Annotated in this window: 55 protein-coding genes and 2 tRNA genes (1 of these 57 only partly in view); 12 read left to right on the forward strand and 45 right to left on the reverse strand. The window is 68.3% G+C overall.

Translation table 11 applies throughout. The features are described 5' to 3' along the window. Window positions 1–73: 73 nt before the first annotated feature. From AB0269_RS06165 to AB0269_RS06215, 11 genes are all read right to left on the reverse strand, one after another. Window positions 74–601 carry an NUDIX hydrolase gene (locus tag AB0269_RS06165; protein WP_366210341.1) on the reverse strand — a complete coding sequence of 176 codons (528 nt, stop codon included), beginning with the start codon at window positions 599–601 and terminating at the stop codon, window positions 74–76. Then, window positions 601–1,869: an ATP-dependent Clp protease ATP-binding subunit ClpX gene (gene clpX, locus AB0269_RS06170; protein ID WP_366210342.1), complete on the reverse strand. Its 1,269-nt coding sequence runs from the start codon at window positions 1,867–1,869 to the stop codon at window positions 601–603. The genes AB0269_RS06165 and clpX overlap by 1 nt, the downstream gene beginning before the upstream one ends. A gap of 84 nt (window positions 1,870–1,953) precedes the next feature. Then, entirely contained in the window at window positions 1,954–2,805 is an 852-nt protein-coding gene (locus AB0269_RS06175; RefSeq protein ID WP_366210343.1) for an aldehyde dehydrogenase family protein, read from the reverse strand. Further along, complete coding sequence (locus tag AB0269_RS06180; protein WP_366210344.1) at window positions 2,802–4,244, reverse strand: aldehyde dehydrogenase family protein; 1,443 nt, start codon at window positions 4,242–4,244, stop codon at window positions 2,802–2,804. Before AB0269_RS06180 ends, AB0269_RS06175 begins: the two co-directional genes overlap by 4 nt. Before the next feature lie 11 nt (window positions 4,245–4,255). Further along, window positions 4,256–5,257, reverse strand: coding sequence for a deoxyribose-phosphate aldolase (deoC, locus tag AB0269_RS06185; RefSeq protein WP_366210345.1), 1,002 nt, complete (start codon window positions 5,255–5,257; stop codon window positions 4,256–4,258). Next, window positions 5,254–6,183, reverse strand: a complete 930-nt coding sequence (locus AB0269_RS06190) for a sugar-binding domain-containing protein (RefSeq protein WP_366210346.1) — start codon at window positions 6,181–6,183, stop codon at window positions 5,254–5,256. The genes deoC and AB0269_RS06190 overlap by 4 nt, the downstream gene beginning before the upstream one ends. 161 nt (window positions 6,184–6,344) lie before the next feature. Then, the gene (locus AB0269_RS06195) at window positions 6,345–6,986 is read right to left on the reverse strand and encodes an ATP-dependent Clp protease proteolytic subunit (RefSeq protein ID WP_227530803.1); all 642 of its coding nucleotides are present in this window, start codon (window positions 6,984–6,986) and stop codon (window positions 6,345–6,347) included. Window positions 6,987–7,005: 19 nt separating this feature from the next. After that, window positions 7,006–7,602 carry an ATP-dependent Clp protease proteolytic subunit gene (locus AB0269_RS06200; protein ID WP_366210347.1) on the reverse strand — a complete coding sequence of 199 codons (597 nt, stop codon included), beginning with the start codon at window positions 7,600–7,602 and terminating at the stop codon, window positions 7,006–7,008. Between the two features lie 82 nt (window positions 7,603–7,684). After that, on the reverse strand, window positions 7,685–8,179 hold the full coding sequence (locus AB0269_RS06205; RefSeq protein WP_366210348.1) for a tetratricopeptide repeat protein: 495 nt from the start codon (window positions 8,177–8,179) through the stop codon (window positions 7,685–7,687). A gap of 66 nt (window positions 8,180–8,245) precedes the next feature. Beyond that, window positions 8,246–9,748 (reverse strand): trigger factor, encoded by a 1,503-nt coding sequence (gene tig, locus AB0269_RS06210; protein ID WP_366210349.1) that lies wholly within the window; start codon window positions 9,746–9,748, stop codon window positions 8,246–8,248. A 61-nt stretch (window positions 9,749–9,809) separates the two neighbouring features. Next, window positions 9,810–9,886 (reverse strand) — tRNA-Pro (locus tag AB0269_RS06215). Between the two features lie 104 nt (window positions 9,887–9,990). Here AB0269_RS06215 and AB0269_RS06220 point away from each other — a divergent pair. Further along, window positions 9,991–10,064 (forward strand) — tRNA-Gly (locus tag AB0269_RS06220). Between the two features lie 23 nt (window positions 10,065–10,087). Then, window positions 10,088–11,296, forward strand: a complete 1,209-nt coding sequence (locus tag AB0269_RS06225) for a hypothetical protein (protein WP_366210350.1) — start codon at window positions 10,088–10,090, stop codon at window positions 11,294–11,296. Between the two features lie 63 nt (window positions 11,297–11,359). Here AB0269_RS06225 and AB0269_RS06230 read toward each other — a convergent pair whose 3' ends face one another. From AB0269_RS06230 to AB0269_RS06305, 16 genes are all read right to left on the reverse strand, one after another. Further along, entirely contained in the window at window positions 11,360–11,716 is a 357-nt protein-coding gene (locus AB0269_RS06230) for an RNA polymerase-binding protein RbpA (protein WP_227530800.1), read from the reverse strand. 1 nt (window position 11,717) lies between these two features. Beyond that, window positions 11,718–11,966 (reverse strand): preprotein translocase subunit SecG, encoded by a 249-nt coding sequence (secG, locus tag AB0269_RS06235; RefSeq protein ID WP_366210351.1) that lies wholly within the window; start codon window positions 11,964–11,966, stop codon window positions 11,718–11,720. Window positions 11,967–12,048: 82 nt separating this feature from the next. Then, window positions 12,049–12,840: a triose-phosphate isomerase gene (gene tpiA, locus AB0269_RS06240; protein WP_366210352.1), complete on the reverse strand. Its 792-nt coding sequence runs from the start codon at window positions 12,838–12,840 to the stop codon at window positions 12,049–12,051. Continuing rightward, complete coding sequence (locus tag AB0269_RS06245) at window positions 12,831–14,045, reverse strand: phosphoglycerate kinase (protein WP_366210353.1); 1,215 nt, start codon at window positions 14,043–14,045, stop codon at window positions 12,831–12,833. Before AB0269_RS06245 ends, tpiA begins: the two co-directional genes overlap by 10 nt. 7 nt (window positions 14,046–14,052) lie before the next feature. Further along, window positions 14,053–15,063: a type I glyceraldehyde-3-phosphate dehydrogenase gene (gene gap, locus AB0269_RS06250; RefSeq protein WP_366210354.1), complete on the reverse strand. Its 1,011-nt coding sequence runs from the start codon at window positions 15,061–15,063 to the stop codon at window positions 14,053–14,055. A 93-nt stretch (window positions 15,064–15,156) separates the two neighbouring features. Beyond that, complete coding sequence (locus AB0269_RS06255) at window positions 15,157–15,783, reverse strand: superoxide dismutase (RefSeq protein WP_366210355.1); 627 nt, start codon at window positions 15,781–15,783, stop codon at window positions 15,157–15,159. Window positions 15,784–15,947: 164 nt separating this feature from the next. Then, window positions 15,948–16,925: a DNA-binding protein WhiA gene (whiA, locus tag AB0269_RS06260; protein WP_366210356.1), complete on the reverse strand. Its 978-nt coding sequence runs from the start codon at window positions 16,923–16,925 to the stop codon at window positions 15,948–15,950. Between the two features lie 73 nt (window positions 16,926–16,998). Next, window positions 16,999–17,871, reverse strand: coding sequence for an RNase adapter RapZ (gene rapZ / locus AB0269_RS06265; protein ID WP_366210357.1), 873 nt, complete (start codon window positions 17,869–17,871; stop codon window positions 16,999–17,001). A gap of 31 nt (window positions 17,872–17,902) precedes the next feature. Then, on the reverse strand, window positions 17,903–19,810 hold the full coding sequence (gene uvrC, locus AB0269_RS06270; RefSeq protein WP_366210358.1) for an excinuclease ABC subunit UvrC: 1,908 nt from the start codon (window positions 19,808–19,810) through the stop codon (window positions 17,903–17,905). Further along, window positions 19,810–22,698 (reverse strand): excinuclease ABC subunit UvrA, encoded by a 2,889-nt coding sequence (uvrA, locus tag AB0269_RS06275; protein ID WP_366210359.1) that lies wholly within the window; start codon window positions 22,696–22,698, stop codon window positions 19,810–19,812. Before uvrA ends, uvrC begins: the two co-directional genes overlap by 1 nt. A gap of 9 nt (window positions 22,699–22,707) precedes the next feature. After that, window positions 22,708–23,229, reverse strand: a complete 522-nt coding sequence (locus AB0269_RS06280; protein ID WP_366210360.1) for a hypothetical protein — start codon at window positions 23,227–23,229, stop codon at window positions 22,708–22,710. After that, entirely contained in the window at window positions 23,226–24,500 is a 1,275-nt protein-coding gene (locus AB0269_RS06285; RefSeq protein WP_366210361.1) for a DUF58 domain-containing protein, read from the reverse strand. The genes AB0269_RS06280 and AB0269_RS06285 overlap by 4 nt, the downstream gene beginning before the upstream one ends. Then, a complete protein-coding gene (locus AB0269_RS06290; RefSeq protein ID WP_366210362.1) occupies window positions 24,497–25,462 on the reverse strand; it encodes a MoxR family ATPase in 966 nt (321 codons plus the stop codon). The genes AB0269_RS06285 and AB0269_RS06290 overlap by 4 nt, the downstream gene beginning before the upstream one ends. Then, the gene (locus AB0269_RS06295; protein ID WP_366210363.1) at window positions 25,459–25,929 is read right to left on the reverse strand and encodes a hypothetical protein; all 471 of its coding nucleotides are present in this window, start codon (window positions 25,927–25,929) and stop codon (window positions 25,459–25,461) included. Before AB0269_RS06295 ends, AB0269_RS06290 begins: the two co-directional genes overlap by 4 nt. Continuing rightward, window positions 25,926–26,612, reverse strand: coding sequence for a DUF4129 domain-containing protein (locus AB0269_RS06300; RefSeq protein WP_366210364.1), 687 nt, complete (start codon window positions 26,610–26,612; stop codon window positions 25,926–25,928). The genes AB0269_RS06295 and AB0269_RS06300 overlap by 4 nt, the downstream gene beginning before the upstream one ends. Before the next feature lie 65 nt (window positions 26,613–26,677). Beyond that, window positions 26,678–27,115, reverse strand: a complete 438-nt coding sequence (locus AB0269_RS06305) for a MarR family transcriptional regulator (RefSeq protein ID WP_366210365.1) — start codon at window positions 27,113–27,115, stop codon at window positions 26,678–26,680. 45 nt (window positions 27,116–27,160) lie between these two features. Here AB0269_RS06305 and AB0269_RS06310 point away from each other — a divergent pair, with 45 nt between their 5' ends. After that, a complete protein-coding gene (locus AB0269_RS06310) occupies window positions 27,161–27,406 on the forward strand; it encodes a hypothetical protein (protein WP_366210366.1) in 246 nt (81 codons plus the stop codon). A 10-nt stretch (window positions 27,407–27,416) separates the two neighbouring features. Here the strand turns inward: AB0269_RS06310 and AB0269_RS06315 are convergent, their stop codons facing one another. Together AB0269_RS06315 and uvrB are read right to left on the reverse strand one after the other, a co-directional pair. Continuing rightward, on the reverse strand, window positions 27,417–27,743 hold the full coding sequence (locus tag AB0269_RS06315; RefSeq protein WP_366210367.1) for a TfoX/Sxy family protein: 327 nt from the start codon (window positions 27,741–27,743) through the stop codon (window positions 27,417–27,419). A gap of 18 nt (window positions 27,744–27,761) precedes the next feature. Continuing rightward, window positions 27,762–29,837: an excinuclease ABC subunit UvrB gene (gene uvrB / locus AB0269_RS06320; protein ID WP_366210368.1), complete on the reverse strand. Its 2,076-nt coding sequence runs from the start codon at window positions 29,835–29,837 to the stop codon at window positions 27,762–27,764. A gap of 47 nt (window positions 29,838–29,884) precedes the next feature. Here uvrB and AB0269_RS06325 point away from each other — a divergent pair, with 47 nt between their 5' ends. Then, window positions 29,885–30,523, forward strand: a complete 639-nt coding sequence (locus tag AB0269_RS06325; protein WP_366210369.1) for a DUF4126 domain-containing protein — start codon at window positions 29,885–29,887, stop codon at window positions 30,521–30,523. On the opposite strand, the gene AB0269_RS06330 is transcribed toward AB0269_RS06325, so the two are convergent. From AB0269_RS06330 to rpsA, 9 genes are all read right to left on the reverse strand, one after another. Continuing rightward, window positions 30,471–31,697, reverse strand: a complete 1,227-nt coding sequence (locus AB0269_RS06330) for an MFS transporter (protein WP_366210370.1) — start codon at window positions 31,695–31,697, stop codon at window positions 30,471–30,473. The two genes, AB0269_RS06325 and AB0269_RS06330, sit on opposite strands and share 53 nt — an antisense overlap. Continuing rightward, window positions 31,694–32,293 carry a dephospho-CoA kinase gene (gene coaE / locus AB0269_RS06335; protein WP_366210371.1) on the reverse strand — a complete coding sequence of 200 codons (600 nt, stop codon included), beginning with the start codon at window positions 32,291–32,293 and terminating at the stop codon, window positions 31,694–31,696. Before coaE ends, AB0269_RS06330 begins: the two co-directional genes overlap by 4 nt. Window positions 32,294–32,323: 30 nt before the next feature. Then, window positions 32,324–32,887 carry a CoA-binding protein gene (locus AB0269_RS06340; RefSeq protein WP_366210372.1) on the reverse strand — a complete coding sequence of 188 codons (564 nt, stop codon included), beginning with the start codon at window positions 32,885–32,887 and terminating at the stop codon, window positions 32,324–32,326. Further along, window positions 32,884–34,188 (reverse strand): O-acetylhomoserine aminocarboxypropyltransferase/cysteine synthase family protein, encoded by a 1,305-nt coding sequence (locus tag AB0269_RS06345; protein WP_366210373.1) that lies wholly within the window; start codon window positions 34,186–34,188, stop codon window positions 32,884–32,886. Before AB0269_RS06345 ends, AB0269_RS06340 begins: the two co-directional genes overlap by 4 nt. A 7-nt stretch (window positions 34,189–34,195) precedes the next feature. Next, window positions 34,196–36,223 carry an acetate--CoA ligase gene (gene acs / locus AB0269_RS06350; protein ID WP_366210374.1) on the reverse strand — a complete coding sequence of 676 codons (2,028 nt, stop codon included), beginning with the start codon at window positions 36,221–36,223 and terminating at the stop codon, window positions 34,196–34,198. Beyond that, on the reverse strand, window positions 36,214–37,062 hold the full coding sequence (locus AB0269_RS06355) for an ABC transporter permease (RefSeq protein ID WP_366210375.1): 849 nt from the start codon (window positions 37,060–37,062) through the stop codon (window positions 36,214–36,216). Before AB0269_RS06355 ends, acs begins: the two co-directional genes overlap by 10 nt. After that, window positions 37,062–38,087, reverse strand: coding sequence for an aliphatic sulfonate ABC transporter substrate-binding protein (locus AB0269_RS06360; RefSeq protein ID WP_366210376.1), 1,026 nt, complete (start codon window positions 38,085–38,087; stop codon window positions 37,062–37,064). The genes AB0269_RS06355 and AB0269_RS06360 overlap by 1 nt, the downstream gene beginning before the upstream one ends. Continuing rightward, the gene (locus AB0269_RS06365) at window positions 38,084–38,938 is read right to left on the reverse strand and encodes an ABC transporter ATP-binding protein (RefSeq protein ID WP_366210377.1); all 855 of its coding nucleotides are present in this window, start codon (window positions 38,936–38,938) and stop codon (window positions 38,084–38,086) included. Before AB0269_RS06365 ends, AB0269_RS06360 begins: the two co-directional genes overlap by 4 nt. A 140-nt stretch (window positions 38,939–39,078) precedes the next feature. Beyond that, the gene (rpsA, locus tag AB0269_RS06370; protein ID WP_366210378.1) at window positions 39,079–40,542 is read right to left on the reverse strand and encodes a 30S ribosomal protein S1; all 1,464 of its coding nucleotides are present in this window, start codon (window positions 40,540–40,542) and stop codon (window positions 39,079–39,081) included. A 210-nt stretch (window positions 40,543–40,752) separates the two neighbouring features. Between rpsA and AB0269_RS06375 the strand changes: the two genes are divergently transcribed. From AB0269_RS06375 to AB0269_RS06385, 3 genes are all read left to right on the forward strand, one after another. After that, window positions 40,753–41,298: a hypothetical protein gene (locus AB0269_RS06375; RefSeq protein ID WP_366210379.1), complete on the forward strand. Its 546-nt coding sequence runs from the start codon at window positions 40,753–40,755 to the stop codon at window positions 41,296–41,298. An 80-nt stretch (window positions 41,299–41,378) separates the two neighbouring features. Beyond that, window positions 41,379–42,116, forward strand: a complete 738-nt coding sequence (locus AB0269_RS06380; protein ID WP_366210380.1) for a hypothetical protein — start codon at window positions 41,379–41,381, stop codon at window positions 42,114–42,116. 26 nt (window positions 42,117–42,142) lie between these two features. Continuing rightward, complete coding sequence (locus AB0269_RS06385; protein WP_366210381.1) at window positions 42,143–43,072, forward strand: 5'-3' exonuclease; 930 nt, start codon at window positions 42,143–42,145, stop codon at window positions 43,070–43,072. A gap of 4 nt (window positions 43,073–43,076) precedes the next feature. Here AB0269_RS06385 and AB0269_RS06390 read toward each other — a convergent pair whose 3' ends face one another. From AB0269_RS06390 to trpD, 3 genes are read right to left on the reverse strand one after another with little or no spacing between them, the layout of a single operon-like run. Next, a complete protein-coding gene (locus tag AB0269_RS06390; protein WP_366210382.1) occupies window positions 43,077–44,321 on the reverse strand; it encodes an MFS transporter in 1,245 nt (414 codons plus the stop codon). Beyond that, window positions 44,318–45,304, reverse strand: coding sequence for a PHP domain-containing protein (locus AB0269_RS06395; protein ID WP_366210383.1), 987 nt, complete (start codon window positions 45,302–45,304; stop codon window positions 44,318–44,320). Before AB0269_RS06395 ends, AB0269_RS06390 begins: the two co-directional genes overlap by 4 nt. Window position 45,305: 1 nt before the next feature. Then, the gene (gene trpD / locus AB0269_RS06400; protein ID WP_366210384.1) at window positions 45,306–46,370 is read right to left on the reverse strand and encodes an anthranilate phosphoribosyltransferase; all 1,065 of its coding nucleotides are present in this window, start codon (window positions 46,368–46,370) and stop codon (window positions 45,306–45,308) included. A gap of 142 nt (window positions 46,371–46,512) precedes the next feature. Between trpD and AB0269_RS06405 the strand changes: the two genes are divergently transcribed. The 5 genes from AB0269_RS06405 to AB0269_RS06425 all read left to right on the forward strand — a co-directional run bounded on the left by AB0269_RS06405 (window position 46,513) and on the right by AB0269_RS06425 (window position 51,486). After that, window positions 46,513–47,205 carry a heme-copper oxidase subunit III gene (locus tag AB0269_RS06405; RefSeq protein WP_366210385.1) on the forward strand — a complete coding sequence of 231 codons (693 nt, stop codon included), beginning with the start codon at window positions 46,513–46,515 and terminating at the stop codon, window positions 47,203–47,205. A gap of 20 nt (window positions 47,206–47,225) precedes the next feature. Then, on the forward strand, window positions 47,226–48,032 hold the full coding sequence (locus tag AB0269_RS06410) for a cytochrome c (protein ID WP_366210386.1): 807 nt from the start codon (window positions 47,226–47,228) through the stop codon (window positions 48,030–48,032). A 36-nt stretch (window positions 48,033–48,068) separates the two neighbouring features. Then, complete coding sequence (locus AB0269_RS06415) at window positions 48,069–49,145, forward strand: Rieske 2Fe-2S domain-containing protein (protein WP_366210387.1); 1,077 nt, start codon at window positions 48,069–48,071, stop codon at window positions 49,143–49,145. Continuing rightward, on the forward strand, window positions 49,142–50,953 hold the full coding sequence (locus AB0269_RS06420) for a cytochrome bc complex cytochrome b subunit (protein ID WP_366210388.1): 1,812 nt from the start codon (window positions 49,142–49,144) through the stop codon (window positions 50,951–50,953). Before AB0269_RS06415 ends, AB0269_RS06420 begins: the two co-directional genes overlap by 4 nt. A gap of 113 nt (window positions 50,954–51,066) precedes the next feature. Then, on the forward strand, window positions 51,067–51,486 hold the full coding sequence (locus AB0269_RS06425; RefSeq protein ID WP_366210389.1) for a rhodanese-like domain-containing protein: 420 nt from the start codon (window positions 51,067–51,069) through the stop codon (window positions 51,484–51,486). 161 nt (window positions 51,487–51,647) lie between these two features. Here the strand turns inward: AB0269_RS06425 and AB0269_RS06430 are convergent, their stop codons facing one another. The 4 genes from AB0269_RS06430 to erpA all read right to left on the reverse strand — a co-directional run. Then, complete coding sequence (locus tag AB0269_RS06430) at window positions 51,648–52,082, reverse strand: cytochrome c oxidase subunit 4 (RefSeq protein WP_366210390.1); 435 nt, start codon at window positions 52,080–52,082, stop codon at window positions 51,648–51,650. Between the two features lie 3 nt (window positions 52,083–52,085). Beyond that, a complete protein-coding gene (gene ctaD, locus AB0269_RS06435) occupies window positions 52,086–53,834 on the reverse strand; it encodes a cytochrome c oxidase subunit I (protein ID WP_366210391.1) in 1,749 nt (582 codons plus the stop codon). Window positions 53,835–53,839: 5 nt separating this feature from the next. Then, window positions 53,840–54,748 (reverse strand): cytochrome c oxidase subunit II, encoded by a 909-nt coding sequence (gene coxB / locus AB0269_RS06440; RefSeq protein ID WP_366210392.1) that lies wholly within the window; start codon window positions 54,746–54,748, stop codon window positions 53,840–53,842. Between the two features lie 96 nt (window positions 54,749–54,844). Further along, window positions 54,845–55,195, reverse strand: partial view of an iron-sulfur cluster insertion protein ErpA gene (gene erpA, locus AB0269_RS06445; protein WP_175988077.1) — the 3' portion only. It continues 12 nt past the right edge of the window; only the last 351 of its 363 coding nucleotides appear in the window; the start codon falls outside the window, past its right edge; it ends in the stop codon at window positions 54,845–54,847.

The following is a 55,195-nucleotide window of genomic DNA, read 5'->3' on the forward strand; positions in this document are numbered from 1 at the left end:
GCCTGCGGGCGGCGTGTCGCCCCGCGCATCCGAAGTTGTGCACGGGGTGGCGCCCCGGGGCGCGACTGCTTGGTCAGAGGCGGGCGAGCGCCTTGTGCCAGGTGAGCTGGTGGTAGCTCTGCGAGAGGTGCTCGTCGAGCCCGTCCATCGGCAGCACGTGCACGGCGATCGTCTCCGAGTCGTCCAGCGACTGCGCGCAGACCAGCATGCAGTCGCGCGCGAGGAAGTGGTGCACGCGGTTGGTGTGGTTTCCGAAGTTCGCCCAGGTCGCACCGAGGTCGACGATCTCGCGCGCTTCGTACCCGGTTTCCTCACGAAGCTCCCTCGCCGCGGCATCCAGGGGGCTCTCTCCGGATTCGACGGCTCCGCCGATCGTCCCGAGCGCGACGATGCCCGCGCCGTGGCGGTACTCTTCGACGACGATCGCCTCGCCCTCGGGATTCAGTGCGAGGACGGAGATCCACTCCGCAGGTTCCAGCACATAGTAGGGCGCGATCGTCTGCCCTGAAGCATCCACGCAGGTGTCGGCACGAAGCCGGATCCAGCGGTCGGCGACGACCGTGTCGGAGTCCACGACCCGCCAGGGGCGGACTTCCGGCATCAGGCGCTCTTGCGCTTGCGCTCCATCACGACGGTGGGCGGCGCGCCCTCATCGACCGATGCGCGGGTGACGACGACCTTCTTGACGTCCTCCGCGGACGGGATCTCGAACATGATCGGTCCCAGCACGTCTTCGAGGATCGCACGGAGACCACGGGCACCGGTCTTGCGCTCGACGGCGAGGTCGGCGATCGAACGCAGCGCGTCCTCTTCGAAGTCGAGTTCGACGTCGTCGAGCTCGAACATGCGCTGATACTGCTTGACCAGGGCGTTGCGGGGTCCGGTGAGGATGTCGATCAGGGCATCCTGGTCGAGCGGCGTCACCGACGCGACGACCGGCAGACGACCGATGAACTCGGGGATCAGGCCGAACTTGTGCAGGTCCTCGGGCAGCACCTCGCTGAACAGGTCGAGGTCCTTCGACTTGTCGTGCAGCGGAGCCCCGAACCCGACGCCGTGCTTGCCGACGCGCGACGACACGATGTCCTCGAGGCCGGCGAAGGCGCCCGCGACGATGAACAGCACGTTCGACGTGTCGATCTGCAGGAACTCCTGGTGCGGATGCTTGCGACCGCCCTGCGGCGGAACCGAGGCGACCGTGCCCTCGATGATCTTCAGCAGCGCCTGCTGTACGCCCTCGCCCGAGACGTCGCGGGTGATGGACGGGTTCTCGGACTTGCGCGCGATCTTGTCGATCTCGTCGATGTAGATGATGCCCTGCTCGGCGCGCTTGACGTCGTAGTCGGCGGCCTGGATGAGCTTGAGGAGGATGTTCTCGACGTCTTCGCCGACGTAACCGGCCTCGGTGAGCGCCGTGGCATCGGCGACAGCGAACGGCACGTTCAGGCGCTTCGCGAGCGTCTGGGCGAGATAGGTCTTGCCGCAGCCGGTCGGACCGATCATCAGGATGTTGCTCTTGGCGATCTCGACCTCTTCGGCCTTCTGCTCGGCCAGCTGCAGCGTGCCGTGGGCGCGCACGCGCTTGTAGTGGTTGTAGACCGCGACCGACAGCGATCGCTTCGCCTGCTCCTGCCCGACGACGTACTCCTCGAGGAACGCGTAGATCTCACGGGGCTTGGGCAGCTCGAAGTCGGCGACGCCGTCGGCCGAGGACTCGGCCATGCGCTCTTCGATGATCTCGTTGCACAGCTCGACGCACTCATCGCAGATGTACACGCCGGGGCCGGCGATGAGCTGCTGCACCTGCTTCTGGCTCTTTCCGCAGAAAGAGCACTTGAACAGGTCAGCGCTTTCACCGATTCTGGCCATGCGCATCCTCCTTGGAGTGTCCGAGAGACATCTTCGAGCCTAACCGCTCCCTCGGACACTCAGCCGCATTGGCCGCGGTTGTGATCAGATCATGCTCTTGGGGTGCCACACCGTCTTGGTCTCGGTGAACGCGGCGATGCGCTGCGGCGAGGCGGTCACCTCTCCGGGCGACAGCACGCGCTTGAGCGTGTCGGCGGCGGCGATCTCGAGGTCCACCCACTCGAGTGCTCCCGCACCGGCGAGATCGAGGGCGTTCACATCGGCGTGCGAGGCCAGCCACGGGGCGATCTCCGCGGGCGAGCCGGTCAGGACGTTGACCACTCCCCCCGGCACGTCGCTGGTCGCGAGCACCTCGGCCAGGCTGATCGCGGAGAGCGGATGCTGCTCGCTCGCGACGACCACGACCGTGTTGCCCGCCACGAGCGCCGGTGCGACGACCGAGACGAGACCGAGCAGGGCCGAGTCCTGCGGCGCGATGATCGCGACCACACCGGTCGGCTCCGGAACGGAGATGTTGAAGTACGGCCCTGCCACCGGGTTGGCGTTGCCGGCGACCTGCGCGTACTTGTCGCACCAGCCCGCGTACCAGACCCACAGGTCGATCGCCTCGTCGACCTGAGCGCCCGCGACGGCGGCCGAGACGCCCTCCTGCGCGGTGATCTCGTCGACGAACTGGGCGCGGCGCCCTTCGAGAACCTCGGCGACGCGGTAGAGCACCTGACCGCGGTTGTACGCGGTGGCACCGGACCAGCCCTTCACGGCCGCGCGGGCGGCGACGACGGCATCCCTGGCGTCCTTGCGGGAGCCCTTCGCGGCGTTCGCGAGGAACGCGCCCTTGGCCGAGAGCACCTCGTAGGTGCGGCCGGACTCGCTCCGAGGGAACGCCCCGCCGATCGCGAGCTTGTAGGTCTTCGGAACAGTCAGTCGCCTGCTCATGCTGCAGCTCCCTTGAGGTATGCGGCGAGGCCGTGGCGGCCGCCCTCGCGGCCGTATCCGGACTCCTTGTACCCGCCGAACGGGCTCGCCGGGTCGAAGCGGTTGAAGGTGTTCGCCCAGACGACGCCGGCGCGCAGCCGGTCGGCGACGGCGAGGATGCGGGATCCCTTGTCGGTCCAGATCCCGGCGGACAGGCCGTACGGGGTGTTGTTCGCCTTCGCGATCGCCTCGGCCGGCGTGCGGAACGTGAGCACCGACAGGACGGGGCCGAACACCTCGTCGCGCGCGATGCGGTGGGATGCCTCGACACCGGTGAAGATCGTCGGAGCGAACCAGAAGCCCTTGTCGGGGATCGCGCAGTCCGCGGTCCAGCGCTCCGCACCCTCGGCCTCGCCGATGTCGCTGAGCTCGCGGATGCGCGCCAGCTGGGCGGCGGAGTTGATCGCACCGATGTCGGTGTTCTTGTCGAGCGGATCGCCCAGGCGCAGCGTCGAGAGCCGCGTCTTCAGCCGGTCGATGACCTCGTCGTGGATGGACTCCTGCACGAGAAGTCGGCTGCCCGCGCAGCACACGTGCCCCTGGTTGAAGAAGATGCCGTTGACGATGCCCTCGACGGCCTGGTCGATCGGCGCGTCGTCGAAGACGATGTTGGCGGCCTTGCCGCCGAGTTCGAGCGTGACCTTCTTGCCCGTGCCGGCGACAGCCTTGGCGATGTCGCGGCCGACTCCGGTCGACCCGGTGAAGGCGACCTTGTCGACCTCGGGGTGACGCACGAGCGTGGCACCGGTGGACCCGGCTCCGGTGACGATGTTCACGACACCGGCGGGGAGGTCGGCCTGCTGCAGGATCTCGGCGAAGATCAGCGCCGTCAGCGGCGTCGTCTCGGCGGGCTTGAGGACGACCGTGTTGCCGGCTGCGAGTGCCGGGGCGATCTTCCAGGCGAGCATCAGCAGCGGGAAGTTCCACGGGATGATCTGGCCTGCGACGCCGTGCGCCTTCGGATTCGCACCGAGGCCGGCGTAGTCGAGCTTGTCGGCCCACCCGGCGTAGTAGAAGAACCAGGATGCGACGAGCGGGACGTCGACGTCGCGGCTCTCCTTGATCGGCTTGCCGTTGTCGAGGCTCTCCGCGACGGCCAGCTCGCGAGCGCGCTCCTGGATGAGACGGGCGATGCGGAACAGGTACTTGCCGCGGTCGCGGCCGCTCATCTTCGACCACACCTTGTCGTAGGCTCGGCGGGCCGCCGTGACCGCGCGGTCGATGTCCTCGTCCGAGGCGCCGGCGATCTCGGCGATGCGGGACTCATCCGACGGCGAGATGGTCGTGAAGCTCTTGCCAGATCCGTCGACGAACTCGCCGTCGATGAACAGGCCGTAGCTGTCACGCAGGTTCAGGATCGCCTTCGATTCGGGCGCCGGGGCGTATTCCAGGAATGACATGTTTCTGTCCCTCAGTCGATCGTGACGTAGTCGGGGCCGGAGTAGTGGCCGGTGGTGAGCTTCTGCCGCTGCAGCAGCACGTCGTTGAGAAGGCTCGATGCACCGAAGCGGAACAGGTGCGGCTGCAGCCATTCCTCCCCCGCGGTCTCGGCGACCGTGACGACGTACTTGATGGCGTCCTTCGAGGTGCGGATGCCGCCGGCGGGCTTCACGCCGATCTTCTCGCCGGTGCCGCGGTACCAGTCGCGCACGGTCTCGAGCATGAGCAGCGTCGTCGGCAGCGTGGCCGCAGGCTGCACCTTTCCTGTGGAGGTCTTGATGAAGTCGCCGCCGGCGAGGATGCCGAGCCACGACGCGCGCTTGATGTTGTCGTAGGTGTTCAGCTCACCGGTCTCGAGGATGACCTTGAGCGATGCGTAGGTGCCGTCCTCACGACGGCACGCCTCCTTGACCGCCGCGATCTGATCGAAGACGAGTCCGTACCGGCCGGAGAGGAACGCCCCGCGGTCGATCACCATGTCGATCTCGTCCGCACCGGCCGCGACGGCCTCTGCGGTGTCTGCGAGCTTGATGGCGAGCGACGAGCGACCGCTGGGGAACGCCGTGGCGACTGCGGCGACCGAGATCTTCCCGTCGTCCGGGTCGCCGTGCAGGGCGCCCAGCGCCTCGACGGCGTGGCCGACCATGTCGCCGTAGACGCAGACCGCGGCGACGAGCGGGGTCGACGGGTCACCGGCATCCGGCGTCTTGGCCTTCGCGACGAGCGAGCGCACCTTGCCGGGGGTGTCCGCGCCCTCCAGCGTCGTCAGGTCGATCAGAGAGATGATCTTGTCGATCGCCCATGCCTTCGATGTGGTCTTGATCGAACGCGTGCCCAGGCCCGCTGCGCGCTGTTCGAGTCCGGTGGCGTCGACGCCCGGAAGGCCGTGCAGGAACCGGCGGAGCGTCGCGTCGTCGGGCTCACCGCCCAGCACATCCACCGCCGTGCGGCGGGTCAGTTCAGTGGTCGTCATCGTTCCTCCAACAATGCTCGGGCTGTGGTCTCATCGGTCACCAGCACGCTGCACAAGCCGCTGGTCACGACTGTACGCGCGATGTCGTGCTTCGCGCTCCCCGCGGTCACGAAGATCGCCTGCTTCGCCGTGCGCAGGCGGTCGAGGCTCACGCCGACGGTGCGGGCGTCGAGCTGCGGATCGACGATGTTGCCGTCCGCGTCGATGTAGCGGCCGAGGACGTCGCCGACCGCTCCGCGGCGGGCGAGCTCCTCGACGTCGGCGGGCTTCAGGTAACCGTTCTCGACGTGAGCGGACGATGCGTCTGCGGGGCCGGCGGAATACAGATAGGCCTGTGCGGCGGCCGCCTGCTCGAGGATGCCCGCGACGGTGCGATCTGCTTCGATCGCCTGCTTCGTCTCGACGCGTTCGAGAATGGCGGGGCTCGGGAGCAGCGTCGCCTGGCCGCCCGCGCGCTGCGCGATGGTCATCGCGAGACCTGCCGCGCCGCCGGAGCGGCGGTTGAGGCTCACGCCGCCGTTGAGCTGCACGACGCTGACGCCATGGGCCCATCCCTCGGGGAGGGCATCGGCGACAGCGGTGAGCGTCCTCCCCCAGCTCACGCCGAGGGTGCGCGGAACCGGCCGGAGCGCCGCGAGATGGTCGGCTGCCGCCTGTGCGACACGCTCGAGCGCCGCATCCTCCTCATCCGGGACGATCACGGCATCCGACAGGGCGAACCGTTCGACGATCTCGCGCTCGAGACCGAGGCGCCGTGCGCGCGGATGCACGATCTCGATCCGCACGATGCCCGTCTCGCGCGCCCGCGTCAGGAGCCGTCCGACCTTCCATCGGGAGATCTTCAGGAGGGCGCCGATCTCGTCCTGCGTCTTGGCTTCGTCGTAGTACAGCTCGGCGACTCGCACCGTGAGCAGATCATCATCCATGCGTCCTCCCTTCCGCACTCCAGCGTACGCATGAGCACGCACGCGCGCATGTGATTGCTCAGATGAGCAACCCATTAGGCGAGCGATGCACTTTCGCGTGTGCCCGGAGCACGCCGAAGGGCGGCAGTCGCGATGACCGCCGCCCTTCGTGAGACCAGGACTCAGGCGCGCTTGCGCGTGGTGAGCACCTGGTCGACGACTCCGTACTCGAGCGCTTCCTGCGCCGAGAGGATCTTGTCGCGGTCGATGTCCTTGTTGATCTGCTCGACCGGCTTGCCGGTGTGCTTGGCCATGGTCTCCTCGAGCCAGGTGCGCATGCGCAGGATCTCGGCGGCCTGGATCTCGATGTCGGAGGCCTGGCCGTGTCCTGCCTCACCCATCGCCGGCTGGTGCATGAGCACCCGGGCGTTGGGGAGCGCGAGACGCTTGCCGGGTGCGCCGGCAGCCAGCAGCACGGATGCCGCGGATGCCGCCTGCCCGAGCACGACGGTCTGGATCTGCGGCGCGACGTACTGCATCGTGTCGTAGATCGCCGTCATGGCCGTGAACGAGCCACCGGGCGAGTTAATGTACATCGTGATGTCGCGCTCGGCGTCCTGGCTCTCGAGGACGAGGAGCTGCGCCATGACGTCGTCGGCCGATGCGTCGTCGACCTGCACGCCGAGGAAGATCACACGGTCCTCGAACAGCTTGTTGTACGGGTCCTGACGCTTGAAGCCGTATGCGGTGCGCTCCTCGAACTGGGGAAGCACGTAGCGGCTGGAGGGCAGGTTGCCTGCGGACTGGAAGGTGGGGGTGTACATGGGTGTCCTCTCGAATCCGTTACTCAGCCGAGTCCGCCGTGCCGCCGCCGCCGATGACATCGGTGGCCGACTCGCGGATGTGGTCGACGAAGCCGTACTCGAGAGCCTCCTCGGCGGTGAACCAGCGGTCGCGGTCGCCGTCCTCGTTGATCTGCTCGACGGTCTTGCCGGTCTGCGCCGCCGTGATCTCGGCGAGGCGGTTCTTCATCGACACGATCAGCTGCGCCTGCGTCTGGATGTCGCTCGAGGTTCCGCCGAAGCCGCCGTGCGGCTGGTGCAGCAGCACCCGGGCGTTCGGGGTGATGTACCGCTTGCCCTTCGTGCCGGCGGTCAGCAGCAGCTGACCCATGGATGCCGCCATGCCGATGCCGACGGTGACGATGTCGTTCGGCACGAACTGCATGGTGTCGTAGATCGCCATGCCCGCGGTGATCGAGCCACCGGGCGAGTTGACGTAAAGGTAGATGTCCTTCTCTGAGTCCTCTGCGGCGAGAAGAAGGATCTTCGCGCAGATCTCATTGGCGTTCTCGTCCCGCACCTCTGAGCCCAGCCAGATGATGCGATCCTTCAGCAGCCTGTCGAAGACACTTGTCGCGACCAGGGGTTCTGCAGCCATTTCACGCTCCTGTTTTCCGTGTTCGGTGATTCGAATCTACCGGCGGCGACGCGGCGCCCAGGCCGTGTTCGCCGTCGGCATATCAGGTGTCGCGCTCGCCGATCTCGCGCGCGTACGCCGTCATCGAGCGGTGGTAGCGCGGCAGATGCGGCACGAGCGCGAGCAGGGCGACGGAGAGGGCACGGTAGGGCGCGCCGGAACTCGCCAGTGCGAGCGCATGGAATACGGCGACGGCGTCGCGGTACGGCGAGTCCGGTGCGTCGGCGTTCGCGCGCTCGAGGAGGACGAGCGCCTCATCGGTCTCGCCGACGTTGCGCAGTGAGCTCGCGAGCTGGATGATCGCCTGCGGCTCGTGCTCGGCGTCGAGACCGAGCTCCAGCGCCCGGCGGTACAGCGGTATCGCCTCGAGAGGTCGACCGGCAGAATCCCGCGCACCCGCGCGCTCGAACTCGGCGCGTGCATCGTCCTGGCCGCGTTCCGCGGCGAGGGCATCGATGCGGGCGATGACCTCGTCGCCCGCGAGCTCGTTCGCCGCAACCGCCCACACCTCGTCGATGCGCTCTTCCCAGGTCGTCATGGTCCTCCTCGTATGCGAAAGGGCGGATGCCGAAGCATCCGCCCTTTCGTGATGATCAGTGTGCGATCACTCGGCCTTGTCGGCAGCCTTCTTCGCGGGTGCCTTCTTGGCCGCCGGCTTCTTGGCCGGAGCCTTCTTCGCGGCCGGCTTCTCGTCAGCGGCGTCGTCGGCCTTCTTCGCCGGCGCCTTCTTCGCGGCGGGCTTCTCTTCGACAGGCTCAGTGCGGCGCTTGGCCGGAGCCTTCTTGGCGGGCTTCTCCTCGGCCGGAGCCTCGGCGGCCTCGTCCTCGTCCTCGACGGCGACCAGGCTCGACAGGTCGACCTTGTCGCCCTTCGAGTCGACGACATTGACCTTGCCCAGCGCGATGGCGAGAGCCTTGTTGCGGGCGACCTCGCCGACGAGCGCCGGCAGCTGGTTCGAGGACTGCAGCGCCTCGACGAACTCCTGCGGAGCCATGCCGTACTGCGCGGCGGACTGGATCAGGTACGAGCTGAGCTCCTCCTGCGACACCTGCACATCGGCCTGCTCGGCGATCGTGTCGAGCAGCACCTGCGTGCGGAACTGCTTCTCGCTGGCCTCGGTGACCTCGGCGCGGTGCTCGTCGTCCTCGAGACGGTTCTCGGACTCGAGGTGGTTGTGCACCTCGTCCTCGATGAGCTGCGGCGGGACGGGGATCTCGATCTTCTCGAGCAGCGTCTCGATGAGCTGGTCGCGAGCAGCCGAGCCCTGAGTGAAGACGCCCTGCTCGTTCACGCGCTCGGCGAGGCTGTCGCGCAGCTCGGCGATGGTGTCGAACTCGCTGGCGATCTGGGCGAAGTCGTCGTCGGCCTCGGGAAGCTCGCGCTCCTTGACGGACTTGATGCTGACGGAGACCTCGGCCTCTTCACCGGCGTGGTCGCCGCCGACGAGCTTGGAGCGGAACGTGGTGTCCTCACCGGCGGTGAGCGACTCGATGGCGTCGTCGATGCCCTCGAGGAGCTCGCCGGAGCCGACCTCGTACGAGACGCCCTCGGCACGGTCGATCTCGGCGCCGTCGATCGTGGCGACGAGGTCGAGCTCGACGAAGTCGCCCTTCGCCGCGGGGCGCTCGACGGGGATCAGCGTGCCGAAGCGAGCGCGCAGCTTGTCGAGCTCCTCGGTGAGCGCGGCCTCGTCGGCCTCGACGGCGTCGACGGTGAGGGTGATCTCGGAGAGCTCGGGCACCTCGATCTCGGGGCGCACGTCGACCTCGATCTCGACGATCAGGTCGCCGGAGAAGTCCTTCTCGTTCGGCCACTGCGTGATGTCGGCCGACGGGCGGCCGACGATGCGCAGGCTCTGCTCCGCCGCTGCCTCGCGGAAGAACTTGTCGAGGCCCTCGTTGACGGCGTGCTCGATGACGGCGCCGCGACCGATGCGCTGGTCGATGATGGGGGCGGGGACCTTGCCCTTGCGGAAGCCGGGGATCTGGACGTCCTGAGCGATGTGCTCGTACGCGTGCGCGATCGAGGGCTTGAGGTCGTCCGGGGTGACCGTGATGGTGAGCTTGGCCCGGGTCGGGTTCAGCTTCTCGACGGTGCTGTTCGCCATGCTGGTGTGTTCTCCTTTGGATTTCCGCGCGACAGGCGCGGCCTGAGGTTCGTGAGGGCCGTGGTCGGGGCGACAGGATTTGAACCTGCGACTTCCCGCTCCCAAAGCGGGCGCTCTACCAAGCTGAGCTACGCCCCGGTTGAACCCGCGCGGGGAAACGGCCTTGTCGAGTCTAACGGACAGGAGGGCTTCCAACGTCCGCTATGCTTTACGAGGCGCTCTGCTCGGCGACGCGCCGAAATGGGGATGTAGCTTAATGGTAAAGCCTTAGTCTTCCAAACTAATGACGCGGGTTCGATTCCCGTCATCCCCTCCACTTCCCCGTCAGGAGGAGAACTCGTGGCAGAGTCACTGGTTCCCTCCGCGCCGGGCGGACACCATTTCGGTCCGATCCTCGGCGGCACGGCACAGCATGCCGTGGCCGTTCCTCGCTCGCCGCGCCGCTCCCGCCGGTGGTGGTGGGTTGCGCTCGGCGTCGTGGTCGTGGGCGTCGCGTGCGCCGGCATCCAGTGGGGTGCGAACGTGGGCTACGACGAGGCGCTCGTCGCCTTCGACGATGCGGTCGACCGGGCCGAGGCCGGTCAGGACGGTCTCGCGGAAGCCGCGTCCTCGCTCACCGAGACGATGGATGCCGCGGCAGAGGTGACCTCGGCGAGGACCGACCGGTTGATGGATGCCGAGAGCGCTGCCGTGCTCGACGACGCATCCGCCGCTGCCGAACAGGCCTCCGCTGACGCCGCCGCGCTGACGGATGACGTCCTCCCCCGTGCGGAGGACAAGCCGGCGTGGGCGTGGGAGCTGTTCGGCGCGGCGTCGCAGCTCGACGAGGAGGGCGCGGATGCCCGCGCACAGGCCGGCGCCTTCGATGAGGCGCGCGACCGCGCGCAGGCGACCGCGGCGGCCCTGGACGAGGCGGGCGTGGCCGCTGTGCTGTCGGCGGCCGGATCCGCGAGCGACTTCGAGGCGCAGCACATCTCGGCGCGCAATCCCGACATCATCGCGCTGCGCCGCGCAGCCGGTGCCCTCGACGGCGCCGTGAGCATGGATGCGACGACGGTCGCCGCGTACACCGACCTGGAGTCGGCCGCTGCGGCGATGCTGTCCTCGGAGAAGGCGGAGATCGCCGAGAAACAGGGACCGCTGCTCGAGGCCCGCACCGAGATCGAGGCGTTCGCCAGAGAGCTCGCCCCCGGTGTGCTGCTGGACTTCGACTGGTCGCCGCTCGTGAACGGCTACGGGTACGGAGACAGCATGGGCGGCTACGCCACCTGGTGGTACGGCGACCCCGGGTACTCGACGATCGAGCTGTCGGACTCCGTCGCGGCGTACTGGCCCGGAGACCGTAGCCGCGCCCTCGTCGCGCACGAGGTCGGGCATGCGATCAGCGTCAAATGCGAGGGCATGTACGACGACTCGGACCGCGGCACGATCGAGGCCTGGGCGACCGCCTGGGCGATCAGCAAGGGATTCACCGACGACGCGAACGGCACGTCGGCGTACGGCGCTCCGTCGCAGTCGCTCATCGACGCCGCGGCGGGCTGTCGCTGAGGGCGCACGAGAACGACGAAGCCGCCACGATCCGGAGATCGTGACGGCTTCGCTGCGAGTGGCTCAGGCCTGGCCGCGGCGCTCGCGCAGCTGCGTCAGGGCCTCGTCGAGGAGCTGCGCCGCCTCGTCGTCCGTGCGGCGCTCCTTCACGTAGGCGAGGTGCGTCTTGTAGGGCTCGTTCTTGGCGAGCTCCGGCGGGTTGTTCTTGTCGCGCCCTGCCGGGAGGCCCGACTGCGGGTGATCGATCGTCTCGGGGATCTCCTCGTCGGGGAGCCCGGCCGCGAAGTAGCGGACGGTCTCGTTGCCGAGTCCGTCCCAGTACGACACGGCGATCCGGTCCGCGTGGTAGCCGTGGTCCTGCTCCCCCATCGGGCCGGAACCCACGCGGGTTCCGCGGATGGCGTTGCCTCCTGTGGCCATGTCAGATCACCTCGAGCTTCGTGATGAGGCCCAGCGCGACGATGGAGACGAACCACACGAGTGCCAGGACGATGGTGAATCGGTTGAGGTTGCGCTCGGCGAGGCCCGAGGAGCCGACCGCCGTCGTCATGCCACCGCCGAACATGTCGGACAGACCGCCGCCGCGGCCCTTGTGGAGAAGGATGAGGAGTGTCAGCAGGACGCTGGTGACACCCAGCAGGACCTGCAGGACGAACTCAAGAATTGCCACGAGGGAGAGCCTTTCGAAGGGACAGGTGGTTGCCCGTAAGTGCCAAGTATACGCGGGTGACGGGGCCGAGCCCCGTCACCGCTCAGACGCCGACGTGCTTCTCGAACCGGATGATCGCGGCGAAATCGTCGACCACGAGGCTCGCGCCGCCGACCAGTGCACCGTCCACATCGGGCTCGCGCATGAAACTGGCGATGTTCGCCGCCTTGACCGAACCGCCGTACAGGATGCGGGTGCGCGCAGCGGCATCCTCGTCCAGGGTCTTCGCGAGCACGCCGCGCAGAGCCGCGCAGACGTCCTGAGCCTGCTGCGGCGTCGCGGCCTGACCGGATCCGATCGCCCAGACCGGCTCGTACGCGACGACGATGTCCGCGGACGCGGGCACGCCCTTCAGCGCAGCCTCCAACTGGCCGGCGGGAACCGCACTCGCCCCGAACTTCTCGAGGTCCTCCGCGGTCTCGCCCACGCAGATCACCGGCACGAGGCCGTGCTTGAGCGCAGCCTGGACCTTGGCGGCGACGACCTCGTCGGACTCGGCGTGGTACTCACGACGCTCCGAGTGGCCGATGATGACGTACTTCGCATCGAGCTTGGCGAGGAACGCGCCCGAGACCTCGCCCGTGTAGGCGCCGGAATCGTGCGCCGACAGGTCCTGCGCACCGAGCGCGAACGGGATCTTGTCCGCGTCGATCAGCGTCTGCACGCTGCGGATGTCGGTGAACGGCGGGAACACCGCCACCTCGACCGAGCCGTCCTCGTGCTTGGCATCCTTGAGCGCCCAGTGCAGCTTCTGCACGAACGCGACCGCCTGCAGGTGGTCCAGGTTCATCTTCCAGTTGCCCGCGATCAGCGGGGTACGGGCGTTCATGCCCATCCGAGCACCTCCAGGCCGGGTAGTTTCTTGCCCTCGAGGAACTCGAGGCTCGCGCCTCCGCCCGTCGAGATGTGACCGAACCGGTCATCGTCGAAGCCGAGCTGACGCACGGCAGCGGCCGAATCGCCGCCGCCGACGACGCCGAGCCCGTCGACCTCGGTCAGCGCCTGCGCGACGGCCTTGGTCCCCGCGGCGAACGCCGGGAATTCGAACACGCCCATCGGCCCGTTCCAGAACACCGTCTTCGAGCTGCGGATCGCGTCGGCGAACGCCGCAGCCGTGTCGGGCCCGATGTCGAGGCCGATGCCGGATGCGCCGAACGAGCTCTCCTCGATGGCATCCGCAGCGACGGTCTCGTGGTCGGTATCCGCCGCGAACGACGCGGCGACGACCACGTCCGTCGGCAGGACGATCTCGACGCCGCGATCGGCGGCCTCTGCGAGGTAGCCGCGGACGGTGTCGAGCTGGTCCTTCTCGAGGAGGCTGGATGCCACCGCATGACCCTGCGCCGCGAGGAACGTGAACAGCATCCCCCCGCCGACGAGCAGACGGTCGACGCGCGGCAGCAGGTGCGAGATGACGCCGAGCTTGTCGCTGACCTTGGAACCGCCGAGGACGACCGTGTACGGGCGCTCGGGTTTCTCCGTGAGGCGGTCGAGGACGTCCAGCTCGGTCGCGATCAGCAGACCCGCCGCGGACGGCAGGATCTCGGCCAAGTCGTAGACGCTGGCCTGCTTGCGGTGCACGACGCCGAAGCCGTCCGAGACGAGCACGTCGCCGAGCTGTGCGAGCTCGCCGGCGAACTCCTGGCGGGTGGCATCGTCCTTCGCGGTCTCCCCTGGGTTGAACCGCAGGTTCTCGATGACAGCGACCTCGCCGTTCTCGAGCCCAGCCACAGTCTCGCGGGCCGACTCGCCGACGGTGTCCGAGGCGAAGGCGACCGGCTGCTCGAGCAGCTCGGACAGCCGCTTCGCGACCGGTGCGAGGCTGTACTGCGGGTCTGGGGCGCCGTCGGGGCGACCCAGGTGCGAGCACACGACGACACGTGCGCCGGCCTCGATGAGCGTCTTCAGAGTCGGCAACGAGGCGCGAACGCGGCCATCGTCCGTGATGACGCCGTCCTTCAGGGGGACGTTCAGGTCACAACGGACGATGACGCGCTTGCCCTCGAGCGAACCCAGTGATTCCAGGGTGCGCAGGGTCATGGGAGCCTCAGATGCGCTCGGCGACGTACTCGGTCAGGTCGACGAGACGGTTGGAGTAGCCCCACTCGTTGTCGTACCAGCTGGAGACCTTGACGAGGTTGCCGCTGACGTTGGTCAGGGTCGAGTCGAAGATCGACGAGTGCGGGTTGCCCTGGATGTCGCTCGAGACGATCGGGTCCTCGTTGTACTGGAGGAAGCCGGCCAGGCGGCCGTCGGCGGCGGCCTTCTTGTACGCGGCGTTGACCTCGTCGGCCGTCAGGTCGTCGCGGTCCGCGATGAGGGTGAGGTCGACGATCGAGCCGGTGGGAACCGGGACGCGGTACGACGAGCCGCTGAGCTTGCCGTTGAGCTCCGGCAGGACCTCGCCGATCGCCTTGGCTGCACCCGTGGAGGCCGGGACGATGTTGATCGCGGCACCGCGTGCGCGGCGCAGGTCGCCGTGCGGGCCGTCCTGCAGGTTCTGGTCGGCGGTGTAGGCGTGCGCGGTCATCATGAAACCGCGCTCGATGCCGAACTCGTCGTTGAACACCTTCGCGAGAGGGGCGAGGCAGTTCGTCGTGCACGACGCGTTCGAGATGATGTTGTGCGCGGCCGGGTCGTACGAGTCCTCGTTGACGCCCATGACGAAGGTGGCGTCGACGCCCGTGCCGGGTGCCGAGATGATGACCTTCTTGGCGCCTGCATCGATGTGCTTCTTGGCGGCCTCGGCCTTGGTGAAGAAGCCGGTCGACTCGATGACGATGTCGACGCCGAGCTCGCCCCACGGGAGGTTCGCGGGGTCGCGGTCGGCGAAGGCCTTGATCTGCTTGCCGTTCACCGTGATGCTGTCGTCGTCGTAGCTGATCTCCGCGTCGAGGACGCCGCCGACCGAGTCGTACTTGAGCAGGTGCGCGAGCGTCTTGTTGTCGGTGAGGTCGTTCACTGCGACGATCTCGAGGTCCGCACCCTGCGCGAGAGCCGCGCGGAAGAAGTTGCGTCCGATACGGCCGAAGCCGTTGATGCCGATCTTGACAGACAAAGGAATCTCCTGATTGTCATGCGCGGAGAGCGCGTTTTCGGGGGAATGGACAACGGCGTCCCGACGGGCGAACCGTCGGGACGCCCGTCTTGATTACGACAGTACCAGCAGCCCGTTCGTCTGCTTGCGGGCGACGTCGAGACGCTGCGCGACGTTCTCCCAGTTGGCGATGTTCCATGCGGCCTTGACGTAGTCGGCCTTCACGTTGAGGTAGTCGAGGTAGAAGGCGTGCTCCCACATGTCGAGCTGGAACAGCGGGATCGTGCCCTGGGCGGTGTTGGCCTGCTGGTCGAACAGCTGCTGGATGATCAGGCGCTGACCGATCGCGTCCCAGCTGAGGACGGCCCAGCCGGAGCCCTGGATGCCGGTGGCCGCAGCCGTGAAGTGGGCCTGGAACTTCTCGAACGAGCCGAAGAACTCGTCGATGGCCGCCTTCAACTCGCCCTCGGGCTGGCCGCCGCCGTTCGGCGACAGGTTGGTCCAGAAGATCGAGTGGTTGACGTGACCGCCGAGGTTGAACGCGAGGTCCTTCTCGAGCTTGTTGACGTTGGCGAGGTTGCCGCTGTCACGAGCCTCGGCGAGGGCGTCGAGCGCCGCGTTGGCACCGCTCACGTACGTCGCGTGGTGCTTGTCGTGGTGCAGCTCCATGATCTTGCCGCTGATGTGCGGTTCCAGCGCCGCGAAGTCGTAGGGGAGGTCGGGGAGCGTGTACGTAGCCATGTCGCTTTTCATCCAATCCGCGCCGCGCCGCGGCGCTTGTCGGTTCCTCCGCGCCACCCGAATGCGGCACGGAGCAGACTTCTTCATCCTAGTGACGACAACACGGACGCGGCCAGGATGCTTCCGCGGATGACGGCCGGTTTTTCCCGACCCGCCGGCGACGGCTATACGTCGAGACCGGCCGGCACGGCCGACTCGGTGCCGGGGATGCCGTCGTGCTGGGCGCGCTTGTCGGCCATGGCGAGCAGGCGCCGGATGCGGCCGGCGACCGCGTCCTTGGTCAGCGGCGGATCCGCGTGGTGACCGAGCTCGTCCAGGCTCGCGTCGCGGTGCGCGAGGCGCAGCTCGCCCGCCATGCGCAGGTGGTCGGGCACGGTGTCGCCGAGGATCTCGAGGGCGCGCTCGACGCGCGCGCACGCGGCGACGGCGGCCTGAGCCGAGCGGCGCAGATTCGCATCGTCGAAGTTGACGAGCCGGTTCACGCCCGCGCGGACCTCGCGGCGCTGGCGCATCTCCTCCCACGCCGCTGCGGTCTTGACGGCGCCCATCTGGGCGAGGACCGAGCGGATGGCCTCGCCGTCGCGGACGACGACGCGTGGCATCCCGCGCACTTCGCGGGCCTTGGCGGCGACGCCGAGCCTGTGAGCGGCGCCGACGAGCGCCATCGCCGCCTCGGAGCTCGGGCACGACACCTCGAGCATGGCCGAGCGACCGGGGTCGGAGAGGGTTCCTGCTGCGAGGAACGCTCCGCGCCACAGTCCGGCGATCTCTTCGCGGGATCCGGTCGTCAGGCGGTTGGGCAGCCCGCGGACGGGCCGGCGGCGCTGGTCGAGCAGTCCGGTCTGCCGGGCGAGGGTCTCCCCCGCACCGATCACGCGGACCGCGTACCGCGCACCGTCGTGTGCGCTTGCGGACTGCACCTGGGCGATCTCGGGGCGGACGCCGTAGATCTCGGCGAGGTCGCGGGCGACCCGGCGCGCCAGCAGATCGGCATCCACCTCGGCCTCGACCGCGACACGGCCGGCGATCGAATGCAGGCCTCCGGCGAACCGGAGGATCGCGGTGACCTCCGCGACGCGCACCGTGGGCGGTGCATTGCGGATGCTGACGAGCTCAGCCTTGACATCGGTGGTAAGTGCCACGGGACTCCTTGGAAAGCTTCGCGCGTCGGATCGCGACGCAAACCATCAGTTTACCGTCCGTCGCCTCTGCGCCTCACTCGCGTCCGAGATCCCGGTGCCGCACGCTGACCGCGATGCCGGGGATCTCGGACAGGCGCTTCGCGAGCTCCGCGGCCATCGCCACGGAACGGTGCTTGCCGCCCGTGCAGCCGATCGCGACCGTCGAGTGCCCCTTGTTCTCGCGCTGGTATCCCTCGAGGACGGGGACGAGTGCGGCGGCGTACGCGTCCAGGAACTCCGCGGCGCCCTCCTGCGCGAGCACGTAGTCGCGCACCGGCTCGTCCTGGCCGGTGAGACCACGCAGGTCGTCGTTCCAATAGGGGTTCGGCAGGAATCGCATGTCGGCGACGAGATCGACGTCCGTGGGCAGCCCGTATTTGAAGCCGAAGCTGAGGATGGTCAGCCGGTGCCTCGCGGCACCCTCCTCCGAGAAGGTCTCGGACACCTGCGTCGCGAGCTGATGGATGTTCAGCGAGGACGTGTCGATGACGATGTCGGCCGCTTCGCGGACGAGTGTGAGGCGGGAGCGCTCCAGACGGATGCCGTCGAGCAGCGTGCCGTCCTCCTGCAGCGGATGCGGCCGGCGCACGGACTCGAACCGGCGCACGAGCACGTCATCGGACGCATCCAGGAACACCACCCGGACGCTGCCGCGGGAACGGAGCGCACGCGCGACCTCGGGGAAGTCGTTGAACAGATTTCGTCCGCGCACGTCGACGACCGCGGCGACCTTCGGGAGGGCTCCGCCACCCAGGTCGGTCAGATCGAGCAGCGGGCGGAGCATCTGCGGCGGAAGGTTGTCGACCACGTACCAGCCGAGGTCCTCGAGCGCGTTCGCGACGGTCGATCGTCCGGCACCGGACATGCCGGTGACGATGAGGAATTCGTTCTTCTCCTCGGCGGACATCACGGGGCTCCTTCTCGCTGTGGAGACCAGCCTATCCACTCCGCAGGCGTGTGTGGATGCTCTGCGCCAGCGTCGGGCCGATACCCGGCACCTCCTGGATCGCATCGGGGGTCGCTCCCTTGAGCGCGGCGACCGAACCGAAGTGCTTCAGGAGCGTCTTGATGCGCGCGGCGCCGAGACCGGGGACCTCCTCGAGGACCGTGGAGATGTCGCGCCGCCGGCGCTTGCGCTGGTGGGTGATCGCGAATCGGTGGGCCTCATCGCGCAGGCGCTGCAGCAGGTACAGGGCCTCGCTCGTGCGGGGCAGGATCACCGGGAAGTCGTCGCCGGGCAGCCACACCTCCTCCAGCCTCTTGGCGATGCCGCACAGGCCGATCTCGGTGTGCCCGGAGTCGCGCAGCGCGCGGGCGGCGGCCTCGACCTGGGGCTTGCCTCCGTCGACGAGGAGCAGCTGCGGCGGGTACGAGAACCGGGGCCGCTTGCGCGTCGTCACGACCTCCGCGTCAGTGGCGAGCGGGTCCGTCACGACGGCTGCATCGCCCTGGTCCTCAGGCTCGGGCCTGTCGAGATACGCCAGCCGGCGCATCAGCACCTGATACATCGAGTCGGTGTCGTCCGTCGTCTCGGCGATGTTGAAGGACCGGTACTGGTCCTTGCGCGGCAGGCCGTCCTCGAACACCACCATCGAGGCGACCACGTTCGTCCCCCCGAGGTGCGAGATGTCGAAGCACTCGATGCGCAGCGGCGCGGTCTCGAGGTCGAGCGCCTCCTGCAGGTCGGTGAGCGCCTGCGTGCGCGCGACGTAGTCGCTGGTGCGCCTGGTCTTGTGCCTGATCAGCGCCTGCTGCGCGTTCAGCGTCGCCGTGCGCATGAGCTCGGCGCGCTGCCCGCGCTGGGCGACCGCGATCTCGACCCGGCGCCCCCGGCGCTCCTGCAGCCACAGCTCGAGTTCGGCCGCATCGTCGGGAAGGGAGGGCACGAGGACGCGACGAGGGATGTCGACGCCCTCGCCATAGGCCCGCTGCAGCACCTGATCGACGAGCTCGGCGCCGGAGATGTCGATCTCCTTCTCGATCGTCGTCGCGCGGACGCCGCGGACGCGTCCGCCGCGGATCGTGAAGTGCTGCACGGTCGCGGCGAGTTCGTCCTCGGCGATGCCGAACAGGTCGGCGTCCTCGTCCGCAGGCAGCACGAGCGCGCTCTTGCCGAGCACGGCGTCGATGGATGCGAGCTGATCGCGGTACTTCGCGGCGGCTTCGTAGTCCATCGCGGTCGATGCCGCCCGCATCCGCCGCGTGAGCTCCTTCGTGAAGCGCTCGTCGCCGCCCGCCATGAACGCCACGAAGTCGTCGACGATCGCCCGGTGCTCCTCGATGGTCACCGTCATCGAGCACGGTCCGCCGCACTTGCCGATCTGCCCGGGGAAGCACGGACGCCCCGTCGCCATCGCGCGCTTGTAGCTCGCATCCGAGCAGGTGCGGATCGGGAACGCCTTGATCATCAGATCGATCGTCTCGTGCACCGCCCACACCTTCGGATAGGGGCCGAAGTAGCGAGCACCGGGGATCTTGCGGTTGCGCGTGACCATCACGCGCGGAGCTTCGTCGCCGAGGGTGATCGCCATGAACGGGTACGACTTGTCGTCCTTGTAGCGCACGTTGAACGGCGGATCGAACTCCTTGATCCACATGTACTCGAGCTGCAGGGAGTCGACATCAGTCGGCACGACCGTCCACTCCACGGATGCGGCCGTCGTCACCATACGGCGCGTCCGCTCATGCAGCGTGCGCAACGGGGCGAAGTAATTCGACAGGCGCTGACGCAGGTTCTTCGCCTTGCCGACGTACAGCACCCGGCCCTGTGCGTCACGGAAGCGGTAGACGCCCGGCTCGGTCGGGATCTCGCCCTGCTTCGGCTTGTACGGGAGGACGTCGGCCATCAGCTGGCCTTGCGGGCTCCGCGCCCCTCGCCGAGGATCTCCGCCAGGAAGAGGCCGGTGTGGCTCTCTTCGACGCGGGCGATCTGCTCCGGTGTTCCGGTCGCCAGGACCTCTCCACCGCCCGAGCCGCCCTCGGGTCCGAGGTCGATGACCCAGTCCGCGGACTTGATGACGTCGAGGTTGTGCTCGATGACGATCACAGTGTTGCCCTTGTCGACCAGCCCGTTCAGCACCTCGAGGAGCTTGCGCACGTCTTCGAAGTGGAGCCCGGTGGTCGGCTCGTCGAGCACGTAGATGCTGCGTCCGTTGCTGCGGCGCTGAAGCTCGGTGGCGAGCTTGACTCGCTGCGCCTCACCGCCCGAGAGCGTCGTCGCGGACTGGCCGAGGCGGACGTACCCGAGACCGACGTCGACGAGCGTCTTCATGTAGCGGTGGATCGCCTGGATCGGCTCGAAGAACTCGGCCGCCTCTTCGATCGGCATCTCGAGCACGTCGGCGATGTTCTTGCCCTTGTAGTGCACGGCCAGGGTGTCGCGGTTGTAGCGCTTGCCGTGGCAGACCTCGCAGTCGACGTAGACGTCGGGGAGGAAGTTCATCTCGATCTTGATCGTGCCGTCGCCCGAGCACGCCTCGCAGCGGCCGCCCTTGACGTTGAAGCTGAACCGGCCCGGCTGGTAGCCGCGCACCTTCGCCTCAGGGGTCTCGGCGAACAGCGAACGGATGCGGTCGAACACGCCGGTGTAGGTGGCCGGGTTCGAGCGCGGCGTGCGGCCGATCGGCGCCTGGTCGACGTGGACGACCTTGTCGAGGTTGTCGAGCCCCGTCACGCGGGTGTGCTTGCCGGCAAGCGTGCGCGCGCCGTTGAGCTTCGAGGCGAGGACGCGGTACAGGATGTCGTTGACCAGCGAGGACTTGCCGGAACCGCTGACTCCAGTCACCGCCGTGAGAACGCCGAGCGGGAACTCCGCCGTGACGTTCTTGAGGTTGTTCTCACGCGCGCCGACGACGGTGAGCTGCCGCTTCTTGTCGATCTTGCGGCGCTTCTTGGGCGTCGGGATCTCGCGCCGGCCCGACAGGTAGTCCCCGGTCATCGAGTCGGTGTCGCCGAGCAGCGCCGAGTACGGCCCCGAGTGCACGACGCCTCCGCCGTTGACGCCTGCGCCCGGCCCGATGTCGACGACCCAGTCGGCCGCTTCGATGGTCTCTTCGTCGTGCTCGACGACGATGAGCGTGTTGCCGAGATCGCGCAGCTTCTGCAGCGTCTCGATGAGGCGGCGGTTGTCGCGCTGGTGCAGGCCGATCGACGGCTCGTCGAGGACGTAGAGGACGCCGGTGAGTCCCGACCCGATCTGGGTGGCGAGGCGGATGCGCTGCGCCTCGCCACCCGAGAGCGAACCGGCCGATCGGCTGAGGTTCAGGTAGTTCAGGCCGACCTGCAGGAGGAAGTCCAGGCGCAGACGGATCTCGCGCAGCACCTGGGCAGCGATCTTCGCCTCGCGGTCGGTGAGCGTCAGCGTCTCCATGAAGTCGCGCGCGTCGGCGAGGCTCAGGTGGGACACCTCGGCGATCGAGTGGCCGTGCACCTGCACGGCGAGGACCTCGGGCTTGAGCCGGTTGCCGTCGCACACGGGGCACGGGACCTCGCGCAGGTACTCGGCCCAGCGCGCGCGCTGGTTGTCGCTCTCGGCCTGGGCGTACTGCCGCTCGATGTAGGGCACAACGCCCTCGAACCCGGAGGCGTAGCGCATCTCGCGTCCGTAGCGGTTCTTCCACTTGACCGTGACCTTGTAGTTGTCTCCACGCAGCACGGCATCCTGCACGTCGACCCGCAGGTCGCGCCACGGGGTGTCGAGCGAGAAGTTCAGGTCGCTCGCGAGACCTTCGAGCAGGCGCTCGTAGTACTGGAACAGGCCCTTGCCCTGGGTCGTCCACGGGATGATGACGCCCTCGCGGATGGACAGCTCCTCGTCGCCGAGCATGAGGTCGACGTCGACGGACATGCGGGTGCCCAGTCCCGAACAGGTCGGGCATGCGCCGAAGGGCGCGTTGAACGAGAACGTGCGCGGCTCGATCTCGGTGAGCGTGATCGCGTGCCCGTTCGGGCAGGCGAGCTTCTCGGAGAAGGACTGCCACGCGGCATCCCCCTCTTCGTCGACGTAGTTCACCTGCACGACCCCGCCCGCGAGTCCGAGCGCGGTCTCGACCGAATCGGTGACGCGGCCGAGGATGTCGTCGGATGCCACGAGACGGTCGACGACCACGGCGATGTCGTGCTTGTAGCTCTTCTTCAACGTGGGGGGTTCTGCGAGCTGGATGAGATCGCCGTCGACGATCGCGCGCGAGTAGCCCTTGGCGCCCAGCTCGCGGAACAGGTCGACGAACTCGCCCTTCTTCTGCGAGACGACCGGGGCGACGATCTGGTACCGGGTGCGCTCGGGCAGCTCCATGAGCTGGTCGGCGATCTGCTGCACCGTCTGACGCTGGATGCGCTCACCGCACTGCGGGCAGTGCGGGATGCCGATGCGCGCCCACAGCAGTCGCATGTAGTCGTAGATCTCGGTGATCGTGCCGACCGTCGAGCGCGGATTGCGGTTGGTCGACTTCTGGTCGATCGACACCGCGGGGCTGAGGCCCTCGATGAAGTCGACGTCCGGCCGATCCACCTGACCCAGGAACTGCCGGGCGTACGCGCTCAGAGACTCGACGTAGCGGCGCTGCCCTTCGGCGAAGATCGTGTCGAACGCGAGGCTCGACTTGCCCGACCCGGACAGGCCGGTGAAGACGACGAGCGAATCCCTGGGGATGTCGATGTCGACGTTCTTGAGGTTGTGGACGCGGGCACCGCGGACACTGAGTTTTCCGGAGCTGGCGACGGGGACGATAGGCACCGGACAAGTCTACGAGCGGCCACGGACACTGGGCGCGAACAGGGCGACGATCCCGACGACGGCCGCAGCTCCGAGCAGAACCGAACCGCCGATCGCCGTCCCGCCGGCCTGCTGCACGAGCATCACCCCCAGCGTGACCGGCTGGATGACCAATTGTCCGAGCAGCAGCCGCCTCAGCGTCGGCCGAAGCGCAGAGAGAACGACTCTCCCCCGCCACGGGACGACCGGCAGCAGCGCCGAGAGCACGTGCATCAGGTGCACGAACAGCACCATGAGCATCGTGACGGCGACGTCGGGTTCGCCCAGCAGCATCCCGACGGCCAGGCACCCGATCGACAGCCACCCGCCCAGGGTCTGCGGGAACAGCATCCCCAGAACCGCGAAGACGAGGACCGCGATCCGCCAGCCGATGATGTCGACGCCCGTCTGCGCGGCGGCCGCCGCGACGACGGGCAGCAGGACGTGCAGGACGGCACCGGGCACCGCCGCCGGCATCCTGATGCCGTCGAGCTCTCGTCCGCGCGCGCTCATCGTCTCACCCTCGCCGCAGCCACCAGTGCTCCTGCCGGGTTCTCCCGCCACGGCACGACGTCGACGCCTGACGAGCGCAGGTCGTGCAGGACGTCGTCGCGCTCGGCGAGCACGACCTGCAGCGCGATCCGCTGCTCGCGACCCAGCCGCGCCACGTCCAGGTCCGGGAGGACGTCCACGGCGACGACGCGATGTCCGGACGCGCGCCACATGAGCGACACGTCGGATGCCGCCCCGTCGAAGAACGTCGAGAGCACGAAGATCACCGATCCGTGCGGCACGGGAGGCGTCCGCCGGAAGCGCGCGTCCTCGCCCGCCGGCCCGGTCGCCGCGATCGCCGCCTCCACCCGGGCGAGGTGCCGCGCACCGGCACCGCTGCGCACTGAACGGCCGCCGTGGGTCAGGACGTGGAGCGCCACGCGGTCCCCTGCGCCGACCGCGGCCGCGGCGATGGACCGGGCCGCCTGACGCGACAGATCCAGCGACGTCGGACCGCTGCGCACGAGGTCGCCGCTCCCCCACGTCGCCACCACCGTGCCGAGGTCGTCCGCCGTGTCCATCGCGATGACGTTGGTGGCGTCGCTGAGCGTGTTGGTGCGTCGCACGAGCAGGTCGCCGGGGCGACGCGCCATCCGCGCCGTGGCGCGCCAGTCGACCCGGCGCAGCTCGTCGCCCGGCACGAACGGGTGGATGTCGCGGAAGTCGCCGCCCTGCCCGAGCCGCCGGCCCTCATGACTGCCGTGCATGCCGGTCAGCCGCGGCGACAGCGGAAGCCCCTGCAGCGTCGTCGAACGGGGTGCGACGTTGCGGGTCCGCGTCACGACGGCGGTCGCCGGCTCGAGCAGCTGTCCGTCGCCGGAGACTCCGCGCGCGGCCACCGCGACCGCTGTGACCGGCCCCGAGTGCAGAGCACGGCTGCTCGCGGCGACGGCGGTGCCGTCGGCGGGCACGACCAGACGCCGACGCCGGCGCTCCGCCTGCACGAGCACGACCTCGGCGAGCTCCGCTCCCCCGGTCGCGCGGAGCTCGGTGCGGAGCAGGTCGTCGTCAGAGCCGGCCACGGCGTCGAGCCGGAGCTCGAGCGGAGCGGCATCCTGCCTGCGGAACGCCGCGGCGACGCTCGCGACGATGAGCGGGAGTCCGAGCGCTGCGACGTCGGGGCGCGAGAACACCAGTCCGGCGACCGCCAGCGCGATCGCGCCCAAGAACCCGATCACGACCGACGGCGCCCAGCGGACGCCGCGGGGCGGTACGGTTCGGGGTCCGCTCATGCAGGCGCGCCGACCGTCGGCGGGACGGGCACCTGACCGACGACGTTCGCGACGATCTGCTCGGCGCTCACGCCCTGCGCCCAGGCCTGCGGCGTGAGCGTGAGCCGATGCGCGAGCACAGGGACGGCGATCCGCTTGATGTCGTCGGGGCGGACGAACTCCCTGCCGTCAAGGGCGGCGAGCGCGCGCCCCAGGAGCAGGAGCCCGAGCGAGCCGCGTGGCGAGGCGCCCACCGCGACGTTCTGCGCGTGACGGGTGGCGCGCGTGAGGTCCACGCAGTACTGGGCGATGTCGGGATGCACATGGATCGCCTCGACTGTCTGCTGCACCGCAACCAGGCGCGCGGAGTCGATGACCGGCGCCACGTTCGTGGCCTCCTGCTGACGCGCGACGCGGTTCAGGAGGATCTGCGTCTCGCCGGCCGGTTCCGGATACCCCACCGTCAAGCGCACCATGAACCGGTCCAGCTGAGCCTCCGGCAGCGCGTACGTGCCCTCGTACTCGATCGGGTTGGAGGTCGCGATGACATGGAACGGTGCGGGCAGCGGGAAGCTGTTGCCCTCGACCGTCACCTGGCGCTCGGCCATCGCCTCGAGCATCGCGGACTGCGTCTTCGGCGTCGTGCGGTTGATCTCGTCAGCCAGGAGGAGCCCGGTGAACACGGGCCCTGGTCGGAAGACGAACTCGCCGCTGTCGGGTGCGTAGACGTACGACCCGGTGACGTCGCCGGGGAGCATGTCGGGCGTGCACTGGAGCCTGCGGAAGTCGAGTCCGAGCGCCGATGCCAGGCTGCGCGCCGCGAGAGTCTTCCCGAGCCCGGGCACGTCCTCGAAGAGCACGTGCCCGCCGGCGAGGATCGTCGCGAGAGCGATCTCGAGCGGATCGTCCATGCCGACGACGACCGATCGCACGGCGGCGAGGATCCGTTCTCCGGTTTCTGCGATCGAGATGCTGTCGTTCATTCCTTCTCCTTGCTCGGCGAGAGCCGGTCGATGGCGTCGAGCGCGCGCTCGATGTCCTGGCGGTTCGTACCCTGGCCCGTGAGCCGGGACCACAGCCCGGGGCCGATGCGCGTCTCGATGCGCTCACGATGGGCCTCGTCGTCGATGTCGAGCCCATCACGCTGCAGACGATGGCGCAGGATGCCGCGCACACGGCGCGTGATCAGCTCACCCGCCTCACCGGTTCTGGTGTTGAGCGACCACGCCATGCGGGCGATCGCCGTGCCCCGGCGCTCGGGCTCTGCGGGGATGTCGGGGGCATCGGCGCGCGGATCCTGCGGAATGACGACACCGGCGCAGAGCCAGAGCACGCCGACGAGGGCGGCCCAGGCGACGGAGAACGCGGGCTCGACGCGGATCGCGAACAGGAGCACGAGCACCGCCACGACGGCCGCGCAGACCGACGGGATGATGCGGTGCCGGGTCATCGCCAGCCCTCTTCGATCGTGGTCAGGGCTGCGCGAGCGGCGGCGCGGTCCTGCTCATCGGCGTCGTGGCCGCCGAAGCGGACGCGTTCGTACAGCGCCAGCAGCGACGTCGCCGCCTCGGTGATCCCGGCGCGGCGGGTGATGATGCGCATCGCGAACTCCGACGGCGTCTCGCTGCGACCACGGGTGATCCCGGCGTCGCTGGCGCTCTCCTCCAGACCCACCCACGCGGCGACGATCGCATCCGTGGGCGTAGCGCCCTCGGCGATGGATCGGAGCGCGCCGGCGACACCGCGGCGGATCGCCGGGGCGACCGCATCGGGCTCCTGCAGGATCGCCTCGCCCGTCGACTCGACGTCGACGTCGCCGCCGTCGCGGCGGCGCAGCGGCCGGTCGCGCCAGGCGCGCATGAGCGCACGGACGATGAGGATCACGATGAGAACGCCGGCTGCGATCGCGATGAGCAGGAAGACGAAGCCGATGATCGTGTTGAGCAGGTCGGATTCCGGCTCCGGCAGCGGACCGGCGGTCGGCGAACCGCTCGGCTGCGGAAGCTCCTGCGGCGGCGTATCCGGCCCGGCGAAGTCCGGTGGCGTGATCCGCGGGATGCCCTGAACGGATGCCGCGAGCATGACGATCACGAACAGCACGACGAGCCCGATCGCCGTCGCCGCCCGCCTCACCTGCCGCTCCTGGGCTCGTTCGGGAGCGGCAGCGTCATGCCTGCCAGCCTACGGGCCGGCGATCATCAGACGGCCGTGCGACCGGCGAATGGGGACAATCCGTCGCGCAGGGCGGTGATCTGGTCGACGTCCATCTGCACCGCGTCCATCACCTGGCGCGGCACGTCGAGCGCGCGCTCGCGGAGCCGTGCGCCCTCTGCCGTCAGCCCGATGTCGAGACGGCGCTCATCGGTGCTGCTGCGCTGGCGGGCGATGAGTCCCTCCTTCTCGAGGCGCTTGACGAGCGGCGACACCGTCGCCGGCTCGAGGGCGAGATCGGCGGCGAGGTCGGCGAGCGACCGGGGCGACCTCTCCCACAGGGCGAGCATGACGAGGTACTGCGGATGCGTCAGTCCGAGCGGCTCGAGGATCGGCCGGTAGATCGCGACCACGTTGCGTGCGGCGGTGACCAGCGCGAAGCACAGCTGGTTCTCGAGCTTGAGCATGTCGTCGACGGCGGTCACGCTTCGATTATACATAGACCCCTAATTCTTAGTACACTAAGAGATATGGAGAACAGTTCAGACCGAGTGCCCCTGCGCACACGCATCCGTGAGGCGGGCGGGCTGTACAAGTGGTTCAACACGAACCTCATCAAGCTGGCCGGACCTGCGGCGGTCGGCCCCTACGAGTCGACTCCTCCCCCGACCGCCGCGCAGCGCGCCGAGCGCGCCTGCCCGCTGTGCGGTCATCCGATGACCGAGCACGAGATCGACCGCAGCGGCCCGAAGCCGCTCATGCACTGCCCGGCCTGAGCGACTGCTCTCAGGCCGCGGCGCTCTCACGGGCCGCGTCGATCCAGAACATGAGATCCTCATCGGTCGCGATCGCGGTCGCCGCCACGTCGAGCCAGCTCGGCCCCATCGTCTTCGCGCCCATGACCGCGATGGCGACTCCCGTCTCGGTGAGCAGCGCCGACCCCCTCTCCTCCGTCACACGGACGAGCAGCACTCCCTGCTTGCGCGCGCCGACGAGGATGCGGCCGTCGAGGAGGAAGGCTCGGGTGCCGAACATGCGCTTCTCCTCGAGGCCCGGCTCGGACATCAGCAATGCCCGCACGCGGTCGGCGAGTTCGGTTCCGGCGTCATCCATGGTCGGGAATCCCCTCGCTCAGGCGTGGCCCGCGCGCTCCATGGCCCGCAGTTCCTTCTTGAGGTCCTGCACCTCGTCGCGCAGCCGGGCGGCGAGCTCGAACTTGAGCTCGTCGGCGGCGGCGAGCATCTGCGCGGAGAGGTCCTCGATCGTCGACTCCAGCTGCTGGGCGCCTTCGGCGGCGATCCCGTCGCGACGCAGTTGCGGCGTCGGGCTCTTGCCCTTGCCGGACTTGTTCCTGCCCTTGCCGCGCAGCATCTCCTGCGTGTCGGAGGCTTCGCGTGCGAGCACATCCGTGATGTCGGCGATCCGCTTGCGCAGCGGCTGCGGATCGATGCCGTTCTCAGTGTTGTACGCGATCTGCTTCTCGCGTCGGCGATCGGTCTCCTCGATGGCGTTCCGCATCGAGTCGGTCATGTTGTCGGCGTACATGTGCACCTGACCCGACACGTTGCGGGCCGCGCGGCCGATCGTCTGGATGAGCGAGGTTCCGGAGCGCAGGAAGCCCTCCTTGTCGGCATCCAGGATCGCGACCAAAGACACCTCGGGAAGGTCGAGGCCCTCGCGGAGCAGGTTGATGCCGACCAGCACGTCGTAGACGCCGGAGCGCAGCTCGCTGAGCAGCTCGACGCGGCGCAGCGTGTCGACGTCGGAGTGCAGATACCGCACCCGCACGCCGTGCTCGCCGAGGAAGTCGGTGAGCTCCTCGGCCATCTTCTTCGTCAGCGTCGTGACGAGCACGCGCTCGTCCTTCTCGACGCGCACCCGGATCTCTTCGAGCAGATCGTCGATCTGCCCCTTCGATGGCTTGACGATGATCTCGGGGTCGACGAGTCCGGTCGGACGGATGATCTGCTCGACGACGCCGTCGGCGATCCCCATCTCGTACTTGCCCGGGGTCGCCGACAGGTAGACGGTCTGGCCGATCCGGTTCTTGAACTCGTCGAACCGGAGCGGTCGGTTGTCCATCGCACTCGGCAGCCGGAAGCCGTGGTCGACGAGAGTGCGCTTGCGCGAGGCGTCGCCTTCGTACATGGCGCCGATCTGCGGCACGGTCACGTGCGACTCGTCGATCACGAGGAGGAAGTCGTCAGGGAAGAAGTCCAGAAGCGTGTGCGGCGGTTCGCCCGGCTCACGGCCGTCGAGGTGCCGCGAGTAGTTCTCGATGCCGGAGCAGAATCCGAGCTGCTGCAGCATCTCGAGATCGAAGGTCGTGCGCATGCGCAGACGCTGAGCCTCGAGCAGCTTGCCCTGACGCTCGAACTCGGCCAGGCGCTCCGCGAGCTCGGCCTCGATGGTTCCGATCGCGCGCTGGACGACGTCGGTTCCCGCCACGTAGTGCGAGGCGGGGAAGATGGGGACGGCATCGAGCCGCTCGATGACCTCGCCCGTGAGCGGATGCAGCGAGTACAGGGCCTCGATCTCGTCGCCGAACAGTTCGATGCGGATCGCGTGCTCCTCGTACACGGGGATGATCTCGATCGTGTCGCCCCTGACGCGGAAGTTGCCGCGTGAGAAGTCGACGTCGTTGCGGTTGTACTGCATCGCGATGAACTGGCGGATCAGCGCGTCGCGGTCGTAGCGCTCCCCCACCTGCAGCGCGACCATCGCCCGCAGATACTCCTCGGGCGCGCCGAGGCCGTAGATGCACGACACGGTCGAGACGACGACGACGTCGCGGCGACTGAGGAGCGAGTTCGTCGTGGAGTGACGGAGGCGTTCGACCTCGGCGTTGATCGACGAGTCCTTCTCGATGAAGGTGTCCGTCTGCGGCACGTACGCCTCGGGCTGGTAGTAGTCGTAGTACGAGACGAAGTACTCCACGGCGTTGTTCGGCATGAGCTCGCGGAACTCGTTGGCGAGCTGGGCCGCGAGCGTCTTGTTGTGCGCCATGACGAGGGTCGGGCGCTGCACCTGTTCGATCAGCCATGCCGTCGTCGCCGACTTGCCGGTGCCGGTGGCACCGAGCAGCACGACGTCGGTCTCGCCCGCGTTGATGCGCGCCGCGAGCTCGGCGATCGCCTGCGGTTGGTCGCCGGCAGGCATGTACTCGCTGACCACCTCGAAGGGACGGACGCTGCGCGTGGTTTGCATTCCTCCAGCGTATGCGCCCCTACGGACATCGGATCTAGAGTGTCCGTGTGATCGAGTTCCTGATCGGCACCAGCCTCGCGGCATCCGCCGGGCTCAACGCCTGGATGCCGCTGTTCCTGCTGGGACTGGCCGACAGGTTCCTGCCCGCCGTGAACCTGCCGGCCGGCTGGTCGTGGATCGGCAGCGACATCGCCCTGTGGATCCTGGGCGCCCTCCTCGTGCTCGAGATCGTCGCCGACAAGATCCCGGCGCTGGACTCGATCAACGACGTCATCCAGAGCGTTCTGCGGCCCGCATCCGGCGGCATCGTGTTCGGCGCGGGCGCGAGTGCCCAGACGGTCGCGGTGGACGATCCGACGACGTTCTTCTCGCAGAACACCTGGGTGCCCATCGTCACCGGCATCGTCATCGCCCTCATCGTGCACATCACGAAGGCCACCGGGCGCCTGGCGGCGAACACGGTCACCGGCGGTCTCGCCGCTCCCGTGCTCAGCACGGCGGAGGACGGCGCGTCATTCCTGCTCGCAGCCCTCGCGATCATCGTCCCCGTGCTCGCCGGCATCCTGCTCATCGCGCTGATCATCGGAGTCGTCGCGCTCATCCGCCGGCGGCGCCGGAGGGATGCCGTGGTGGTCAGTGAGGTCCCACGGATCGAGGATCCCGGCGCAGCACCGTCGCCGCGATGACGGCCGAGACGGCGCCCATCGCGATCACGACCATGAGGAACGCGCTCCATCCGCTCGCCCCGAACACGACGCCCAGCGCCCACCCGAGCAGGCTGGAACCGGCGTAGTACGCGAAGTAGTACAGCGACGGCGCCTGGGCCCGGCTGTCCGCATCGGCGATCACGGGTGCCCAGCTCGATGCGATCGCGTGCGCGCCGAAGAACCCGCCGGTGAAGACGACCAGACCGGCGAGGATCGCGACCGGGTGCGGGATGAGCATGATCGCGGCCCCGGCTCCGAACACGCCGATCGCCGTGAGCAGCACGCGTCGCCGCCCGAAGCGGGACGCCAGGGAACCGGCCCACGGAGACGACACGGTGCCGGCGAGGTACGCCAGGAACAGCAGCGTCACCAGCCAGGCCGGCAGGAGGAACGGCGGCCCGAGCAGGTGGAAGCCGAGGTAGTTGTACACGGCGACGAACGCGCCCATGAGCAGGAAGCCCTGGGCGTACAGCGCGAGCAGCCGCGGTGAGCGCACCGCTGCGGCCATGCGCGCGAGCGCACCCGGTCCGGCATCCGTGCGAAGCCGGCCGGGGATGAAGCGCTGTGCGCGCGGCGCGAGCCACAGGAACAGCACGGCCGCGATCGCGCACAGCACGGTCGCGCATCCGGCGCCGACGCGCCAGCCGAAAGTCTCGCCGAGGGGCCCCGCGATCAGGCGGCCGGACAGCCCTCCGACCGTCGTCCCCGCCGTGTAGCTGCCGGCGGCCGCGGCGACGTATCGGACGTGCACCTCCTCGCTCAGGTACGCGAGCGCGACAGCAGGCACGGCGCCGAGCGCGAGTCCTTCGGCGAGGCGCAGCATCAGCAGCATCTCGATCCCGCCGCTGAAGGGGGCTGTGAGTCCGAAGGCCGTGGCAGCGCTGATGCCGATCGCCATCGCGGGGATGCGGCCGATCCGATCGGCGACCGTCGACCACGGCACCACGGCGATCGCGATGCCGAGGGTCGCGGCCGAGACCGTGAGTGCGGCGGTCGCCGGAGGGACGCCGAGGTCGGCGCTCACCTGGGGCAGCACGGCCTGCAGGGCGTAGAGCTGGGCGAAGGTCGCGACACCGGCGAAGAACAGCCCGGCGATGAGCCGCCGGTACGAACGCGATCCCGGGACGTGACCGGAGAAGTCCGGCGCGCTCACTCGCCCGTGAGCTGCTTCCAGAGGGCATCCGTCTGCGCGACGGTGTCCTCGAGGGTTCCGGCCGTGTCGATCACGACATCGGCGATCTCGAGGCGCTTGTGGTCCGGGACCTGAGCGTTGATGCGGTCCTGCGCGGCCTCGGGCTCCATGCCTCGGATCTCGACAAGTCGGCGCAGTCGCTCGGCAGCGGGCGCGTGCGCGACGACGATCGTGTCCCACGGGTCGTCGACCCTGGCCTCGACGAGCAGCGGCACGTCGTAGATCACGACGGCGTCGGCATCCGCCTCGAAGGCCGCGGCGAACCGGCGCGCCGACTCCGCCCGCACGGCGGGGTGGACGATCGCGTTCAACCGCTTCAGCGCGCCGTCGTCGCCGAAGACCCGCGCCCCGAGAGCGGCACGGTCGAGCGAGCCGTCCGCGGCGATCACATCATCGCCGAACGCCGCCGCGATCTCGCCCAGCACCGGCGAACCCGGCGCCTGCACGTCCCGGACGATCTGGTCCGCGTCGACGATCACCGCTCCGTGCTCCGCCAGACGACGGGCGATCGTGGACTTTCCGGACGCGATGCCGCCGGTCAGGGCGATGAGAGGCATGCGACCATCCTGGCACGGGACCCGCGCGGCTCAGCGCGCGAGCAGCTGCCGCTTCGAGCTGATGACGCCGGTGTCGAAGCCGGCGAGGTGGAGTCCTCCGTGGAAGCGCGCGTGCTCGATCTTGATGCACCGGTCCATGACGACGCTCAACCCGGCGGCCTCGGCGATGGCGGCGGCCTCCTCGTTCCACGATCCGAGCTGCAGCCACAGCGCCTTCGCACCCGCATCGACCGCCTCCTGCGCGACGCCGGGCAGATCGGCATCCTTGCGGAAGACGTCCACGATGTCGGGCACGACCGGCAGGTCGGCGATGGACTTATAGGCGGGCTGGCCGAGGATCTCATCGGCCATCGGGTTCACGAAGTACACGTCGTACGGAGAGCTGGACTGCAGGTAGGTGCCGACGAAGTACGACGCGCGGGCCGGGTTGCTGGACGCGCCGACGATCGCGACGGAGCGCGACCGGCGCAGCAGGGCGAACCGCTCCTGCTGGCTGGGGCTCGCCCAGCGCCGCTCCCCGCCGGTGGCGGGCGCTGAGGGCAGTTCGCAGGATGCCGCAGCCGGCGGCGTGAACTCGCAGGAATCGGTGCTCATCGGGTCGCTCCCGTCGCTTGCGTGAGGGCCTGGTCGAGGTCCCAGATGATGTCGTCGGGGTCTTCGAGTCCGACCGAGATGCGGATGAGGTCGGCAGGGGCGCCGGCCGCCACGAGCTGTTCAGCGGTCAACTGGCGGTGCGTGGTGGATGCCGGGTGGATGACGAGCGTGCGCGCATCTCCGATGTTCGCCAGATGCGAGGCGAGCTGGAGGTTCTCGATCAGTGCCTCACCCGCCGCACGGCCGTCCTCGGCGGCGACTCCGAACGCGAAGACGGATCCGGGCCCGAGCGGCAGGTACTTCGCCGCGCGCTCGTGATGCGGGTGCGATTCGAGTCCCGACCAGGTCACGTACGAGATGCGGGGGTCGGAGTCGAGCCACTCGGCGACGATGCGGGCGTTCGCGAGGTGCGCGTCGATCCGCTGCGGCAGCGTCTCGATGCCCTGCAGCAGGTTGAACGCGGACTGCGGGCTGAGCGCCGGGCCGATGTCGCGCAGCTGTTCGGAGCGGAGCTTGGTGAGGAACCCGTACTCGCCGAAGTTGTCCCACCACTTGATGCCGCCGTACGATTCGACCGGCTCGGTCATCTGCGGGAACTTCCCGTTGCCCCAGTCGAACGTGCCCTTCTCGATCACGATGCCGCCGAGCGTCGTTCCGTGCCCGCCGAGGAACTTCGTGACGGAGTGGATGACGATGTCGGCGCCGTGCTCGAGCGGGCGCGCGAGGTACGGAGTCGCCAGGGTCGCGTCGACGACGAGCGGGACACCTGCGGCGTGCGCGACCTCGGCGAGGCCTTCGATGTCGGCGATCTCGCCCGAGGGGTTGCCGATCATCTCGACGTACACGACCTTGGTCGAGGGCTTGATCGCCGCCGCGTAGTCGGCAGGGTCGGTCGACGGCACGAACGTGGTCTCGACACCGAAGCGACGGAGCGTGACATCCAGCTGCGTGACGGTGCCGCCGTAGAGCTGAGCGGACGCCACGACATGGTCGCCGGCGCCCACGAGAGCCGCGAACGTGATGAACTCGGCGCTCATGCCGGATGCCGTCGCCACGGCGCCGATGCCGCCCTCGAGCGATGCGAGGCGCTCCTCGAGAGCTGCGACGGTGGGGTTGCCGATGCGCGAGTAGATGTTGCCGTACTTCTGCAGGGCGAACAGGTTGCCGGCATCCTTCGCGTCATCGAAGACGAACGACGTGGTCTGGTAGATCGGCACGGCGCGCGCGCCGGTCGCGGCATCCGGTGTTCCGCCGGCGTGGAGGGCGCGGGTGCGGAACCCGAAGCGGTGTTCTTCCGTCATGACTTCCTCAACTGTGATTCTCGTAGGCTGTCAGCGCCGCGGCGACGCCGCTGACGGCATCCGGGTTCTGCAGGGAGGTGGTGTCGCCCAGGGCTTCCGGTTCGCGTCCGGCGCGGCGATCCTGTTCAGCCTCCCACAGCTGCGCGAGGAGGCGGCGCATGATCTTGCCGGAACGGGTCTTGGGCAGGTCGGGGACGACGACGATGTGGCGCGGCTTGGCAACAGGGCCGATCTCGCGCGCGACCCGGTCGCGCAGGGCGGATGCCGTCACCTCCCCGTTGCCGGACGGCATGACGAAGGCGACAAGAGCCTGGCCGGTCACGGCGTCCGTGACGCCGGCGGTGCCCGCCTCCCCCACGGACGGATCGGCGACGAGAGCGGATTCGATCTCGATCGTCGACAGCCGGTGCCCGGAGACGTTCACGACGTCGTCGAGGCGGCCGAGGATCCGGATGTATCCGTCCTCGTCGCGGGTGGCGCCGTCCCCGGCGACGTAGTACCCGCCGTAGGCGCCGTGCCCCGCGTAGTCCGACCAGTACGAGTCGCGGTACCGCTGCGCGTTTCCCCAGACGGTGCGCGCCATGCCCGGCCACGGGCGGCGCACGACGAGCGTCCCAGAGCGGCCGGCTGCGACCTCGTCGCCGTTCTCGTCGACCACGGCGGCGTCGATCCCCGGCAGAGGCACGGATGCAGAGCCCGGCTTCAGGGTCGTGACACCGGGAAGGGGAACGATCATGGCCGCTCCCGTCTCGGACTGCCACCATGTGTCGACGATCGGCAGCTCGTCGCGGCCGAATGTGCGGCGGAACCAGACCCACGCCTCGGGGTTGATCGCCTCCCCGACGCTGCCGAGCAGGCGGATGCTGGAGAGGTTGTGCCCGGTCGGCAGCTCATCACCGAACCAGGTCATGAACGTGCGGATCAGGGTGGGCGCCGTGTAGTAGACCTTCACGCCGTAGCGCTCGATGATCTCGAGGTGCCGCTCGCGGTGCGGGCTGTCGGGTGTGCCCTCGTAGATGACCTGGGTGAGACCGTTCGAGAGCGGACCGTAGATCTCGTAGGTGTGCGCCGTGACCCAGGCGAGGTCGGCGGTGCACCAGTGCACGTCGTCGGGCTTGGCGTCGAAGTGCGCCCAGTGCGCCCAGCTCGCGTGCGCGAGGTAGCCGCCGGAGGTGTGCACGAGGCCCTTCGGCTTCCCCGTGGTTCCGGACGTGTAGATTATGAAGAGCGGATGCTCCGCATCGAACGGCTGCGCCTCGTGCGTGTCGGGGGCGGTGTCGACGACATCGTGCCACCACACGTCGCGCCCCTCGGTCCAGGGCACGTCCTGACCGGTCCGGCGGACGACGAGCACGTGCTCGAGGTCGGGCAGGTCCGCGGCGGCGGTGTCGGCGGCGGTCTTGACCTCGACGGCCGCGCCCCGGCGGTACTGCCCGTCGCTCGTGACGAGGAGCTTCGCGCCGGTGTCGGCGAGCCGGAACCGCACCGCCTCGGCCGAGAACCCGCCGAACACGAGCGAGTGCACGGCGCCGATACGGGCGCATGCCAGCGCGATGACGACGGTCTCGATGAGCACCGGCAGGTAGACGACGACGCGGTCGCCGGGCCGGATGCCGAGGGCGACCAGCGCGTTCGCTGCCTGCGAGACGCGGCGCTGCAGGTCGGCGTAGGTGACCGCCGTGCGGTCGCCCGGCTCCCCTTCGAAGTGCAGCGCGACCTTGTCGCCGCGGCCGGCCTCGACGTGCCGGTCGACGCAGTTGTAGGCGACGTTCAGCGTGCCGCCGTCGAACCAGCGTGCCGCCGGGATCGCGCCGTCGATCGGCGGCTCCCAGGCGAGCGCGGTGTGCCAGGGCGTCGCCCAATCCAGGCGCCGAGCCGCATCCTCCCAGAAGGCGATCGGGTCGGCATCCGCCTGGGCGTAGATCTCCTCCGTGACGTTCGCCTGCGCACGGAATGCAGGCGACGGCGGGTATACGCGGTTCTCGATCAGGCGGACTTCGGCGGCCGGTGTCGTCGTCTGGTCGATCAGGTCCATCGCTTGAGCAGGCGCCTTTCGATGAGGCCGAGGATCGCGTTGGTGATCGTGCCGAGCAGCGCGAGCAGCACGATCGCAAGCAGGATGCGGTCGACCCGGCCGTTGTTCTGCGAGTCGTCGAGCAGGAACCCGAGGCCCATCGAGGACGCGATGAGCTCAGCGGCGACGAGGAACAGCCACGACTGCGCGAGCGCGAGCCGCAGGCCCGACATGACCGAGGGCACGACGGCGGGCAACTGGACCGTGCGGAACAGCGACCAGCCGCGCAGGCTGAACGAGCGTCCGGCCTCGACGAGGTGCGGATCGACGTGCCGCAGCGCGTCGGCGACCGTCGTGTACACGGGGAAGAACGCACCGATCGCGATGAGCGTGACCTTGGACTCCTCGCCGATCTGCATCCACAGGATCAGCAGCGGCACCCAGGCGAGCGACGGGACGGCGCGCAGGGCGGCGAGCGTCGGGCTCAGCAGCACGTCGCCGAGCCTCGACAGCCCGACGATCGCGGCGACGGCGAGTCCGATCAGCGAGCCGATCGCGAACCCGAGCAGGACGCGCTGCACGGAGATGGCGATGTGCGTCCAGAGCTGTCCGCGTTCGGCGAGTTCGACGCCGGCGGTGAAGACGGATGCCGGGGTCGGCAGCCGGTACGTCGGGACGAGCCCCGACGTCGTCGCGATCTGCCATGCGGCGAGGATGACGACCGGGAGCAGGAGACCGCCGAGGAGACGGGCACCAGGGCGGTTCCAGAGACTCCGCCCTGCGCTGCGTCCGGAACCGGCCGACTGCTCGAGGGCCCGCCGGGAGCCCTCGAGCGCCGCGGCTTCGGCGATGTCGCTCATCAGCCCTCGACGGCCTTCTCGGCGAAGTCGGGGTGGATGATCTCGGAGAGCGCCTTGTCGACGGCATCCTGACCGCCCTGCACGTCGCCGGAGTCGACGATCACGGGGGCGATCTTCTCGAGGACGGCGAGCTGAGCGTCGCCGGGGACGCCGCTGACGTCGAGGTTCGAGCGCTCCTCGATCACCGTGGTGGCCACGTCGAGGTCGATCCCGGCGGCGTCGGCGAGCAGCTGCGCCGTCTCCTCGGGGTTCTCGAGAGCCCACTCGCGGGCCTGCTCGTAGGCGTCGACGACGGCCTGTGCCAGGTCGGCGTGGTTGTCGATGAAGTCCTCGGTGGCGTTGAGGAAGCCGTAGGTGTTGAAGTCGACGTTGCGGTAGATGAGCTTGTCGCCGGACTCGACCTCGGCGGCCGCCATGATCGGGTCCAGGCCCGCCCATGCGTCCACGGAGCCACCGTCGAGAGCTGCGCGGCCGTCGGCGTGCTGGAGGTTCTGCACCTCGATGTCGTCGACGCTCAGGCCCGCGGTCTCGAGCGCCTGCAGCAGGAAGAAGTACGGGTCGGTGCCCTTGGTGGCCGCGACGGACGTGCCGGCGAGGTCCTCGACGGAGGTGATGTCGCTGTCCGGGCCTGTGACGATCGCCGACCACTCCGGCTGCGAGTAGATGTCGATGACCTTGATGGGCGAGCCGTTGGCGCGGGCGAGGAGCGCCGCGGAACCGGCGGTCGATCCGACGTCGACGGAACCGGAGCGCAGCAGCTCGTTGGCCTTGTTGGAGCCGGCGGACTGCACCCATTCGACGGTGACGTCGTCGCCGAGGATGTCCTCGAGGATGCCCTGATCCTTGATGACGAGGCTCAGCGGGTTGTACGTGGCCCAGTCGACCGTGACGGTGCTCGCGGACCAGTCGGAGCCCTCGACGGGAGCGGCGTCGGCGTTCTCACCGGCGACGCAGCCGGACGCCATGAGCATCACCGCACCGGCGATCGCGGTCGCAGGGACGATTCGGCGCGAGATGATGCTCATCGGGGCTCCAGGTTGGTGTTGTGGTGGTGGGTGTCGACGCCGAGCCCCTCGAGGAGTTCGGCGCGCAGGTCCGCGAGGCCGCGATCGGCGCGGTCTCGCGGGCGGATGCCGGGCACATCGATCGTTCGGGCGATCGAGGCGGCATCCGGGTCGGGGTCTGCGGTCAGCGCGCGCAGCAACAGCACGCGGTCCGCGAGGTAGAGGGCCTCTTCGACGTCGTGGGTGACGAGGAGGATGGTCGTGGGCTCGGCGGCGTGGATGTCGAGCAGGAGGTCCTGCATCCGCAGCCGGGTCAGGGCGTCGAGCGCGCCGAAGGGCTCGTCGAGCAGCAGGACGCTGGGATTGCGCGCGAGGGCGCGGGCGAGGGACGCACGTTGCGCCATGCCGCCGGACACCTCGCGGGGGCGCTGATCGGCGGCGTGCTCGAGCCCGACGAGGCGGAGGAGCTCGGCGACGCGCTCCTTGCGCGCGGAGCGGCCCTTCACTGAGCGGGGAAGCCCGAGCTCGACGTTCTGCGCGAGGGTGCGCCATGGCAGCAGCCGCGGCTCCTGGAAGGCGACAGCCGTGCGCTCGTCGGTGTCGGCGACGCCGGTGCCGTCGATCGAGATGATGCCGCCGGTCGGGGTGTCGAGGCCGGCGATCAGGCGCAGGAGCGTCGACTTGCCGCATCCGGACGGGCCGACGACCGCGACGATCTCACCGGCACCGAGCTCGACGTCGAGGTCGCGCAGAACAGGGCGCTGCCCCTCGGCGACGACGAAGCTGCGTCGCACGCCGTCCAGACGCACGGCAGTCGCGGCGCCCGAGGGGGCGGCGTTCTCCGTGCGCGGAGGAAGGAGTGCGGAGCTCATTCCCCCATCGTCGCGAACCCTTCGCCATGTTACGAGTCGGGCCGTAACGTTGCGTCACAACCGAGCCGTGGAACGATGCCGCGCAGACGCGGAACGGGCCGCCACCCCGAAGGGTGACGGCCCGTTCCAGCGGGACGTGCTTACGCGTTGCCGCCCGAGAGCTTCTCGCGGAGAGCCGCGAGTGCCTCGTCATCGGCGAGCGTGCCGGCGCCGGCGGAGTCGCTCGTGAACGACTGACCCGCGGCTGCGCCGAAGTCGTCGCCCGCAGCTGCCTCGGCCTCGGCGGCCTTGACGACGGCTGCCTTGTGAGCCTCCCAGCGAGCCTGGGCCGCAGCGTACTCCTGCTCCCATGCCTCGCGCTGAGCGTCGAAGCCTTCCTTCCAGGCACCCGTCTCGGGGTCGAAGCCCTCGGGGTACTTGTACTCGCCGTTCTCGTCGTACTCGGCGAGCATGCCGTACAGGGCCGGGTCGAACTCGGTGCCGTTGGGGTCGACCGACTCGTTGGCCTGCTTGAGCGACAGCGAGATGCGGCGACGCTCGAGGTCGATGTCGATGACCTTGACGAAGACCTCTTCGCCGACCGAGACGACCTGCTCAGCCAGCTCGACGTGCTTGCTGGAGAGCTCGGAGATGTGCACGAGGCCCTCGATGCCGTCTGCGACGCGGACGAACGCACCGAACGGAACGAGCTTGGTGACCTTGCCCGCAGCGATCTGGCCGATCGCGTGGGTGCGGGCGAAGACCTGCCACGGGTCCTCCTGCGTCGCCTTGAGCGACAGCGAGACGCGCTCGCGGTCGAGGTCGACCTCGAGAATCTCGACGGTGACCTCCTGGCCGACCTCGACGACCTCGGAGGCGTGCTCGATGTGCTTCCAGGACAGCTCGGAGACGTGGACGAGACCGTCGACGCCGCCGAGGTCGACGAACGCACCGAAGTTGACGATCGACGAGACGACGCCCTTGCGGACCTGGCCCTTGTGCAGGTTGTTGAGGAACGTCGTGCGCGACTCGGACTGCGTCTGCTCGAGCAGAGCGCGGCGGCTGAGGACGACGTTGTTGCGGTTCTTGTCCAGCTCGAGGATCTTCGCCTCGATCTCCTGGCCCAGGTACGGGGTCAGGTCGCGGACGCGACGCAGCTCGATGAGCGACGCGGGCAGGAAGCCACGGAGGCCGATGTCGACGATGAGGCCGCCCTTGACGACCTCGATGACGGTGCCGGTGACGACGCCGTCGTTCTCCTTGATCTTCTCGACGTCGCCCCAGGCGCGCTCGTACTGCGCACGCTTCTTGGAGAGGATCAGACGGCCTTCCTTGTCCTCCTTCTGGAGAACCAGGGCCTCGACCTCGTCGCCGACCTTGACGACCTCGTTGGGGTCGACGTCGTGCTTGATGGAAAGTTCGCGGGAGGGGATGACACCCTCGGTCTTGTAGCCGACGTCGAGCAGAACCTCATCGCGGTCGATCTTGACGATCGTGCCTTCGATGATGTCGCCGTCGTTGAAGAACTTCAGAGTCTTCTCGACCGCGGCCAGGAAGTCCTCAGCAGATCCGATGTCGTTGATGGCGACCTGCTTGGTGGCCGGGGCGGTCGTTGCGGTAGTCATGTAGTGGGTTGTCCTTGTTGGGTGGATACTCGGGCCTGTTCAGCATTCACGCATGCGTGATCAGCGCTGGAAAGGCAGTTGGATTTGGTTGGTGACACCTGGGCGCGCGTGTACGCGCCACGAGTGACACTTCAGGGTATCAGAGATGCCGCCATCGCGCGCTGTGGATAAGTCCCGCGGGATGCGGCGGGTTCGGGTTAGCGTGATCGGGTGACTCTCCTCCGATCGAAGACGAGCCGGTTCCGGATGCTGGCGCTGCTGATGCTGGCCGGAGCGACGCTGAGCGCATGCACGCCTGCGCCCGAGCCGACGCCCACGCCGACCGCCGCCTTCGCCAGCGAGGAGGAGGCGTTCGCGGCCGCCGAGGAGGTGTATCGGGAGTACAACGATGCATTCAACGCTGTGGATTACAGCGACCCTTCTACTTTCGATCAACTAGACGAGTTCACTTCGGGGAGTTACCGATCGGAAGAGCGCGAAGGGCTATCGCAACTTCATGCCGAGGGCGTGACTCGCACCGGGGCCGCCACAATCGAATGGTTCCGAGGAGCGACGGTCACGAGTGACGGCACAATAAGTGCTCGGGTGTGCAAAGACTTGAGCGGCGTTGATGTGCTCGATGCAGATGGCACATCACTCGTCTCGCCAACGCGCCCCGATCACTCGGCCGTCGACGTTACTTTCATCATGAGCGGATCCCGCCTCGCGCTCAGCGAATCACAAGCAGTCGAGGATGAGACATGCGTGGGCTCTTGACGGCGTTGCCAATCGCCCTCGCGATGTTCGTCCCCTCAGGGATGGCACAAACCTCCTCATGCCCGCAGTGGAAAGAAGACTTGGGCGCATGTGCCATCGGTAATTCAGGCACCGAGATCGTCCTCGATGGCACCCAGACGAGCGACACCGACCCGGGCGCCTTCCCCATCTCCCGTGACGACTGGCAGCAGGTGATCATCGACTGGTCCCCCGCCCCACCCGCTCCCGATGAGTTCACCCTGTGCCTGGACGCCTGGGACTCCGGCCGCCCCTGCTTCCTCCCCGGCGAAGACGGCGAGGAACCCGATGAGGAGCAGGACGAAGAGGGCGGCATCCCGCCGATCACGATCACCGACCTCGCCCGCTTCGCTCCCGAGGGCTCCGTCATCACCGGCGAGCCCGACAACGTCGGCGTCGCCGGCCTTCCGACGAACTTCGTCGCCGACGCATCCGTGCACACCGTCGACGGCGAGCTGTTCGGCTTCCCTCTCGCAGTCCGCTTCACCCCTTCCGCGTTCGACTTCGCATTCGGCGACGGGTCCACGGCGACCACGGCCACGAGCGGCGAGACATGGGAGGTCCTCGGCCAGGCGCAGTTCACGCCGACCGACACGAGCCACACCTATGCCGAACGCGGCACATACACCGCGCAGGTCGACGTCCGCTACACCGCCGAGATCGATCTGGGGGTCGGCTGGTTCCCGATCGCCGGCGAGGTCGGCTCGGCAGGCGCACCGCAGGAGATCCGCATCTTCGAGGCGCACACCGCGCTCGTCGCCCACACCTGCGAACAGGCGCCGAGCTCCCCCGGATGCTGACCGTTCCCCTGTGACATGCTGAACGCATGAGCGACAAGCTGATGCTGCTGGACACCGCATCCCTGTACTTCCGTGCCTTCTACGGCGTGCCGGACAAGGTGAAGGCACCGGACGGCACCTCGGTGAACGCCGCCCGCGGCCTGCTCGACATCATCGCGAAGCTCGTCACGCTCTACGAGCCCACGCATATCGTCGCGTGCTGGGACGACGACTGGCGTCCGCAGTGGCGCGTCGACCTCATCCCCTGCTACAAGACGCATCGCGTCGTCGAAGTGGTCGCCGCAGGCCCCGATGTCGAAGAGGTCCCGGATCCGCTCGAGGCGCAGATCCCCCTGATCCGCAAGACGCTGTCCGCGCTCGGCATCCCGATCATCGGCGTCGCCGAACACGAGGCGGACGACGTCATCGGCACCCTCGCCACCCGATCGACGATCCCGGTCGACATCGTCACCGGCGACCGCGACCTGTTCCAGCTCGTCGACGACGACCGCGGCATCCGCGTCGTCTACACCGCCCGCGGCATGAGCAACCTCGAGATCGTCACCGACGCCACCGTCGTCGCGAAGTACGGCGTGCTCCCCTCCCAGTACGCGGACTTCGCGACCATGCGCGGCGACGCCTCCGACGGGCTGCCCGGCGTCGCCGGCGTCGGCGAGAAGACCGCCGCAGCGCTCCTCAAGGACCACGGCGATCTCGCCGGCATCCGTGCCGCCGCGGCCGCCGGCGAAGGCATGAGCGCCGGCGTGCAGGCGAAGGTCATCGCGGCATCCGATTACCTCGATGTCGCACCGACGGTCGTCGAGGTCGCGCGCGGCCTCGACGTCGCGGTTCCCGCATTCCCGGTCCGCGCCCTCGACGCCGCCCAGACCGCATCGGCCGAGGAGCTCGCCGCGCAGTGGAACCTCGGCAGCTCCATGCAGCGCGCGATCGCGGCACTCGACCGCCCCGTCGGATAGCTGCTCAGCGCCGCCGGAACACCGTGAGCATCGCCGACACGAGCGACGCGGTGTAGACGAGCACGATGCCCGCGACCACGAGCAGCGGCAGCTGCCATCCTCCGCTCGCCTCCCGCAGCGCGCCCATCATCGGCGCGCCGAGAGCGGCGAACAGATACCCGCCGCCCTGCACCACGGCCGACATCGTCGCAGCCTCGGCATCCGACCGCGACACCCGCACGAGGCCGGTGAAGATCAGCACGAATCCGCTCGAGTGCGTGATCGCGCCGAACGATGCCCAGACCCCGGCGAGTTCGGGGGCGATCAACATCCCGACGACCATCACGACGAAACAGGCGCCGAGCAGCAAAGCCGAGTAGACGGCACCCAGATAGCGCAGCAGGAGAGGGGCGATCACCGCGCCGACGATCGCGACGCCCTGGAACAGCGAGGCGAGGGCACCGGCGGCCGCGGCATCCAGGCCCGTCGTGTCGAGCACGATCGTCGGCAGCCAGGTCGACATCGCGTAGTACACCGTCGACTGCGAGGCGAAGGCGACCATCAGCAGCCACACGATGGGCCTTCGGAGAGTCGTCGACACACGGCTGTCGACGACGATCGGCAGCGGCCCGGTGATGCTCGCCACGTCGGATCGTGTCGCGCGGGTCTCCGAGGCCTCCCCCGATGAGCGCTCGGCGGAACGCCAGGAACGTGTTCGGGCGATGTGCACGATCCACAGCGCGAGACCGATCACGGTGAACGCACCCCAGATCAGCAGCGCCGCCGACCAGCCCGTCGCCTGCGCCAGAGGAACGGTCGCCAGAGCGGTCAGGAGCGAGCCGACGTTCAGCGTCGCCGTGTACGCAGCCGTCGCCACGGCCGTGCGCTCGGGCGGGAGGTCGCGACGGATGATCACCGGGATCACCACGTTTCCGACTGTGATCGTCGCGCCCATGATGACCATTCCGGTGAGCATGGATCCGAATCCGGGGAGCGCGCGTACCAGCGTGCCGATCATGACGCCGCCGAGCGCGATCAGCAGCGCGAGTTCGGGGCCGGCTCGACGGATCACGAGCGCGGCGAGCGGTGTCATCAGCGCGAACATGACCACCGGCGCGGTGGTCAGGAGCCCTGCCGACGCGGAGCCGATGCCGAGGTCGGCCATGATCTCGGGCAGGACCGGCGTGAGCGCGATGATCGGCGCGCGAAGGTTGAGAGCCGCGACCAGGATGCCGACGAGCACCAGCCACGGGGCGGATCGTCTGATCATTCCGCCCACGCCATCAGTCGGTCCAGACCCCAGGTCGTGACGATGCGCTCCGCGGGAACGCCCGCGTTCTCCGCTCGCTCGGCGCCGTGATCGAGCAGCGAGAGCTGGCCGGGAGCGTGCGCGTCCGAGTCGATGGAGAACAGGCATCCCGCGTCCAGGGCGATCGCGATCAGGTCGTCCGGCGGATCCTGCCGCTCGGGGCGGGAGTTGATCTCGACCGCGACGCCGTGCTCGGCGCACGCGTCGAACACCACTCGCGCGTCGAAGACGGACTGCGGCCTGGTCCCCCGCTCGCCCTGCACGAGCCTGCCGGTGCAGTGCCCCAGAACGTTCACGTGCGGCTGCGCGATCGCCGTGAGCATGCGCCGGGTCATCTCGCGCGACTCCATGCGGAGTTTGGAATGCACGGATGCCACGACGATGTCGACCTCTTCGAGGAGCTCCCACTCCTGGTCCAACGCGCCGTCCTCGAGGATGTCCACCTCGATGCCGGTCAGCATCCTGAACGCATCCGTCGACTCCGCACGCACCAGCGGCATCTGCTCGCGCAGACGCTCGGCCGACAGCCCTCGAGCGACGCGCAGCCGCGGCGAGTGGTCGGTGATCGCCAGATACTCGTGGCCCAGGGCGCGGGCCGCATCGGCCATGACGGAGATCGGCGTCGTGCCGTCGGACCATTCGGTGTGCGCATGCAGATCGCCGCGCAGCTTCGTTCGCAGCACCGTCGTCTTCTCCGGCGCCACCTCGCCCCGAAGATCTGCAAGATATTCGGGCACCTGACCAGCCTGGGCCTGGCGGATCACGGCGAACGTCGACTCGCCGATGCCCTTCGCCGCCCGCAGGCGCGTCGGGTCCTCGACGATCTCGGCCGGCAGTTCGCGCAGGGTCGCGGCCGCCTGGCGGAACGCCTTAGCACGGTACCGCGACGCCCGCTCGCGCTCGAGGAGGGAAGCGATCTCGAGCAGCGCGTCGACGGGCTCCATCTCAGTCCTGGGCGAGTTCGCGCGTGGCAGCGACCCACGCATCGAGCTTCGCCGTCGCGCTGCCGTCGTCGACGGCCGCTTCCGCACGCGCGTAGGCCTCACGCAGGCGCTCGACAATGGGTCGGGTCGCCTGTGTCGCGTCCTGCGAGAGCTCGAACGCGACGATGCCGGCGGCGGCGTTGAGGAGCACGATGTCGCGGACAGGACCCTTGGTGCCGGCGAGCGTGTCGCGCAGGATGCCGGCGTTGTGCTCCGGCGACCCGCCGATGAGGTCGGCGATATCGGCCGTCGGGATGCCGAGATCACGAGGATCGAGGTCGTGCTCGTGGATGTCTCCGCGGGAGACCTCCCAGATGCGGCTGTGGCCGGTCGTCGTCAGCTCGTCGAGCCCGTCGTCGCCGCGGAAGACGAGCGCCGTCGCACCGCGGGTGCGGAACACACCCGTGATCAGGGGAACCCGCTCCATCTGGGCGACGCCGACCGCGTTCGCCTCCGCTCGGGCGGGATTGCACAGCGGGCCGAGCATGTTGAACACAGTCGGCACGCCGAGCTCGCTGCGCGCGGCGCCCGCGTTCTTGAACCCCGGGTGGAATGCGGCGGCCCAGGCGAACGTGATGCCGGTGCGGTCCAGCACAGCGGCGACGTCGTCGGGAGAGATCGAGAGCTGCAATCCGAGAGCGCCGAGCACGTCGGATGAACCGGATGCCGAGCTCGCGGCGCGGTTGCCGTGCTTCACGACCGGGATTCCGGTCGCGCCGATGATGATGGCGGCGGTGGTCGAGACGTTCACCGTCCCGACGCGGTCACCGCCCGTCCCGACGATGTCGAGGACGTCCGGGGAGACGGGAAGCGGGACGGCGGCCTCGAGGATCGCGTCGCGGAACCCCACGATCTCGTCGATCGTCTCCCCCTTGGCGCGCAGAGCGACGAGGAACCCGGCCAGCTGGGCGTCGGACACCTTGCCCTGCATCACCTGACGCATAGCCCAGGTCGACTCCCAGACGCTGAGATCGCGACGCTCCAGAAGGGTCGTGAGGACGTCGGGCCAGGTCAGGGAATCAGCCATGTGTGCGATCCTATCGGCGCGAATGATTTCCTCATCCGCGTCCGGTCGATGCGCCATCGGCGGTTTCCGTTGAATTCACCGCGGATTCGCAGTGTTCTCTTAGGGTCCCCTAAGTCCCTGAACATCGAAACGGGGACCGTGGATGCAAGAATCACGCTCGCGGATCGGCCATAATGGAGGGGTGACCACCTCAGCGACCTATGCCCCGGCGGCAAGAACGATCAAGCGCCCGAATCCGGTAGCTGTCGGCACCATCGTGTGGCTCGGCAGCGAGGTGATGTTCTTCGCGGGTCTGTTCGCGATCTACTTCACCCTGCGCAGCACCTCGCCCGAACTGTGGGCGCATCGCACCGAGCTGCTGAACGTTCCGTTCGCCGCCGTCAACACCGCGATCCTGGTGTTCTCGTCCGTGACGTGCCAGATGGGCGTCTTCGCGGCTGAGGACATGCAGGCCTACCGCATCAAGAAGGGGCAGCTCAACGGCGCAGGACGCCGTCGCCTCTTCGGCTGGGGCATGGTCGAGTGGTTCTGGGTCACCTTCGCACTCGGCGCGATCTTCGTCTCCGGTCAGGTCTGGGAGTACGCCCAGCTGGTCGCCGAGGGCCTGCCGATCCAGGCTGACGCCTACGCATCGGCCTTCTACCTGACCACGGGCTTCCACGCCCTCCACGTCACCGGCGGACTCATCGCGTTCCTGCTCGTCATCGGGCGCGCGTTCGCGGTCAAGAACTTCGCACACAAGGAGGCGACCTCCTCGATCGTCGTGTCGTACTACTGGCACTTCGTCGACGTCGTCTGGATCGTGCTGTTCTTCGTCATCTACTTCCTGAAATAAGAGCGGAGCTGACCTGCGAAATGGCACGAGAGAAGAAGCGTCGCTCGAACGGACGCCGTAGCCCCCTGGCCGCTGCGGCGCTCATCGGTGCGGGACTCCTGATCACCGGCGGCATCTACGCCGGCGCGTCTGCGGCGATCGCTGCGACCGACACCCCCACGTCTGCGAGCACGCAGCTGACCGTCGACGACGGCGAGAAGCTGTTCCAGGCGAACTGCGCCACCTGCCACGGTCTCGACCTGCAGGGAACCGACAGCGGCCCGAGCCTGTACGGCGTCGGCGAGCTGGCCGTCGAGTTCCAGGTCGCGACCGGACGCATGCCGCTGCAGATGCAGGGGCCCCAGGCGCCGCAGAAGCCGGTGCAGTTCACGCAGGACCAGATCGAGGCCATGGCATCGTACGTCCAGTCCGTCGCCCCCGGCCCCACGTACCCCGAGGACTGGGTGCTCAACGGCGAGGATGCGGACGTCGCCCACGGCGCCGAGCTGTTCCGCATCAACTGCGCGATGTGCCACAACGTCGCCGCTGCCGGTGGTGCGCTCACCGAGGGCAAGTACGCCCCGCCGCTCACGAGCACCAGCGCCCTGCACATCTACGCGGCCATGGTCACCGGCCCGCAGAACATGCCCGTCTTCGGCGACATGAACCTGTCGGACGAGGACAAGCGCGACATCATCGCCGCTCTGATCTTCCAGCAGCAGGAGGTCCAGGTCGGCGGGTTCACGCTGGGCTCGCTCGGACCGGTCTCCGAGGGCCTGTTCGTCTGGATCTTCGGCATCGGCGCCCTCGTCGGCGCGACCGTGTGGATCACGGCGAAGTCCAACTGACGCATATTCAACGAAGAGGAACGTACGAGGAGCACCATGGCACACGACGACGACTCGCAGGCCCTTGACAGGGCCTACCAGCCCTCCCCCGGGCTGGGTGTCGCAGTCAGCGATCCCGTGCAGAACCCAGGGCTGCCGCCGCACCGCGAGCGGATGACCGACCTGGACCCGAAGGCTGAGAAGCGGGCCGCACGCACCGTGTACACGCTGTTCTACCTGTCGCTCGCCGGCAGCATCTGGGCCGTCGCGGCGTACATGCTGTTCCCGATCGAAGACGGCTCGATGGCGTCGATCCGCAACAACAACCTCTTCATCGGTCTCGGCATCGCACTCGCACTGCTCTCGATCGGCATCGGCGCGATCCACTGGTCCAAGGCGCTGATGAGCGACAAGGAGCACATCGAGTACCGCCACCCCACCCGGGGCAAGGACTCGACGCGCGAGGCGGCCATCCAGGCGTTCGCCGACGCGAACGAGGAATCCGGCTTCGGCCGCCGCACGATGATCCGCAACTCGCTGATCGCCGCCGTGGTCGCGTCCATCGTCCCGGGTGTCGCGCTGTTCCGCGGTCTCGCGCCCCACAGCACGCCGGATGACCCCACCAAGGGTGACCCGGTCGCGCTGCTCAAGCACACGATGTGGGCCGAAGGCCAGCGTCTGGTGCGCGACCCCGACGGCACGCCGATCCGCGCGGCCGACGTCACACTGGGCTCCGCGTTCCACGTCATCCCCGAGGACCTCGCGACCCTGTCGCACCCCGACGGCTACCTGGAGGAGAAGGCCAAGGCCATCGTCCTCATGATGCGCCTGCGCCCCGAGCAGCTCATCGAGTCCGAGGAGCGCAAGGACTGGTCGTACGACGGCATCGTCGCGTACTCCAAGGTCTGCACCCACGTCGGCTGCCCGGTGGCCCTGTACGAGCAGCAGACGCACCATCTGCTGTGCCCGTGCCACCAGTCGCAGTTCGACGTCACCGACCACGCCAAGGTGATCTTCGGCCCGGCCGCACGTCCGCTGCCGCAGCTCCCGATCACCGTCGATGACGAGGGCTACCTCGTCGCCCGCAGCGACTTCACCGAGCCTGTCGGCCCGAGCTTCTGGGAGCGCCATTGAGCACCGCAACGCTGTCCAAAGAGGACAAGGACAACAAGGCCCCTCTCGGCGGTCGTTTCGTCGGCGCAGCGTCGAACTACATCGATGAGCGCACCAGCCTCTCCGGCTTCGTCAAGGAGCTCGGACGCAAGATCTTCCCCGACCACTGGTCGTTCATGCTCGGCGAGATCGCGCTGTGGAGCTTCGTCGTCGTGTTCCTCTCCGGAACATTCCTGACGTTCTTCTTCCAGGCATCCATGGTCGAGACGCACTACACCGGCGCCTACGCCCCGATGCGCGGCATCGAGATGTCGGCGGCTCTCGAGTCGACCCTGAACATCTCGTTCGACGTGCGCGGCGGCCTGCTGGTCCGCCAGATCCACCACTGGGCCGCGCTCGTGTTCGTCGCGGGCATCGGCGTGCACATGCTGCGCATCTTCTTCACCGGTGCGTTCCGCAAGCCGCGCGAGCTGAACTGGGTGATCGGCTTCGTGCTGTTCATCCTCGCGATGGCCGAGGGCTTCACCGGCTACTCGCTGCCCGACGACCTGCTCTCGGGCAACGGCCTGCGCATCATCGACGGCATGGTCAAGGGTCTCCCCCTGATCGGCACGTGGACCTCGTTCCTGCTCTTCGGCGGCGAGTTCCCCGGCGTCGACATCGTCGGCCGCCTGTACACGCTGCACATCCTGCTGCTGCCGCTTCTGGTGATCGGCCTGATCGTCGTCCACCTGATGCTGATGATCGTCAACAAGCACACCCAGTTCGCCGGCCCCGGCCGCACGAACGACAACGTGGTCGGCTACCCGATGATGCCGGTGTACATGTCGAAGATGGGCGGCTTCCTGTTCATCGTCTTCGGCGCGATCGTGCTCATCGCGACGTTCTTCCAGATCAACCCGATCTGGAACTACGGACCGTACGACCCGTCCCCCGTCTCGGCCGGCACCCAGCCCGACTGGTACATCGGCTTCGCGGACGGCGCGCTGCGCCTCGCACCGTCGAACTGGGACATCGTGTTCCTGAACCACACCTGGTCGTTCGGCATCCTCGTGCCGGTCGCGGTGCTGGGTCTGTTCATCGTGCTCGTCGCGATCTACCCCTTCATCGAGGCGTGGGTCACCGGCGACAAGCGCGAGCACCACATCGCGCAGCGCCCGCGCAACGCAGCGACGCGCACCGCGATCGGTGTCGCGGGGGTCATCTTCTACGCGGTCATGTGGGCGGCGGCATCGTCCGACCTCATGGCGACGCACTTCCACCTCACGATGGAAGGCGTCATCCACACCCTGCAGGCACTGCTCTTCCTCGGCCCGATCGCCGGATACTTCATCACCAAGCGCATCTGCATCGCGCTGCAGAAGAAGGACCGCGAGATCGTGCTGCACGGCTACGAGTCGGGACGCATCGTCCGCCTCCCCGGTGGGGAGTTCATCGAGGTGCACCAGCCGGTCGACAAGTACGACCGCTGGAAGCTCATCGACGTGGACGGCTACGAGCCCCTCGTGGTGCGCCCGAACGCGAAGGGACGCATCTCCTGGACGCAGAACCTCCGCTCGAGCCTCTCGCGCTGGTTCTACGAGGACCGGCTCGCGCCGCTCACCCAGGCAGAGGTGGATGCCGCGGATGCACACCAGCACCACGTCACCGCCGATATGGACGCGACAGAGGCCGCTGAGATCCAGGGTGCGCACGAGCGCGCCGGCTTCCCGGATGCTCCACTGCAGCCCGAGCGCGAGACCCACGTCGACGAGACGCCGAACACGCCCAGCTCGGTGATCGCCACCGACCAGGGCAAGAAGAACAAGGAGAAGGACGGAGGCCAGTAGGTCCCGCCCCTCCCCTGGCCCCGATGCGCTCTGCGCGTCGGGGCCTTCTTCGTGACTCCGACAAGGTCGTCATACTCGATCGCCGAGTGCGAGCGCGGATCTAGGCTGGGGCCATGATCGATCGAGCCGACTACTTCGCCGCCAAACTGGCCTTCGAGACCGATGCCAGTGACCTCTACGCCCGCCAGAAGGCCGGAGACGCCGTCGTGGTGGTCGATGTCCGCTCGGGTGACGCCTGGGCACAGGGACGGGTCGCAGGCGCCGTGCACATGCCCTATCGGGAGATCTCGGACCGCGCCCCGCAGGAGCTCCCCGCCGGCACCGAGGTGGTCGTGTATTGCTGGAGCCCCGGGTGCAACGCCGGTGCGAAGGGAGCGCTCGAGTTCGCGAAGCTCGGCTACGACGTGCGCGAGATGATCGGCGGCTACGAGTACTGGGTCCGCGAGGGCTACCCGGTCGAAGACCACGACGGCATTCACCGACGGCCGATCGATCCCCTCACCGGCATCCCTCGCATCCGCACGCGCGAGTGACGCCGGGTTCCTCCCCTCCTCGGAGGGGTCGCATGCGGCGTCATCCAGAGCGAGAAGCGACCACATGCGGCCCTTGACCGTGTCAGAACAGCAGAACGCCCCTGGCATCAGCCAGGGGCGTTCTCTTGCCTGTAGAGCCGCGCTTCTATCGAGCGCTGCCTTTATCGGGCGAAGTGTCCGCGGTAGTACTCGTAGACCCAGCCGACGATCGCGACGGCGAAGATCGCGACGCCGATCGGCAGGAGGAACTGCCCGACGGCCATGCCGACGAGGAAGACACCGGCGGAGGCGGCAAGTACGAGCGGCCACCACGACCACGGGCTGAACTCGCCGAGCTCGGGGTCGCCGTCATCGATGTCGGACGTCAGGATGTCCTCCGGAAGCTCTCCGCCCTGCGCCTTGTGCGTGCGCTGCAGGTAGACGGCGATCATGGCCGACATGAACATGCCGAAGAACAGTGCGACCGTGCCGACCCACTCGACGCGCATCGCACCGACGAGCTCGGGGTAGGCGATGATGTGCCACACCGTGTAGACGACGCCGACGAGGGCGAAGAACGCGGCGAGGATCCACCACAGGATGATGTTTGAACGCATGGCTTACTTCGCCTCTCCGCTCGCACCGGCGGTGGCCGGCTCCGGCGCTGCGACCGGGTGCTCGGCAGCCTCGGGGTGGTTCAGGTCGAACGCAGGACGCTCGCTGCGGATGCGCGGGATCGACGTGAAGTTGTGACGCGGCGGCGGGCAGCTGGTCGCCCACTCGAGCGATCCGCCGTAGCCCCACGGGTCGTTGACCGTGACCTTCGGCGCCTTGCGCGCCGTGATCCAGACGTTCAGGAAGAACGGCAGCATCGAGGCACCGAGGATGATCGCGCCGATCGTGGAGACCTGGTTGCCCCAGGTCCAGCCGTCAGCGGCCGAGTAGTCGGCGTAGCGGCGCACCATGCCGTCGACGCCCAGCCAGTGCTGGATGAGGAAGGTCATGTGGAATCCGACGAACAGCATCCAGAAGTGCACGTAGCCGAGACGCTCGTTGAGCATGCGACCGGTCCACTTGGGCCACCAGAAGTAGAAGCCGGAGAACATCGCGAACACGACGGTTCCGAACACCACGTAGTGGAAGTGGGCGACGACGAAGTACGAGTCGCTGAGGGCGAAGTCCAGCGGCGGGGCCGCGAGGATCACACCGGTCAGACCGCCGAAGACGAACGACACGAGGAAGCCGAGCGCGAACACCATGGGCGTCTCGAACGTGACCGACCCTCGCCAGAGCGTTCCGATCCAGTTGAAGATCTTCACACCCGTCGGCACGGCGATGAGCATCGTCATCAGCGCGAAGAACGGCAGCAGCACCGAGCCCGTGACGTACATGTGGTGCGCCCACACCGCCACGGAGAGCGCGGCGATCGCGATGGTCGCGTACACGAGCGTCTTGTAGCCGAAGATCGGCTTGCGGCTGAAGACGGGGAACACCTCGGAGACGATGCCGAAGAACGGCAGCGCGATGATGTACACCTCGGGGTGACCGAAGAACCAGAACAGGTGCTGCCACAGCAGCACGCCGCCGTTGGCCGGGTCGTACACGTGCGATCCGAGGATGCGGTCGGAGGCGGCGGCGAAGATCGCCGCGGCGAGAACCGGGAAGGCCATGAGGATCAGCAGGCTCGTGATGAGCGTGTTCCACGAGAAGATCGGCATGCGCCACATGGTCATGCCCGGCGCACGCATCGTGATGATCGTGGTGATGAAGTTCACGGCACCGAGGATCGTTCCGAAACCGGACATGCCGAGTCCGACCATCCACAGGTTGCCACCGGCGCCCGGCGAGAACGAGGCGTTCGCGAGCGGCTGGTATGCGAACCAGCCGAAGGACGCCGCACCCTGCGGGGTGAGGAAGCCGGCGATGGCGATGATCGAGCCGAACCCGAACAGCCAGAACGCGAACGCGTTCAGACGCGGGAACGCGACATCGGGCGCGCCGAGCTGCAGCGGCAGGACCGCGTTGGCGAAGCCGGCGAACAGCGGCGTCGCGAACATGAGCAGCATGATCGTGCCGTGCATCGTGAACAGCTGGTTGTACTGCTCCTTGGTGGGGACGATCTGCATCCCCGGAGCGAACAGCTCTGCACGGATGACGAGCGCCATCACGCCACCGAGCAGGAAGAAGAGGACCGAGGTGATCAGGTACATGTACCCGATCGTCTTGTGGTCGGTGGAGGTCAGCCACTTGACGACGATGTTGCCCTTTTCCTCCGTGCGGGAGGAGCTCAGCAGCGCCGCCTGGCGGGCGGGCATCGCTGAGGGGCGAGCGCCGGCCGTCTGACCGGGGGCCTCAGTGGTGGTGGTCATGAGGATTACTCTCCCTCTTCCTCGGAGCCCGCTCCCGGAGCACCCGTGCCCGGGTTGTTGCCGAGACGGTCGTAGGCATCGGCGATGTCGCCGGTGTTGCCCTCGTCGCGCAGCGAGGCGATGTACGCGTCGTACTCGTCCTGCTCGACGACCTTGACGTTGAACAGCATCATCGAGTGGTACTCGCCGCAGAGCTCGGCGCACTTGCCGTCGTACTCGCCGACGCGCGTCGGGATGAAGGACCAGGAGTTGTCCTTGCCGATGTACATGTCCTTCTTGTAGAGGAAGTCGATGATCCAGAAGGAGTGGATGACGTCGCGCGACTGCAGGCTGATGTGCACCTTCTGATCGACCGGAAGCACCAGCGTGGGCAGCTTCTCCTTGTCGACGTTGCCCTCGGCGTCGGGCTGAGCCTGGACGCCCATGGTCCAGACGGCGTCGGAGAGGTCGTCGTCCTCGCCGGCGTACATGAAGTCGAACGCCCACTGCTTGCCGATCGCCGTGATCTCGACGTCGGCGTCATCGCCCCACTGGGTCTCGATCTCGGCCTGATCGCGTGCCGTGAAGAAGAACATGCCCAGCACGAGGATCAGCGGGATCGCCGTGTAGAAGATCTCGATCGGCATGTTGTAGCGCATCTGGACCGGCAGACCGGTCTGGCCCTTGCGCCGACGGTAGGCGATGGCCGCCCAGCCCATCAGACCCCACGTGATCAGACCCACGATGAGGAGCACGATCCAGGAGTTGACCCAGAGCGACGCGACACGGTCGGTCTGGTTCGTGGCGGCGGTGCCGTCTTCCACGAAGCCCGGGAGGAATCCGTGGAGCTCGGTGGGAGTACATCCCGCCAGGGCCACGGCTGCCGCAATTCCCACAGGAACTGCGACCCAACGAAGGCGGCGTTTCGAGGGCACGATACACCTTTCAAGATCGCGGACAGGGCGTATCCCAGTCTAGGGCAAGCTCACACCTGATTCATGCCAACCACGCAGGCTGGGCACGGCTGATGTTCAGTGGAAGCTGTCGCCGCAGGCGCAGCTTCCGGCCGCGTTCGGGTTGTCGATCGTGAAGCCCTGCTCCGAGATCGTGTCCTTGAAATCGATCGCCGCGCCGTCCAGATACGGCACGCTCATGTTGTCGACGATGACCTCGACGCCGTCGAAGTCGACGGTCTCGTCGCCGTCGAGATAGCGCTCATCGAAGTACAGCTGGTAGATGAGTCCGGAGCATCCGCCCGGCTGCACGGCGACGCGCAGACGGAGGTCGTCGCGGCCCTCCTGCTCGAGGAGGTTCTTCACCTTCGTGGCTGCGGCGTCGGTGAGGGTGACGCCGTGGGCGGCCTTGGTCTCAGGGGTGGTGAT

Source organism: Microbacterium sp. NPDC077644 (assembly GCF_040702785.1).
In the GTDB taxonomy this organism is placed as follows: domain Bacteria; phylum Actinomycetota; class Actinomycetes; order Actinomycetales; family Microbacteriaceae; genus Microbacterium.

What these genes read in the sequence shown, in the direction of transcription:
- AB0269_RS06165 (WP_366210341.1), bottom strand. Translation starts at nt 601, where the DNA reads ATGCCGGAAGTCCGCCCCTGGCGGGTCGTGGACTCCGACACGGTCGTC.
- clpX (WP_366210342.1), bottom strand. Translation starts at nt 1,869, where the DNA reads ATGGCCAGAATCGGTGAAAGCGCTGACCTGTTCAAGTGCTCTTTCTGC.
- AB0269_RS06175 (WP_366210343.1), bottom strand. Translation starts at nt 2,805, where the DNA reads ATGAGCAGGCGACTGACTGTTCCGAAGACCTACAAGCTCGCGATCGGC.
- AB0269_RS06180 (WP_366210344.1), bottom strand. Translation starts at nt 4,244, where the DNA reads ATGTCATTCCTGGAATACGCCCCGGCGCCCGAATCGAAGGCGATCCTG.
- deoC (WP_366210345.1), bottom strand. Translation starts at nt 5,257, where the DNA reads ATGACGACCACTGAACTGACCCGCCGCACGGCGGTGGATGTGCTGGGC.
- AB0269_RS06190 (WP_366210346.1), bottom strand. Translation starts at nt 6,183, where the DNA reads ATGGATGATGATCTGCTCACGGTGCGAGTCGCCGAGCTGTACTACGAC.
- AB0269_RS06195 (WP_227530803.1), bottom strand. Translation starts at nt 6,986, where the DNA reads ATGTACACCCCCACCTTCCAGTCCGCAGGCAACCTGCCCTCCAGCCGC.
- AB0269_RS06200 (WP_366210347.1), bottom strand. Translation starts at nt 7,602, where the DNA reads ATGGCTGCAGAACCCCTGGTCGCGACAAGTGTCTTCGACAGGCTGCTG.
- AB0269_RS06205 (WP_366210348.1), bottom strand. Translation starts at nt 8,179, where the DNA reads ATGACGACCTGGGAAGAGCGCATCGACGAGGTGTGGGCGGTTGCGGCG.
- tig (WP_366210349.1), bottom strand. Translation starts at nt 9,748, where the DNA reads ATGGCGAACAGCACCGTCGAGAAGCTGAACCCGACCCGGGCCAAGCTC.
- AB0269_RS06230 (WP_227530800.1), bottom strand. Translation starts at nt 11,716, where the DNA reads ATGGCCACAGGAGGCAACGCCATCCGCGGAACCCGCGTGGGTTCCGGC.
- tpiA (WP_366210352.1), bottom strand. Translation starts at nt 12,840, where the DNA reads ATGGGCATGAACGCCCGTACCCCGCTGATCGCGGGCAACTGGAAGATG.
- AB0269_RS06245 (WP_366210353.1), bottom strand. Translation starts at nt 14,045, where the DNA reads ATGACCCTGCGCACCCTGGAATCACTGGGTTCGCTCGAGGGCAAGCGC.
- AB0269_RS06255 (WP_366210355.1), bottom strand. Translation starts at nt 15,783, where the DNA reads ATGGCTACGTACACGCTCCCCGACCTCCCCTACGACTTCGCGGCGCTG.
- rapZ (WP_366210357.1), bottom strand. Translation starts at nt 17,871, where the DNA reads ATGTCCGCCGAGGAGAAGAACGAATTCCTCATCGTCACCGGCATGTCC.
- uvrC (WP_366210358.1), bottom strand. Translation starts at nt 19,810, where the DNA reads ATGGCCGACGTCCTCCCGTACAAGCCGAAGCAGGGCGAGATCCCGACC.
- AB0269_RS06280 (WP_366210360.1), bottom strand. Translation starts at nt 23,229, where the DNA reads ATGAGCGCGCGCGGACGAGAGCTCGACGGCATCAGGATGCCGGCGGCG.
- AB0269_RS06285 (WP_366210361.1), bottom strand. Translation starts at nt 24,500, where the DNA reads ATGAGCGGACCCCGAACCGTACCGCCCCGCGGCGTCCGCTGGGCGCCG.
- AB0269_RS06290 (WP_366210362.1), bottom strand. Translation starts at nt 25,462, where the DNA reads ATGAACGACAGCATCTCGATCGCAGAAACCGGAGAACGGATCCTCGCC.
- AB0269_RS06295 (WP_366210363.1), bottom strand. Translation starts at nt 25,929, where the DNA reads ATGACCCGGCACCGCATCATCCCGTCGGTCTGCGCGGCCGTCGTGGCG.
- AB0269_RS06310 (WP_366210366.1), top strand. Translation starts at nt 27,161, where the DNA reads ATGGAGAACAGTTCAGACCGAGTGCCCCTGCGCACACGCATCCGTGAG.
- AB0269_RS06315 (WP_366210367.1), bottom strand. Translation starts at nt 27,743, where the DNA reads ATGGATGACGCCGGAACCGAACTCGCCGACCGCGTGCGGGCATTGCTG.
- uvrB (WP_366210368.1), bottom strand. Translation starts at nt 29,837, where the DNA reads ATGCAAACCACGCGCAGCGTCCGTCCCTTCGAGGTGGTCAGCGAGTAC.
- coaE (WP_366210371.1), bottom strand. Translation starts at nt 32,293, where the DNA reads ATGCCTCTCATCGCCCTGACCGGCGGCATCGCGTCCGGAAAGTCCACG.
- AB0269_RS06340 (WP_366210372.1), bottom strand. Translation starts at nt 32,887, where the DNA reads ATGAGCACCGATTCCTGCGAGTTCACGCCGCCGGCTGCGGCATCCTGC.
- AB0269_RS06345 (WP_366210373.1), bottom strand. Translation starts at nt 34,188, where the DNA reads ATGACGGAAGAACACCGCTTCGGGTTCCGCACCCGCGCCCTCCACGCC.
- acs (WP_366210374.1), bottom strand. Translation starts at nt 36,223, where the DNA reads ATGGACCTGATCGACCAGACGACGACACCGGCCGCCGAAGTCCGCCTG.
- AB0269_RS06355 (WP_366210375.1), bottom strand. Translation starts at nt 37,062, where the DNA reads ATGAGCGACATCGCCGAAGCCGCGGCGCTCGAGGGCTCCCGGCGGGCC.
- AB0269_RS06360 (WP_366210376.1), bottom strand. Translation starts at nt 38,087, where the DNA reads ATGAGCATCATCTCGCGCCGAATCGTCCCTGCGACCGCGATCGCCGGT.
- AB0269_RS06365 (WP_366210377.1), bottom strand. Translation starts at nt 38,938, where the DNA reads ATGAGCTCCGCACTCCTTCCTCCGCGCACGGAGAACGCCGCCCCCTCG.
- rpsA (WP_366210378.1), bottom strand. Translation starts at nt 40,542, where the DNA reads ATGACTACCGCAACGACCGCCCCGGCCACCAAGCAGGTCGCCATCAAC.
- AB0269_RS06385 (WP_366210381.1), top strand. Translation starts at nt 42,143, where the DNA reads ATGAGCGACAAGCTGATGCTGCTGGACACCGCATCCCTGTACTTCCGT.
- AB0269_RS06390 (WP_366210382.1), bottom strand. Translation starts at nt 44,321, where the DNA reads ATGATCAGACGATCCGCCCCGTGGCTGGTGCTCGTCGGCATCCTGGTC.
- AB0269_RS06395 (WP_366210383.1), bottom strand. Translation starts at nt 45,304, where the DNA reads ATGGAGCCCGTCGACGCGCTGCTCGAGATCGCTTCCCTCCTCGAGCGC.
- trpD (WP_366210384.1), bottom strand. Translation starts at nt 46,370, where the DNA reads ATGGCTGATTCCCTGACCTGGCCCGACGTCCTCACGACCCTTCTGGAG.
- AB0269_RS06405 (WP_366210385.1), top strand. Translation starts at nt 46,513, where the DNA reads ATGCAAGAATCACGCTCGCGGATCGGCCATAATGGAGGGGTGACCACC.
- AB0269_RS06410 (WP_366210386.1), top strand. Translation starts at nt 47,226, where the DNA reads ATGGCACGAGAGAAGAAGCGTCGCTCGAACGGACGCCGTAGCCCCCTG.
- AB0269_RS06415 (WP_366210387.1), top strand. Translation starts at nt 48,069, where the DNA reads ATGGCACACGACGACGACTCGCAGGCCCTTGACAGGGCCTACCAGCCC.
- AB0269_RS06425 (WP_366210389.1), top strand. Translation starts at nt 51,067, where the DNA reads ATGATCGATCGAGCCGACTACTTCGCCGCCAAACTGGCCTTCGAGACC.
- AB0269_RS06430 (WP_366210390.1), bottom strand. Translation starts at nt 52,082, where the DNA reads ATGCGTTCAAACATCATCCTGTGGTGGATCCTCGCCGCGTTCTTCGCC.
- ctaD (WP_366210391.1), bottom strand. Translation starts at nt 53,834, where the DNA reads ATGACCACCACCACTGAGGCCCCCGGTCAGACGGCCGGCGCTCGCCCC.